The 57,671-nt window shown below is 49.1% G+C and carries 50 protein-coding genes and 1 pseudogene (1 of these 51 running past the window's edge); 36 read left to right on the forward strand and 15 right to left on the reverse strand.

The annotated features are described in order from the left end of the window. Positions 1 to 84 precede the first annotated feature (84 nt). The gene (locus EH198_RS20265) at positions 85 to 387 is read right to left on the reverse strand and encodes a hypothetical protein (protein WP_124697350.1); all 303 of its coding nucleotides are present in this window, start codon (positions 385 to 387) and stop codon (positions 85 to 87) included. Between the two features lie 146 nt (positions 388 to 533). Between EH198_RS20265 and EH198_RS20270 the strand changes: the two genes are divergently transcribed. Continuing rightward, the gene (locus tag EH198_RS20270) at positions 534 to 932 is read left to right on the forward strand and encodes a MarR family winged helix-turn-helix transcriptional regulator (RefSeq protein WP_185702994.1); all 399 of its coding nucleotides are present in this window, start codon (positions 534 to 536) and stop codon (positions 930 to 932) included. A gap of 22 nt (positions 933 to 954) precedes the next feature. Beyond that, the gene (locus EH198_RS20275) at positions 955 to 2,181 is read left to right on the forward strand and encodes an epoxide hydrolase family protein (protein ID WP_124697352.1); all 1,227 of its coding nucleotides are present in this window, start codon (positions 955 to 957) and stop codon (positions 2,179 to 2,181) included. Between the two features lie 73 nt (positions 2,182 to 2,254). On the opposite strand, the gene EH198_RS20280 is transcribed toward EH198_RS20275, so the two are convergent. Then, positions 2,255 to 3,148: an AraC family transcriptional regulator gene (locus tag EH198_RS20280; RefSeq protein WP_124697353.1), complete on the reverse strand. Its 894-nt coding sequence runs from the start codon at positions 3,146 to 3,148 to the stop codon at positions 2,255 to 2,257. Positions 3,149 to 3,305: 157 nt separating this feature from the next. On the opposite strand from EH198_RS20280, the gene EH198_RS20285 reads away from it, so the two are divergent. From EH198_RS20285 to EH198_RS20330, 10 genes and pseudogenes are all read left to right on the forward strand, one after another. Beyond that, positions 3,306 to 4,220 (forward strand): DMT family transporter, encoded by a 915-nt coding sequence (locus tag EH198_RS20285; protein ID WP_124697354.1) that lies wholly within the window; start codon positions 3,306 to 3,308, stop codon positions 4,218 to 4,220. A gap of 21 nt (positions 4,221 to 4,241) precedes the next feature. Further along, positions 4,242 to 4,397: pseudogene (locus EH198_RS25215) on the forward strand (tRNA-binding protein); the annotation flags it as partial. 75 nt (positions 4,398 to 4,472) lie between these two features. After that, the gene (locus tag EH198_RS20295) at positions 4,473 to 4,727 is read left to right on the forward strand and encodes a hypothetical protein (protein ID WP_148091522.1); all 255 of its coding nucleotides are present in this window, start codon (positions 4,473 to 4,475) and stop codon (positions 4,725 to 4,727) included. Between the two features lie 13 nt (positions 4,728 to 4,740). After that, the gene (locus EH198_RS20300; protein ID WP_246014479.1) at positions 4,741 to 6,498 is read left to right on the forward strand and encodes a cache domain-containing sensor histidine kinase; all 1,758 of its coding nucleotides are present in this window, start codon (positions 4,741 to 4,743) and stop codon (positions 6,496 to 6,498) included. Then, positions 6,476 to 7,732 (forward strand): response regulator transcription factor, encoded by a 1,257-nt coding sequence (locus EH198_RS20305; protein ID WP_124697357.1) that lies wholly within the window; start codon positions 6,476 to 6,478, stop codon positions 7,730 to 7,732. The genes EH198_RS20300 and EH198_RS20305 overlap by 23 nt, the downstream gene beginning before the upstream one ends. Further along, the gene (locus EH198_RS20310) at positions 7,671 to 8,942 is read left to right on the forward strand and encodes an ABC transporter substrate-binding protein (RefSeq protein ID WP_124697428.1); all 1,272 of its coding nucleotides are present in this window, start codon (positions 7,671 to 7,673) and stop codon (positions 8,940 to 8,942) included. The genes EH198_RS20305 and EH198_RS20310 overlap by 62 nt, the downstream gene beginning before the upstream one ends. Before the next feature lie 402 nt (positions 8,943 to 9,344). Further along, entirely contained in the window at positions 9,345 to 11,981 is a 2,637-nt protein-coding gene (locus tag EH198_RS20315) for a glycoside hydrolase family 31 protein (protein WP_124697358.1), read from the forward strand. 29 nt (positions 11,982 to 12,010) lie between these two features. Beyond that, complete coding sequence (locus tag EH198_RS20320) at positions 12,011 to 14,545, forward strand: glycoside hydrolase family 31 protein (RefSeq protein WP_124697359.1); 2,535 nt, start codon at positions 12,011 to 12,013, stop codon at positions 14,543 to 14,545. Between the two features lie 345 nt (positions 14,546 to 14,890). After that, positions 14,891 to 16,192, forward strand: a complete 1,302-nt coding sequence (locus EH198_RS20325; RefSeq protein ID WP_124697360.1) for a GntP family permease — start codon at positions 14,891 to 14,893, stop codon at positions 16,190 to 16,192. 21 nt (positions 16,193 to 16,213) lie between these two features. Further along, positions 16,214 to 17,350: a glycerate kinase family protein gene (locus EH198_RS20330; RefSeq protein ID WP_124697361.1), complete on the forward strand. Its 1,137-nt coding sequence runs from the start codon at positions 16,214 to 16,216 to the stop codon at positions 17,348 to 17,350. Positions 17,351 to 17,392: 42 nt separating this feature from the next. On the opposite strand, the gene EH198_RS20335 is transcribed toward EH198_RS20330, so the two are convergent. Next, positions 17,393 to 18,418, reverse strand: a complete 1,026-nt coding sequence (locus tag EH198_RS20335; RefSeq protein WP_124697362.1) for a CdaR family transcriptional regulator — start codon at positions 18,416 to 18,418, stop codon at positions 17,393 to 17,395. A 362-nt stretch (positions 18,419 to 18,780) separates the two neighbouring features. Between EH198_RS20335 and EH198_RS20340 the strand changes: the two genes are divergently transcribed. The 6 genes from EH198_RS20340 (at position 18,781) to EH198_RS20365 (ending at position 24,385) form a co-directional block, all read left to right on the forward strand. Further along, on the forward strand, positions 18,781 to 19,362 hold the full coding sequence (locus EH198_RS20340; RefSeq protein ID WP_124697363.1) for a glycerol-3-phosphate responsive antiterminator: 582 nt from the start codon (positions 18,781 to 18,783) through the stop codon (positions 19,360 to 19,362). A 243-nt stretch (positions 19,363 to 19,605) separates the two neighbouring features. Beyond that, on the forward strand, positions 19,606 to 20,388 hold the full coding sequence (locus EH198_RS20345; protein WP_185702995.1) for an HAD-IIA family hydrolase: 783 nt from the start codon (positions 19,606 to 19,608) through the stop codon (positions 20,386 to 20,388). A 14-nt stretch (positions 20,389 to 20,402) separates the two neighbouring features. Further along, positions 20,403 to 21,566 carry an extracellular solute-binding protein gene (locus EH198_RS20350; RefSeq protein ID WP_124697365.1) on the forward strand — a complete coding sequence of 388 codons (1,164 nt, stop codon included), beginning with the start codon at positions 20,403 to 20,405 and terminating at the stop codon, positions 21,564 to 21,566. A gap of 12 nt (positions 21,567 to 21,578) precedes the next feature. Then, positions 21,579 to 22,463 (forward strand): ABC transporter permease, encoded by an 885-nt coding sequence (locus EH198_RS20355; RefSeq protein WP_246014488.1) that lies wholly within the window; start codon positions 21,579 to 21,581, stop codon positions 22,461 to 22,463. Next, positions 22,464 to 23,300 carry an ABC transporter permease gene (locus tag EH198_RS20360; RefSeq protein WP_124697367.1) on the forward strand — a complete coding sequence of 279 codons (837 nt, stop codon included), beginning with the start codon at positions 22,464 to 22,466 and terminating at the stop codon, positions 23,298 to 23,300. Further along, positions 23,297 to 24,385, forward strand: a complete 1,089-nt coding sequence (locus tag EH198_RS20365; RefSeq protein WP_124697368.1) for an ABC transporter ATP-binding protein — start codon at positions 23,297 to 23,299, stop codon at positions 24,383 to 24,385. Before EH198_RS20360 ends, EH198_RS20365 begins: the two co-directional genes overlap by 4 nt. A gap of 133 nt (positions 24,386 to 24,518) precedes the next feature. Here EH198_RS20365 and EH198_RS20370 read toward each other — a convergent pair whose 3' ends face one another. After that, positions 24,519 to 25,973 carry a DHA2 family efflux MFS transporter permease subunit gene (locus tag EH198_RS20370; RefSeq protein WP_124697369.1) on the reverse strand — a complete coding sequence of 485 codons (1,455 nt, stop codon included), beginning with the start codon at positions 25,971 to 25,973 and terminating at the stop codon, positions 24,519 to 24,521. Positions 25,974 to 26,003: 30 nt separating this feature from the next. Then, positions 26,004 to 26,879 carry an SDR family NAD(P)-dependent oxidoreductase gene (locus EH198_RS20375; RefSeq protein ID WP_124697370.1) on the reverse strand — a complete coding sequence of 292 codons (876 nt, stop codon included), beginning with the start codon at positions 26,877 to 26,879 and terminating at the stop codon, positions 26,004 to 26,006. Positions 26,880 to 27,042: 163 nt separating this feature from the next. On the opposite strand from EH198_RS20375, the gene EH198_RS20380 reads away from it, so the two are divergent. Further along, the gene (locus EH198_RS20380) at positions 27,043 to 27,504 is read left to right on the forward strand and encodes a MarR family winged helix-turn-helix transcriptional regulator (RefSeq protein ID WP_124697371.1); all 462 of its coding nucleotides are present in this window, start codon (positions 27,043 to 27,045) and stop codon (positions 27,502 to 27,504) included. Between the two features lie 287 nt (positions 27,505 to 27,791). Here the strand turns inward: EH198_RS20380 and EH198_RS20385 are convergent, their stop codons facing one another. Both EH198_RS20385 and EH198_RS20390 read right to left on the reverse strand, forming a co-directional pair. Further along, positions 27,792 to 28,553, reverse strand: coding sequence for an SDR family oxidoreductase (locus EH198_RS20385; RefSeq protein WP_124697372.1), 762 nt, complete (start codon positions 28,551 to 28,553; stop codon positions 27,792 to 27,794). Beyond that, positions 28,553 to 28,933 (reverse strand): MerR family transcriptional regulator, encoded by a 381-nt coding sequence (locus EH198_RS20390; protein WP_124697373.1) that lies wholly within the window; start codon positions 28,931 to 28,933, stop codon positions 28,553 to 28,555. The genes EH198_RS20385 and EH198_RS20390 overlap by 1 nt, the downstream gene beginning before the upstream one ends. A 209-nt stretch (positions 28,934 to 29,142) precedes the next feature. Between EH198_RS20390 and EH198_RS20395 the strand changes: the two genes are divergently transcribed. The 5 genes from EH198_RS20395 (at position 29,143) to EH198_RS20415 (ending at position 36,736) form a co-directional block, all read left to right on the forward strand. Then, positions 29,143 to 30,147, forward strand: a complete 1,005-nt coding sequence (locus EH198_RS20395; protein WP_124697374.1) for a LacI family DNA-binding transcriptional regulator — start codon at positions 29,143 to 29,145, stop codon at positions 30,145 to 30,147. A 168-nt stretch (positions 30,148 to 30,315) separates the two neighbouring features. Beyond that, positions 30,316 to 31,719 carry an ABC transporter substrate-binding protein gene (locus EH198_RS20400; protein ID WP_379310853.1) on the forward strand — a complete coding sequence of 468 codons (1,404 nt, stop codon included), beginning with the start codon at positions 30,316 to 30,318 and terminating at the stop codon, positions 31,717 to 31,719. Positions 31,720 to 31,863: 144 nt separating this feature from the next. After that, the gene (locus EH198_RS20405) at positions 31,864 to 32,946 is read left to right on the forward strand and encodes a carbohydrate ABC transporter permease (protein WP_124697376.1); all 1,083 of its coding nucleotides are present in this window, start codon (positions 31,864 to 31,866) and stop codon (positions 32,944 to 32,946) included. Continuing rightward, positions 32,947 to 34,041: a carbohydrate ABC transporter permease gene (locus EH198_RS20410; protein WP_124697377.1), complete on the forward strand. Its 1,095-nt coding sequence runs from the start codon at positions 32,947 to 32,949 to the stop codon at positions 34,039 to 34,041. Between the two features lie 349 nt (positions 34,042 to 34,390). Beyond that, positions 34,391 to 36,736 (forward strand): glycoside hydrolase family 65 protein, encoded by a 2,346-nt coding sequence (locus EH198_RS20415; protein ID WP_124697378.1) that lies wholly within the window; start codon positions 34,391 to 34,393, stop codon positions 36,734 to 36,736. Positions 36,737 to 36,835: 99 nt separating this feature from the next. Here the strand turns inward: EH198_RS20415 and EH198_RS20420 are convergent, their stop codons facing one another. Then, on the reverse strand, positions 36,836 to 38,494 hold the full coding sequence (locus EH198_RS20420; RefSeq protein ID WP_185702996.1) for a putative bifunctional diguanylate cyclase/phosphodiesterase: 1,659 nt from the start codon (positions 38,492 to 38,494) through the stop codon (positions 36,836 to 36,838). A 397-nt stretch (positions 38,495 to 38,891) separates the two neighbouring features. Here EH198_RS20420 and EH198_RS20425 point away from each other — a divergent pair, with 397 nt between their 5' ends. Continuing rightward, entirely contained in the window at positions 38,892 to 39,248 is a 357-nt protein-coding gene (locus tag EH198_RS20425) for a nucleotide excision repair endonuclease (protein WP_124697380.1), read from the forward strand. A gap of 75 nt (positions 39,249 to 39,323) precedes the next feature. Here EH198_RS20425 and EH198_RS20430 read toward each other — a convergent pair whose 3' ends face one another. After that, the gene (locus EH198_RS20430) at positions 39,324 to 39,905 is read right to left on the reverse strand and encodes a ferritin family protein (protein ID WP_342772046.1); all 582 of its coding nucleotides are present in this window, start codon (positions 39,903 to 39,905) and stop codon (positions 39,324 to 39,326) included. Between the two features lie 12 nt (positions 39,906 to 39,917). Continuing rightward, a complete protein-coding gene (locus EH198_RS20435; protein ID WP_124697381.1) occupies positions 39,918 to 40,532 on the reverse strand; it encodes a hypothetical protein in 615 nt (204 codons plus the stop codon). A gap of 639 nt (positions 40,533 to 41,171) precedes the next feature. Here EH198_RS20435 and EH198_RS25220 point away from each other — a divergent pair. From EH198_RS25220 to EH198_RS20460, 4 genes are all read left to right on the forward strand, one after another. Further along, complete coding sequence (locus EH198_RS25220) at positions 41,172 to 41,582, forward strand: EamA family transporter (protein ID WP_246014481.1); 411 nt, start codon at positions 41,172 to 41,174, stop codon at positions 41,580 to 41,582. A gap of 123 nt (positions 41,583 to 41,705) precedes the next feature. Further along, on the forward strand, positions 41,706 to 42,542 hold the full coding sequence (locus EH198_RS20450) for an amino acid ABC transporter substrate-binding protein (RefSeq protein ID WP_124697382.1): 837 nt from the start codon (positions 41,706 to 41,708) through the stop codon (positions 42,540 to 42,542). A 54-nt stretch (positions 42,543 to 42,596) separates the two neighbouring features. Further along, the gene (locus EH198_RS20455; RefSeq protein WP_124697383.1) at positions 42,597 to 43,265 is read left to right on the forward strand and encodes an amino acid ABC transporter permease; all 669 of its coding nucleotides are present in this window, start codon (positions 42,597 to 42,599) and stop codon (positions 43,263 to 43,265) included. A 14-nt stretch (positions 43,266 to 43,279) separates the two neighbouring features. Then, positions 43,280 to 44,032, forward strand: a complete 753-nt coding sequence (locus EH198_RS20460; RefSeq protein WP_124697384.1) for an amino acid ABC transporter ATP-binding protein — start codon at positions 43,280 to 43,282, stop codon at positions 44,030 to 44,032. A 229-nt stretch (positions 44,033 to 44,261) separates the two neighbouring features. Here EH198_RS20460 and EH198_RS20465 read toward each other — a convergent pair whose 3' ends face one another. From EH198_RS20465 to EH198_RS20475, 3 genes are all read right to left on the reverse strand, one after another. Continuing rightward, entirely contained in the window at positions 44,262 to 44,828 is a 567-nt protein-coding gene (locus tag EH198_RS20465; protein WP_124697385.1) for an FAD-dependent oxidoreductase, read from the reverse strand. Between the two features lie 139 nt (positions 44,829 to 44,967). After that, entirely contained in the window at positions 44,968 to 46,701 is a 1,734-nt protein-coding gene (locus EH198_RS20470) for a sensor histidine kinase (protein ID WP_124697386.1), read from the reverse strand. After that, complete coding sequence (locus tag EH198_RS20475; protein ID WP_124697387.1) at positions 46,698 to 47,384, reverse strand: response regulator transcription factor; 687 nt, start codon at positions 47,382 to 47,384, stop codon at positions 46,698 to 46,700. The genes EH198_RS20470 and EH198_RS20475 overlap by 4 nt, the downstream gene beginning before the upstream one ends. A gap of 639 nt (positions 47,385 to 48,023) precedes the next feature. Between EH198_RS20475 and EH198_RS20480 the strand changes: the two genes are divergently transcribed. Genes EH198_RS20480 through EH198_RS20490 form a run of 3 tightly spaced genes read left to right on the forward strand, consistent with a single transcriptional unit; the run spans position 48,024 to position 52,785 of the window. Beyond that, complete coding sequence (locus EH198_RS20480; RefSeq protein ID WP_124697388.1) at positions 48,024 to 49,187, forward strand: glucose-1-phosphate adenylyltransferase; 1,164 nt, start codon at positions 48,024 to 48,026, stop codon at positions 49,185 to 49,187. Positions 49,188 to 49,210: 23 nt separating this feature from the next. Beyond that, positions 49,211 to 50,314 carry a glucose-1-phosphate adenylyltransferase subunit GlgD gene (glgD, locus tag EH198_RS20485; RefSeq protein WP_124697389.1) on the forward strand — a complete coding sequence of 368 codons (1,104 nt, stop codon included), beginning with the start codon at positions 49,211 to 49,213 and terminating at the stop codon, positions 50,312 to 50,314. Between the two features lie 38 nt (positions 50,315 to 50,352). Next, positions 50,353 to 52,785 (forward strand): glycogen/starch/alpha-glucan phosphorylase, encoded by a 2,433-nt coding sequence (locus EH198_RS20490; RefSeq protein WP_124697390.1) that lies wholly within the window; start codon positions 50,353 to 50,355, stop codon positions 52,783 to 52,785. Positions 52,786 to 52,915: 130 nt separating this feature from the next. Here EH198_RS20490 and EH198_RS20495 read toward each other — a convergent pair whose 3' ends face one another. Then, a complete protein-coding gene (locus tag EH198_RS20495; RefSeq protein ID WP_124697391.1) occupies positions 52,916 to 53,395 on the reverse strand; it encodes a GAF domain-containing protein in 480 nt (159 codons plus the stop codon). A gap of 256 nt (positions 53,396 to 53,651) precedes the next feature. Here EH198_RS20495 and EH198_RS20500 point away from each other — a divergent pair, with 256 nt between their 5' ends. The 3 genes from EH198_RS20500 to EH198_RS20510 all read left to right on the forward strand — a co-directional run bounded on the left by EH198_RS20500 (position 53,652) and on the right by EH198_RS20510 (position 56,205). Beyond that, positions 53,652 to 53,951: a hypothetical protein gene (locus EH198_RS20500; RefSeq protein WP_124697392.1), complete on the forward strand. Its 300-nt coding sequence runs from the start codon at positions 53,652 to 53,654 to the stop codon at positions 53,949 to 53,951. Between the two features lie 154 nt (positions 53,952 to 54,105). After that, positions 54,106 to 54,684, forward strand: coding sequence for a GNAT family N-acetyltransferase (locus EH198_RS20505; RefSeq protein ID WP_124697393.1), 579 nt, complete (start codon positions 54,106 to 54,108; stop codon positions 54,682 to 54,684). Positions 54,685 to 54,690: 6 nt separating this feature from the next. Next, entirely contained in the window at positions 54,691 to 56,205 is a 1,515-nt protein-coding gene (locus EH198_RS20510) for an MDR family MFS transporter (protein ID WP_124697394.1), read from the forward strand. A gap of 329 nt (positions 56,206 to 56,534) precedes the next feature. Here EH198_RS20510 and EH198_RS20515 read toward each other — a convergent pair whose 3' ends face one another. Further along, a complete protein-coding gene (locus EH198_RS20515) occupies positions 56,535 to 57,002 on the reverse strand; it encodes a MarR family winged helix-turn-helix transcriptional regulator (RefSeq protein WP_025691115.1) in 468 nt (155 codons plus the stop codon). A gap of 316 nt (positions 57,003 to 57,318) precedes the next feature. On the opposite strand from EH198_RS20515, the gene EH198_RS20520 reads away from it, so the two are divergent. Continuing rightward, a protein-coding gene (locus EH198_RS20520) for an MFS transporter (RefSeq protein ID WP_124697395.1) crosses the window boundary here: on the forward strand, positions 57,319 to 57,671 show its start. Its footprint extends 958 nt past the window's final position; 353 of the gene's 1,311 nt are visible here — the first part of the coding sequence; the start codon lies at positions 57,319 to 57,321; its stop codon lies beyond the right edge, outside the window.

Here is a 57,671-nt window from a genome sequence, read left to right on the forward strand (position 1 = left end):
TGAAAAGGTTATAGTACTAGAAAGTGAAATAATGGGGCACCGACCATAGCTGGATTACGGAAGGCCATCCTGCAAAGGATGACCTTAAAACTTGCCGTTACAGACAGCGCGTAGAAGCGTATCATAAATAGCGGCAAGCTTTTTGGAAGTGGAACGTAAAGGGCCTATTAAAGCGTTGAGCGGTATGGGTTTGGGGGAGGTCACTTGTCCCTGAAACGTCAGCTCAGAGACGCTTTCTTTTTGAATGTCAGATGACGATGGTGTACTTAGCGGGAGGGCTTTTGCGGAAGCGGCCAGCGAAAAATGTGCTTGTAATTTTGCGACGATCTCCAACTCGATGCCTTGAGGGAGACGCGGGTCTTTAACATGAACCTGCTTGACCATCATCTGGAGAACGCCCAGCTGGCGAGCAGATGATTTTGACTGAAATAAAGACTCGAAATTTATATTAGTAATTTATATAAATTTATGATATAGTTTTTTCCATGGGAAATAATAAAGATCAAAACAAGTTGAACGTTACCGACTTCGCTATGGTATTCGAAGATTTAACGAGAATTATCATTCGGATGCCCTCAATTGAAAAACTAAGCTTCACGACGCTTTCCGTCCTGCACACATTATCTCGTAAAAGCCCCATGCGACTAACTGAATTGACAGCGAATGAGCAAGTTACACAGTCGGGAATCACGCAGTTGGTCACCCGACTCGAACGAGACGGGCTTGTCGAGCGTCGGCCAGATCCGAATGATGGTAGAGTCGTTCAAGTGCATATTACCGAGAGAGGGGCGAATGTTATTGATTCCCGTCGTTCGGAGCGTATTGAACAGCTTTCGAAGTTTATTGAAGGGCTCACTCCCGAAGACAAACTGGCAATTGCATCTGCAATACCCGCATTAAGGCGTCTGGCCGAACTTGGAAACGATTCGTAATCTACAGGAAGGGGAATGTGCTATGACAACAGCTTCTTTCAAGCTTCAGCCCAGTCCGATCTTTGTACCGGATGAGGTACTTATTGATCTTCGCAATCGTCTACAGTCCACTAGATGGCCTCTTGATGCCGGAAATGCTGACTGGTTTTACGGTGTTAACCGGAACTATCTTGAAGAACTCGTCGACTACTGGGTAAACGAGTTTGATTGGCGCAAAACCGAGAAAGCGATCAATGTCTATGAACACTATAAAGTAAATATTGACGGAGTTCCGCTACACCTTATGCGTAAACCAGGCGTCGGACCCGATCCCATGCCATTAATCTTGTCCCATGGTTGGCCTTGGACATTCTGGCATTGGTCAAAGGTCATTGATCCACTAGCGGACCCTGGCTCATTCGGTGGTGATCCGGCTGAAGCATTCGACGTCATCGTGCCCTCACTTCCTGGATTCGGATTTTCTACCCCACTGCCAAACAACCCTGACATGAACTTTTGGAAAATTGCTGATCTCTGGCATACGCTAATGACCGATATCCTGGGCTATACCAAATACGCAGCAGCGGGATGCGACGTAGGCGCTCTCGTGACCGGTCAGCTCGGACACAAATATTGTGACGAGCTCTACGCGATTCATATCGGATCCGCTCTAAAACTTAGCTTTTTTAACGGGGATCGCGCTTGGGATTTTTCTGGAGGTCGTCCCATTCCTGAAAATATTTCTGAAAGCATTCGATTGCAAATTTTGGAGTTTGATCGGCGATTTGCGTCGCATCTTGCTGTACATGTTCTTGATCCCGGCACGTTGGTGTACGGGCTGAGCGACTCACCGGTTGGTATGCTAGCCTGGATATTGGAACGATGGGTGAGGTGGAGTGATAATAAGGGCAACATCGAGAATGTCTTTTCAAAGGACGACATACTTACCCACGCAACAATCTATTGGGTAAACAACGCTATCGAAACCTCCATACGCGTCTATGCCAATAATAATCGTTATCCATGGACACCCGCCCATAATCGCCTGCCCGTTATTGAGGCGCCGACGGGTATAACCTTCGTGGGCTACGAGAATCCGCCGGGGATCACGACGGAAAATCGCGTGCAAAATTTTCTCGAAAGCGACCGTGCCTCCTGGTATAACCATGTGAACATTGCAGCCCATGAACAGGGAGGACACTTCATACCTTGGGAGATTCCGGGCGAATGGGTTGATGATTTGCGTCGTACTTTCCGAGGTCGGCGATAATATAGCAGTTCTTAGGTCCGTGGCCATCCCTTAAAGGATGGCCCAAAAACTTGCCGTTACAGAGGTTATCTCCTTAATCATTGATTTCATTTCTAAATTTCCGGAAATCTTTAGGTGTTCTTTCATGATATTTTTTAAAAGACTGAATAAAGTGATTTACATGATTGAAACCCACTCTGTGGGCTATTTCGGTTATTGTATAATCTGTTGAGATTAATAACTCGCTGCTTTTCTTGATACGGTACTTAATTAAGTAGTCGTAAGGTGTCATATGAATTGTCCTCTTAAAACTCCGAGTGCATTCGGAAACACTTAGATGCGCTATATCAGCAATCTCTTGCAGCGTTATATTATTTGAGTAGTTCTGATGGATGAAGCTGAGCATTAATTGAAGTCTTTCTTGTTGCAGCTTTAAGTATTTAGGTGCTTCCTCAGAAGAGAGTGAAATGTTAGAAATTAAGGTAAACCATAATTGTACAGTTTTGATAGAAACCTCATATTCCCACCCCCAGTTTTTTTTCATATCAAATTTCTTTTTCATATCCCAAAGCGTTTCCAGTACTTGACTTTCCCATTCAACATCTCCCTTGATTACTAGTGACACTAAGGAAGAGTTTGTATAAGGCAGTACATAATTTTTTTCCATGGCACTATCTGCGTAGAAGGCCAGCAGCTTCTCAGGAAAATTAAAACTTACATATTGACCGTTATGTGTCAGGTTCGTAGTAACATGAAGGACGCCCTTATTAATTAAAATTGCCTGACCTGTTTCTAATTCATGATCAATCCCATTAACTTGTATAACTAGTTTTCCTTTAGTAACCAAAGTGATTTGTAGTTCTTCATGCCAATGTAAATCGTTAAATCCTCTACCTTCAGGAATACTTCCATGAATAGTATGGGTGTACATGATGTATGGAAATGAAACATCGGGATATAAAATGGTCTCGTGCAATTGTTTTTCCATTTTAGCGAAGTCCTTTCTTATGACGATATTTCTATATAAATTAAAGATATAGTTACACAAATAAAATAAAAGTGGTGATATTATTATATCAAATCTTCGGCTTATCATTACAATCCTGTGCACAGACGATTGGATAAGACATCTTGGAGGCGTACATGTGAAAATAAATCAATCGTCGTTACCGTTTCATCCGTATATTTTGCTTTTAATCAGCATACTGTCTGTTTCTATCTCATCCATCATGATAAAATCCTCAGATACTCCAACCTCTGTGGCTGGGATGTACAGATTGTATATATCAGTAATCATTATGCTTCCTTTTGTACCTTGGAAAACTCTCCGATCATTAGAGATGAACAAAAAAGATTGGAGTACCGTTTTTTTAGCCGGCCTATTTCTCGGGTTATACTTCTTATGTTGGATGGAATCTTTAGTATATACCTCAGTTGCGAGCTCCATGGTGATCTTATCATTACAACCTTTATTTGTAATGATTGGTTCATATTTTATATTTAGAGAACGAACCAACATTTTAACAATTCTTTGTTTGATTGCTGCTCTTTTAGGTTCACTAATCATAGCTTGGGGAGACATCGGGGTTTCGCGGGAGGCGTTAATAGGAGATGGATTATCCTTATTAGGAACCATCTTGGTTTCAGCATATATGCTGGCAGGACAAAAAGTAAGTCACAAAATAGACGCAAATTTATACAGTGTTATTGTTTTTTTTCTAGGTGGGAGCGTCATGCTAGTCTACAATTTGCTAAATAATATCACATTGATCGAATATGACTCTTCGGATTGGACATATTTCTTTTTACTTGCAGTAATCCCAACTATTTTTGGGCAGTATATTTTTAATCTGTTGTTAAAATCTATAGGCGCAACTACTGTTTCTGTAGGTATTATTGGAGAGCCTGGTTTGGCAATAATTCTTGCCTATCTATTCTTGGGAGAAACCATCTCGATCTTTCAATTCATAGGTGGATTGATAACCTTATTAGGAATGGCGGGTTATTTTTGGACACCTTCTTTAACCCAAACTGTTTCAAAAGATAGAAGTTATAGTTGAGTGGCTTGAAACTTTTAAAATTTAGGGCAACAAGTAATAGGGGGAGTCAATTTTCCTCCGCGTCGTATAGCCGGGTTTAATTCAGAGGTATTGGTTCTTGGAGGAATACCAGAAAAGGGGGATGTAGTTCTATTAAAACCTGATTTTAAACTGCCTGATGGCACACCGATTGGGTGATCGATAGTTAGAAGGCTTATTCCACTTGTTGAAATTGGAGTGAGCCTTTTTTTGCATGCAGAAAAATCTAAGGAGATGAACAGACAATGGCAAAAACATGAACAGTTAGCAGAGGAACAAGTGGCAGAGGAATCGGTGCATTCAATTGCTAAGGCTCAAGCAGAGTATGAGAAGTTGATGCGGTTTTTTTATTTTGAAAAATACTTTCAAGGCGAAATTCAGTATTTTTCCAATTATATCTACCTATTGCATTGTATCTCTTGCTTTATAATAGACCGAGACGGAAACCACAGAAAGGAACATCCATGTCATGAAAAGCAGCATCCGTAACCGCTTATTGGTCATGCTTCTCGTGTTTATTATCGTCCCCTATTTCATTTCGGTACTGGTGATCTATTTTCATACTAAAGAAAAGGTAGAGCAGCACGAATACCGGATCAGCGAGGTCCAGCTTCAAAAGGGAAGTGAAGAGCTCGGACAATATTTTCAGGATATGGTCAATTTACCGTATATTCTATACCTTAATCCCGGTTTATTCAGGATATTCGAGAGGGGCTTCGATAAAGAAATTTACTCGAATCAGCTTGAAGTCGACAAATGGTTTCAAGCCTTTTATCTGATGCGGAGAGAAATTCATCAAGTTCGGTTTTTTATGGTCAAAGACGGAGATTCTTTTACCGTATACGATGCCAAGGTGAGTGCCCGTAAGAAGCAGCCTGATTTATCGGAAAGTCCTCCCATTCGGCAGTTGATTAAATCCGGTTCTAATTTTTTGATTCAACCGCCGCATTTGATCCGGAATTATAATGGTTCTGCCGTTATGCCCATGTCGGACCGGACGCTGGTGATGACGATTCATCATAAAATCAAAAATATTCTCTCCAATGAATTTTTAGGTGTTGTCACCATGGATATCGATCTCAGCCGGCTTGCCACCATTTCCAACCGCTTTCTGAAGGAAGGTGAACTGGTTATCCTTACAGATGAGCATGGGGTCGTCGTCTATTCAACCAATCAAACGCTGATAGGGGAGACTTGGAAAAAAGGTTCCGGATTGTCTTTAAAGAGCGGAAGATCGGGCGATATTACGATGTCGAAGCCGCTTCCGGGCCAGTTCGGGGATTGGCATTTGATCAAGGTGACTTCGAGCGGCAACTTATACCGTGATGTGAGGCAAACGGCGTATATCAGCGCCTTTTTTGGTGTGGGTGTCGTGATTTTGGGGCTTATTATGATCCATTTTATTTCCAATAAGATCACTCGTCCTATTAAGTTGTTAAGCAGAAAAGTCCGAAAGATAGAAGGAGGGCATACGAATATTTGGTTCGATGATACCGGCCGTGACGAAATCGGTCATTTGGAGAGGCACATCAAGGATATGATGGAAAGAATCAACCTGTACATTGATAGAGAGTATCGGCTGGAACTCGAGAACAAAACGAACCAATACCGTGCAATTCAATCCCAAATCAACCCGCATTTTCTGCATAATGCTTTACAATCCATCGGTGCGGTTGCCCTTCGTTCCCAAACTCCGCAAATTTATCATTTGGTGACTTCCTTATCGAAAATGATGCGGTATACGATCCGAATGGACAATTGGGCCTCAATTCGCAGTGAAGTGGATTATGTAAAAGCTTATTTGGATCTGCAAAAAGAACGGTTTCGGGTGGAATTGCGCCACTCCATCTCAATCGAAGATTCCATAATGGATATGCCGGTCCCGGTCATGATCTTACAGCCGCTCGTTGAGAACTTCTTCAAGCATTGTTTTGAAGAAGGGCATTACGGTTCGCATCTCGGCATTCGGGGATGGCTTGAAGAAGGTGACGTGAAACTGGTTGTGGAAAATGATGGCCCCGGTTTGTCCCTCGAAGAGTTGAACGAATTGAGAAGGAAATTGAACGCAGTGGGCCACGACGCAGCATCGCCCAATAACCGGATCGGTCTGAAAAATATACATGATCGCTTAATCTTGAACTACGGTTCCCGCGGAGGCCTGGAGGTGGATTCGAATCCCGGCGGAGGATTTACCGTCCTTATTACTATTCCAACCCAATCCAAGGAGGACGATAATCATGAAAGCTCTTATTGTGGATGATGAATTCAATGTGCGCGATGTGATCCGGTATTTGGGACAATGGGATCAACTGGGCGTGACGGAAATATGGGAAGCCGACAACGGGGAAGAGGCCCAAACCATTATTGAAAGAGAGCGGCCCGAAATCATATTTGCCGATATCAAAATGCCCAAAGTCACCGGTATCCAGCTTTTGGAGTGGCTAAACCAGCAAGCTTATCCGGGAAAAGTGATTATTGTCTCGGGGTATGATGACTATTCCTATATGCGCAAAGCCATACAATGCTCCAGCTATGATTATTTATTGAAGCCTGTGGAAGCAGATGCATTAAATACAGCCTTGGAGGGGGCTATAATGGCCTGGAACAGCGAGGAGGCCGAACGGAGAGGCGACTCCGTCATTGCCCAAGAGGCCAAAAGGCTGCACAGTAACCGGTTAATTACGGCAGCCTGTGAAGGAGAGCCTTTGAATGGGGAGGACCTGGCGAGGTATCTTCCGAAAGCGGACGCCTACGATCTTACCTTGCTGTATTTTTACCATACTCATAACGCCGGGACTTACGTCAATCGGCTCGCTGAGGAGATGATGGCTCAGGAGTGGGGCAATGCGTTTGTTCTGCAAAACGACGATAACATAGGTCTTGTCATCAGCTCTCGCGGCAGCAAGCTCTCTATAGAGCAATGGATTTCAAACCGCTTTGATATTCCGGTACGGCTGGTTAGCGGCGACTCATTGACATCCTTAATAGAGCTGCAGAATGCTTATCAATCGGCAAAAAAAGCGATGGAGTCGCAGAATTTCAGAACCATTCATCGTTTAAGCGATTTGGATGACGCCGGGCGAATGAATGACATCGTTAACTATTTGGAGGAGCACTATACGGAGGAGCTTTCTTTGGATAAATTGGCTAATCGTTTCTTTTTGAGCCGGGAGCATATTTGCCGCCGGTTTAAACAAGAGCAGGGGGTAAATCTGTCCAATTATTTAATTCAATTAAGAATAGAACAAGCCAGACGATGGCTTAGTCAAACGGAAGAAAGAATTTACTCGATTGCAGTGAACCTCGGGTATCAAAATGAAAAGTATTTTTCAAAATTATTCAAGAAAGAAGTGGGCATGACACCGGCCAGGTACCGCAGCCTTTACGGAAACCAAAACAAAAGGAAGGGAGGCGATATGTGTGGGAAAAGCGATGAAAATAATGTTGACGGGGGTAATGTTCGCATCGCTTATGGCGTGTGGGGAAAAGAATGACGAAGGGGCAATCCATCCCCAAAAAGCGGCCGGTAAAAGAGTCGTTTTAAGCGTATTCAATCCCAAGGTGGAGATTGCCTCCCAGTTTGAGCGGCTGGTCAAAGAATACGAGAAGGAAAATCCGGAAGTGGATATTCACATTCGGACAGTCGGCGGGGGTGCTGATGACCGTGCGATGCTGATGACCCAATTTGCTGCCGGGAAAGGTCCGGATATTTATACGAACGGCGGATATGAGGAAGCCAGACTGTGGAAAGATTACCTGGAGGATTTGTCTGATCAGCCTTGGGTCGGAAATGCGTATAATTACGCGTTGGAACCGATCGAAATGGACGGTAAAATCTACGGTATGCCGATGAATGTGGAGGGCTATGGTTTTATTTATAATAAAGATTTGTTTGCGAAAGCGGGTATTAAGGAAACACCGAGAACACTCAGCGAATTAAAGGAAGTGTCGGAAAAGCTTAGGGCCATGAACATCACCCCTTTTTCAATCGGATACGCGGAAAAATGGATTCTTGGTGTATTCATGTTAAACCTCGCATTTGCGCATCAAGACAATCCTGATGCTTTTATTAAGGGATTGACGGACGGAACACAAAAGTTTAAAGGAAACGAACAATTTACAGGGATGCTGCAACTGCTTGATCTAACCGTACAATATGGCAACAAGAATCCGCTGACTATAGATTACAGTACGGCAGTCACCGGCTTTGCAACGGGTAAAACGGCGATGATCCAACAAGGAAACTGGATACAGCCGATGCTGGATAAAATCTCACCGAACATGAACATAGGGTTTTTCCCGATGCCGATTAGCGACGATGCGGTGAAAAATGATGCTTTGGCGATTGGCATTCCCAACAACTGGGTCATTAACAAAAAAACAACCGATGTGAAGAAAGCGGAGGCTAAAAAATTCTTAAACTGGATGGTTTCTTCAGAACAAGGTAAAAGATTTATGACCGAGCAGTTTAAGTTTGTTCCCGCTTTTTCCAATATAGAGATCAAAAATCCGGACCCCCTTGCCGCTGATATTATCAAATACGTAAAAGAAGGAAAAATATTATCCTGGAACTGGTTCAAATATCCTGCCGGAGTAAGCGATGAGTTTGGACCTGCCATGCAAGCTTATATCAATAAACAAATGAACAGGGAGGAGCTTCTGCAGGAATTCCAAAAATCTTGGAACAAATATTCGGAAAAATAGGTAGGAACTGGCTGAGAATTTACCAAATTCTTAAGCCTTTTTTATTTGTTAAATAACACCATATCAAGCATGGAGTTGGGTTTCCTTATCCAAGACCTATATTTATATTGATGCCGCCTCACTTGCGCTTATGAACATTTAAATCCTTGATTCTTGTTCATATTTTGGCCTTTCCCCCGGATAATTGGCGAGTCCATTCAGAGGGCTATATCAATTTAGATACGTCCCCCCGCTCCTGTACCCGGTGCTGACGATTTGAGTCCTTGTCGCTATTGCTCGAAATCAGCTCGTTAACCTAACATGGAACATGAAATCGAAATACATAAATTGGCTTGAGCAGAGAGGGGGAGAGCAGAAGAAAGGGCAAAGCATGACGAATTCATTGACAAGGAGAGAAACCTAATGAAACGAAAAAGAACGAAAAAAGCGGTAACCGCGCTATTGGCAACTGCTGTTCTACTTTCAGGTAATGCCGTTTCACAGCTCTATCTCGCTCAACCTGTATTTGCGGACGATATGGTATTCCCGGTAGAAGCATTTAGACCGACCGATGACAGGCCGCTTGATAAAAGCCATCTGCAGCAGTCTATGACGGTGCAAAGCTTCGAGCAGTTGGACAATGGCGTAAAGCTTAATTTAGGCGCGCAGGAGGCTTACATACGGATGCTTACATCCGATATGGCCAAAGTGTCGCTCTTGAACAAAGGCGACAAAGAATATACCTCTGTGGGGATCGCCAAAACGGACTGGTCCGCTCCTAAATTCAAAGTGAAGGAAGACGACAAGAGAATCGTCATTACAACCGACAGCTTGACCGTGGACATCAAGAAAAGCCCGTTTGGAATCAAATATATGGATAAAGACGGAAACGTCATTAACGAGGATGGGGAGCAAGGGATCGGTTACGAAAACGGGAAGCCTTACGTGTTCAAAAAGACCGATAACAACGAGAATTTCTACGGGCTGGGCGAAAAAACCGACGGTTTGAACAAACGCGGCAAGGAAGAAGGCATCTGGCATCAGGACCCGTTCCCGTATGAGTCCAAATACATTTACCAATCCGTTCCGTTCTTTATCGGGTTGAAAGACAAAAAGGCGTACGGCATTTTATTCGATAATACGTACCGCACTTATTACAATTTTGCCAAAGAAAGCGATGATTACTATTACTTCTACGCCGACGGCGGCAAGCTGACCTATTACTTCTTCAATGGACCGCAGATTAAAGATGTCGTAGACCGTTATACCGATTTGACCGGCAAAATTCCCCTGCCGCCTGAATGGTCTTTGGGCTTCCATCAATCAAGCTGGGCGTATTCCCAAAACGACATGGAAGAAGTAGCCGCAGGGTATCGCGAAAAGAAAATTCCGGCGGATGGATTGTTTTTTGACATCGAATATATGGACGACTATAAAGCCTTTACGTGGGGGAAAAAAGTTCCCGATCCTGCAGGGCTGGGCAAACGTATGGAAGAGCAGGGTTTCCATCAAGTGAATATTTTCGATCCGGCGATTAGGGCCTTGCCGGGCTACAGTGTTTATGATGAAGGGACCGCGAAGGATCTCTGGGTTAAAAATCCCGACGGCACCGCCTTCCTTGGCAAGCTTTGGCCATGGAATCCGTCGGCCCCGCCTTCTTCCGTTTATCCGAATTTCCTGAAAAAGGAAACTCGCGATTGGTGGTCGATGCAGTACAAGCCGTTCTTTGACACAGGCATAGACGGTATTTGGAACGACGTGAACGAACCGGTCAGTTTTATAGCCAAAGACCACTGGACGCTGCCGCTGGATGCTGTGCATGAGGATGATAACGGAGTCAAACATGCTCATGAAGAGGTCCATAACATTTACGCGCATTTGGAGGAAGAAGCGTCTTACAACGCATTCAAAAAACTCAAACCGAACGTCCGTCCGTTTGTATTGACGCGTGCCGGATATACGGGAACGCAGCGTTACGCCGCAACCTGGACCGGTGATAACCACAGCACCTGGGAACATCTCAGAATGTCGATTCCTATGAATGCGAATGTCGGATTGGCCGGTCATCCGTTTGTCGGCAATGACATCGGCGGATTCACCAAAAATAAACAATTGGGCGAAATCTGTACGCCGGAATTGTTTGCACGCTGGCTTGAGCTTGGCGCCTTCCTTCCGTTCTCTCGGGACCACTACAATAATGACGGTGACAGCCCGTCGGTTAAGCAAAACATCAATAGACAAGAACCGTGGCAGTTCGGCAAGGAAGTTGAGGATATCAGCCGTCAGTACATTTCCATGCGCTATGAATTGATGCCTTACCTGCAAAACGCGTTCAAACAAGCACACGAAACCGGGAATCTGATTCAGCAGCCGCTCGTATTCCAGTTCCAGGATGATCCGAACACCTATAACAATGAAGACCAATTCATGTTCGGCGATTCACTGATGATTGCACCGGTTGTGGAAAAGGGCGCAACGTCCCGCAGCGTGTATTTGCCAACCGGCGTAAAATGGATCGACTACTGGACCGGCGAAGAGTTTGAGGGCGGCCAAACGATTACCAAACAAGCCGATCTCGGCACGCTTCCGCTCTACGTGAAGCAAAACTCGATCATCCCGCGCCGCGAAGTCCAGCAGTATGCCGGCGAGAAAAAGCTGACGAATCTGATTCTCGACACTTATCTTAACGGCAATGCTTCCTACAGCTACTACCAGGATGATGCGACTACAGAGGATTACACGAGAGGCGAGTTCAACGTAACCGACTTCCATGTGGAAAACAAAGGGAACCATGTCGAATTCGAACAGGACAAGAAAGTTCAGAACTATGCATCCGACATTCAGTCCTACACGCTGAAGCTTCATGACGCTGTAGAACCGAAGAAAGTACAAGCTGCTAACAACAAGTATGCCAAAGCAGGCAGCGTGGAAGAATTGAATGGGCAAGAAAGAGCTTACTACTTCGATGCGAATGAACATGTGCTGTATGTCAAAATTCCGGTAAATGAGAAACAGAAAGTGAAGATTCAAACTCAAGACGATGTGGACGGCGGCAAATAATAATCCTCATTTTGAAGGAGAGAAACCAAATGAAGCCGAAAAAGAAATGGGTGCCATTAATTTTAGCAGGTGCAGTCCTTCTCTCAGGCAATGCCGTTTCACAGCTTTATTCTCCCCAAACAGCCTATGCGGAAGTCCAGCAGCCTGCTCCCGATACGCCGCTCAATAAAAACAAACTGCAGCAGCCGATGGCGGTGCAAAGCGTCGAGAAACTGGACAATGGCGTCAAGCTTGATTTGGGCGGAGAGGAAGCTTATATCCGTCTGCTCACTTCCGATATGGCCAAGGTATCGATCTTAAACAAAGGCGAGGAAGAGTTTGTTTCTCCGGGGATCGCGAAAAAGGATTGGCCTGCTCCTAAATTCAAAGTGAAGGAAGACGACAAGAGAATCGTCATTACTACCGACAGCTTAACGGTAGACATCAAGAAAAGCCCGTTTGGAATCAAATATCTGGATAAAAACGGGAACGTAATTAATGAAGACGACATTAAAGGGTCCGGTTATGAAGACGGAAAGCCATACGTGTTCAAGAAAACGGACAAAACCGAAAACTTTTACGGTTTCGGCGAGCAGACCGGCGGTTTGAACAAACGCGGCTACGATATCGGTATGTGGAATACGGATGCCTACTCCTATACGAAAAGCACGAAATATGTGTATGCCACCATTCCGTTTTTTATCGGTTTGAAGGGCGAGAAGGCGTACGGCCTTTTCTTCGATAATACGTACCGTTCCCATTTCAACATGGCTAAGGAAAGCGACGATTACTATTATTATTACGCCGATGGCGGAAAACTGACCTATTATTTTATTAACGGTCCGGAAATCAAAGACGTCGTGGACCGGTATACCGATTTGACCGGCAAGATCAATCTGCCGCCGGAATGGTCTCTCGGTTTTCAGCAGAGCAAATGGGGGTATTGGCAGGATGATATGGTCAGAGTGGCCAAAACATTCCGCGAAAAGCAAATTCCCGCCGATGCGATGTACGCGGATATCGATTATATGAATGACTATCGCGTATTTACCTGGGGGCCGAAGTATCCCGATCCAGACAAGCTGAAGGCGGATATGGACAACCTGAATTTCAAATATGTCACGATCAACGATCCGGGCGTTAAAGTAGATGAAGGTTTTGATACTTATCAGGAAGGAACCAAGAACAACTTCTGGGTTAAAAATGCCGACGGCAGCCCCTATGTCGGTTATGTTTGGCCGGGCGACTCTGTTTTCCCTAACTTCCTGAAAACGGATGTCCGCGATTGGTGGGCAAAAAAGCACAAAGCGCTGTTTGACAAAGGGGTAGCCGGCATTTGGAACGACATGAACGAACCGGCCGTCTTTGGCGGTCCGGGCTGGTCCATGCCGCTCGATACCGTCTATGAGGCGGATGACGGCAGCAAAAAACAGAACAAAGAGATTCATAATATCTTTGGCCATCTGGAAAACGAAGCGGCGTACGAAGGATTCAAAGTGAACAAGCCGAACATTCGTCCGTTCGTGCTGACTCGCGCCGCCTATGCGGGAACCCAGCGTTACGCGGCCATCTGGACCGGCGATAATACAAGCAACTGGGATCATCTCCGCATGACAATCCCGATGAATTCGAATCTCGGATTGTCCGGCGCAGCGTTTGTCGGCAACGATATCGGCGGCTTTGCGAAACCGACTTCGCAGGACATACCTTCGCCGGAACTGTTTGCCCGCTGGATCGAAGTCGGCGCTTTCGTTCCGTTCTCACGTGACCATTACAGTTGGGACAAGGAGCAGGAACCGTGGGCGTTCGGCAAGGAAGTGGAGGACATCAGCCGGAAATATATTTCCCTGCGCTATGAACTTCTGCCATACCTGTATAATCAGTTCAAACATGCTCAGGAAAGCGGGCAGCCTGTACAGCAGCCGCTCGTCTACCATTTCCAGCATGATCCGAATACCTATAACAACGATGATCAGTACATGTTCGGCGATTCGCTAATGATCGCGCCTATAGTGAATCAAGGAGCAACGTCCCGCAGCGTGTATTTGCCGGCTGGCGTGAAATGGGTCGACTACTGGACCGGTGAAGAATTTGAGGGTGGCCAAACCATCACAAAACAAGCCGATCTCGGCACGCTTCCGATCTATGTGAAGCAGGACTCGATCATTCCTCGCCGCGAAGTTCAGCAGTATACAGGCGAGAAAAAGCTGACAAATCTGATTCTTGACACCTACCTTTCAGGCCAGGCTTCCTACAGCTTCTATGAAGACGATGCAAATACAGAGGATTACACGAGAGGCGAATTTAACGTTACCGACTTCCGTGTAGAGCAAAAAGGAAATCACATCGAATTCGAGCAGGACAAAAAGACGCAAAATTACGCGTCTGACATCCAGTCCTACACGCTGAAGCTGCATGATGCCAAAGAGCCGAACAAAGTGCAGGCGGCTGATAACAAATACGGCAAAGCAAGCAGCCTTGACGAACTGAACCAACAAGAAAGCGGCTATTACTTCGATGCGGCAGCGAAAGTTCTGTATGTTAAAATTCCCGCAAACGAAAGCCACAAAGTAAAAATCGATTAATCGTATGGCGAGCATCAAATGAAAAACGGGTTGGAGACATTGTCGCTCCAGCCTGTTTTTTTATGTTACGCCCAACTTGGCAGCGAAAGGGCTGGAAAGTTTACTCGCCGATCATGGGTGAGTGTCAAACCGTATCCAGATGATTCTAAAACTGAGGGCTCCTGTATGCTTTAGTGCATATGCACAATAAGATTCATCGGAATATCAATTGTTTAAGCTTCATAATGCAAATATAATGAAACCGTATTCAGGTAGTAATTTAATTCATTCACACAACCTACTATGTGAATAATTGAACAAGGGAATTATGTTGATAATCATACATCACGAGGAGGATTTACAAGAATGGACGCAGTAATGGATATTAGCTGGATTGGCGCGTTAGCTGGTCTGGCATTGGCAATCGTATTAATTTTGTTAAAATTGGCACCAACCTATGCACTGATTTTGGGAGCTATTGTGGGTGGTTTTATTGGGGGGGCCAACTTCGCAGAAATAATTAAAATCCTGATTACCGGTACACAGAGTGTTCAGGGGACAGTGATCCGGATTATCGCTGCGGGTGTTTTTGCCGGGGTAATGATGGAATCGGGAGCGGCGGAAACGATCGCGAAGGTTATTGTCGATAAGCTTGGCGGAACCAAGGCTATGTTCTCCCTTGCATTAGCTACTATGATTATCACAGCGGTAGGCGTCTTTATTCCTGTTGCTGTATTGATTGTCGCACCCATCGCACTGTCTGTCGGTAATAAAATGGGCTACTCCAAGGTTGCCCTGCTGGTTGCTTTATCCGGCGGCGGAAAAGCAGGTAATATTATTTCACCGAATCCAAATACCATTGCCGCAGCGGGCGGATTCAAGCTCGATGTGAACCAGGTGATGATCGGTGGACTGGTTCCTGCTCTATTCGGATTAACGGTAGCTGTAATTATAGCCTCCTTAATCAAATATAAAGGCACCAAAGTTACCGACGCTGAAGCTGCGGAATTGAAAAAGGCCAGCTCTGCGAATTTCCCGCCTTTATCGAAAGCACTGGTAACTCCGATTATCGCTGTTGTGCTCCTGATGATCAGCCCTATCGGTTCGATGCTGGGCGTTGATTTCCTTGCTTCACTGAAGATCGACTCCTTGTTTATCCTTCCTTTTGCAGGTATCGTGGGTTCCTTGGCGCTTGGCAAGAAGGATAAAATTGTAGATTACTGTACGGCAGGCTTAAATCGAATGACACCGACGATTCTGATCATTATCGGTGCTGGAGCGATCGGGGGATTAATTACAGCTTCAACCCTTCCTGCAGAAGTTGTTGCTCTTGTTAACGCCTCGGGGATTTCCGGTGTATTCCTTGCACCCATTGCAGGTGTGCTAATGGCGGCAGCCACAGCCTCCACTTCAACAGGTGTTATTCTGGCAACGGGTTCCTTCTCCAATGCCATCATTAGTACAGGGGTTGCACCTCTGTCGGCTGCAGTGATGACCCATACCGGTGCCACGGTAATCGACCACCTGCCGCATGGAACTTACTTCCATGTATCGCGTAATGCCATGGGCATGAGCATGAAGGATAGAATGAGGGTTGCCCTGTTCGAAAGTATGATCGGTATTACAATGACGGTAGTAGCAATCATTATGTATGGATTTATCTTATAAAAGAAATGGAGAATCATAACTATGGGAAAAGTGTTTTTGTTGGCACCCGATTCATTTAAAGAAAGCATGACCGCCAAGGAAGTATGCGAAGCCATGGAGACCGGCATCAAAAGAGCCATTCCCGATGCGGAGTGCATTCATGTACCCATGGCTGATGGCGGCGAAGGAACGGTACAATCGTTAATAGATGCCACAGGTGGCGCAATGATTGAAAAAGAGGTCACCGGACCGCTGGGTACACCGGTTCTTGCCCGGTATGGGATTCTGGGGGATGGCAAGACAGGTGTGATTGAAATGGCGTCCGCCAGCGGAATTCATCATGTGACCAAGGAAACCAAGAACCCTTTGATTACGACAACCCTTGGAACAGGAGAGTTAATCAGGGATTGTATCGAAAGAGGCATTACCGACATCATTCTGGGCATTGGCGGAAGCGCTACGAACGACGGGGGTGCTGGAATGGCCAGAGCACTGGGGTATCAATTTCTGGATAAACACGGGAATGAATTGCCGCTGGGCGGCGGGTTCCTGGGTGAACTGGAGCGGATCGATGCTCGAAATGTTATGCCGCAATTACAAGATGTGAAGATCCTGGTCGCTTCAGACGTAACCAATCCGCTCTGCGGGGAACACGGCGCATCCGCTGTTTTTGGCCCGCAAAAAGGCGCTACTCCCGAGATGATCAAGGTACTGGATAGTAATTTGAGGCAATACAGCAGCGTTGTGAAAGAGCAGCTTGGCATCGATATGGTCGATGTTCCTGGTGCGGGCGCTGCGGGGGGACTGGGCGGCGGATTGCTTGCTTTCACCAACGCTACAATGAAAAAGGGAATTGAAATCATTATTGAATATACGCAGCTCAAGGAAAAGCTTAAAAATGCAGATTACTGTATCACCGGAGAAGGCGGCATTGATTTCCAGACGAAATTCGGCAAAGCGCCTTATGGCGTTGCCCAGGCCGCTAAAAGTGTGAATCGCGAAATGAAGGTAATCGCCCTGGCCGGTTATATAGGTAAAGATGTTGAAACGCTTTATGATGAAGGGTTTGATGCGATTTTTGGTATCGTGCCCGGAGCGGCGGACATTGAGACCTTACTGGCTCAAGGCAAGGAGAACGTTGCCCGCACGTCTGAAAGTATCACCAGATTATTAAGCTAACAATACAAGAGGATGCCCCTCAAGCGGGGACATCCTCTTTATTTATATACGGTGAATCAGCATGAAGATGAGTTCCACGAGCTCCAGAATATTATGGGGGTCCTTGCCTGTAATGCTATGAATCTTGGTTAATCGATAGTGCAGGGTATTCCTGTGAATCATGAGAAGTTGAGCCGATTTATTGGCGTTCAGGTTGCAGTTAAGATACACCTGGAGCGTTTTAGTCAATTCATCATTTTTTTCAAGCAAATGGGCCAGCCGTTCGGCTCTTGTATCATTTTTCAGCAGCTTCGACATATCGGCGAAGAACTCACATTTTGCATAGAAAATCGTTCTTTCATTGAAATATACACCCTTTAATACACGCAGCGCCGCCTTAGTCTGTATATATCCTTCCGAAATCGTATCGTTCCATTTGCTGACCGAAAGGTAAGCATCCGGGTACTGTCTTCTTATTCTTTCGAGCAGGGCTTCCAGCTTATCCGCTTCCTGAACGACAAGATATAGCGAATGAATGGAACTTTTAAAGGAGGGGATATTCTTAATAAAATCCTCAGCGATCTCACCGGGAAATTCGGCATAAATGATTTGTGAGGGTTTCGTTAGCTGTATACCATAGATCAATGCCTGATCGGCCAATTCTTTTGTATAGTTTGTATCCGAATGGGTGATTAAATTGAAGAATTCATGCTTTAAGTGACTCTTCAAATTTTCCTTCTCGAGCGCAATGCTTTGTTCGATTAGCAGAATAACCGTGGTCTTGACAAGATTTCCGAAGGGCCACGTTTCATTGACTTCGCCGCTGATTCCTACCACTCCGACAATAGTGCCGTTTAATTCAATGGGCAGGTTAATGCCCTTCTTCACAAATTCCTCGTCCTCTGTGATTTCCACGATCTTTTGTTGTTTGATGGCTTCCGCCGCACCATAATGCAAGGTTCCGACCCGGCCTTTATTGCCGCTTCCGATAATAATTCCTGTCCGGTCCATAATATTGATATTATACGGAATGTCCTGCATCATTTTATCAACGATGTTCTGGGCTTGCTGGCGCGTCAATTCATGCATAGTGGGCTCTCCTCCATAGGTACATGTCTAAAAGTGTAAGGTGAATCCTTCGAGATCATAGTCTCAACCAGCTTAATTCATGGCTTGTACATTAGTGGGTGAACAGTTTGTGTAACGGGTTGTAAACCCAAATATGGTACCATACAATGCAGTTTAAGCCTACATTTAGATCAACAAAAGACAGTTCCATATCGCCACCCCATACAAGGTGCTGCTGTCGGGAGCCGCTTCGGTGACCATTCAGCCACAATCGGCACATGCGGCCGATGAATTTTTATGTTGATTTTACAAATCGCTGATATTTTCATAATATTTATTGGTTATTCTATTAATAGAATTAATGAAACAGAAAGGTAGTCATCATGAATCTGCTCCACAAAATTGGTCAGAAGCCGATTATTGCAGCTTTACGCAATGTGCGGGATGTTGAACAAGCAATCACAAGTCAAGTGGACAATATCTTTTTCATGGGCGGAACAGTTAAGGAGATTATTAACGCCGTTCAGTTGGTCAAGACAGCCGGTAAAGGCGCTTTTGTCCATGTTGATTTGATTAAAGGCTTATCCAATACCGACAAAGAAACGGTAAGCTTTATAGCAGATTACATTGGAGCGGACGGAATTGTCACGCCGAAAAGTCATCTGATCGCTGAAGCGAAAAAGGCTAATTTATTCGGGATACTTCACTTGTTCATTATTGATTCTTTAGCGCTTCAAAATGGTCTTAAGGCAGTTGAGAATGTTTGCCCTGATGGAGTGGAGCTTATGCCTGGGGTTGTTCGTAAAACGATCGCTGCTTTTACGGACGCTTATGATCATATTCCCATCATCGCAAGCGGACTCATTCATACGAAAGAAGAGGCGGCTGAATGTCTAGAAGCTGGCGCAACCTCGCTTTCTGTCAGTGAGCAAAGCTTATGGTCATTAAATTTTCAAAATATATAATATCTCTTAATGTTTAGAGTCGTGTCGAGAGAAAGCTCTGAACAATAAACAGATCCTAGCATGGCTATGTCTGTTTATTGTTGAGCTTTCTCTTTTTCTGTTCACTTTATTTTACTGAAACAAAACTAGCTCCGACACTTTTAAGTATGATGGGAGGTGATATTCCCGGAATGGACGGGCAGGCCATCAATTTCAAAACTAATTGCAAAGGAGCAAGAAATGGGCAACACAGCAATGAACAGCATGAAAGCATTTCTTTTTGATTTGGACGGTTGCATCTATTATGGCGATACGCCGGCTGCCGGGGCTAAAGAACTGTTGGAACTCCTCAGACATGAAGGGAAACGTTGTTTCTTCGTAACCAATAATTCAACTCAGACGGCAAAAGAGATTGCTTCCAAAATGAGCCGCATCGGCATACAAGCCGAACCTGATGAAATTGTTACGGTAACGGACAACGCAGGTCATTACTTGAAGGGGAAATTCGGTGGCTGTGTCAAGGTTAAGGTAGCGGGCAGCGAAGCATTACAAAGCTCGGTTCTCGGCGTGGGACATGAACTTATTCCAATCGACAGTCCGGCGCCGGCCGATGTCATTCTTGTCGGAAGAGATGTAACGTTTGATTACGATAAGCTGCAAATGATCGTCAATGATGTTCATCGCGGAGCGAAAGTCGTCGGGGCGAATTGCGATTCGCATCATGTAGGAACCGGAGGGAAGATTATACCGGAAACGGGTTCTTTGACCGCTGCGATTGAAACGATGATCGGACTGAAGATCGAGCACATCGGGAAGCCCTCGCCTTATTTGTTTCAATCTGTGCTTAACCGATATGGACTTGACCCCGATCATTGCATCATGGTTGGAGATAATTTTATGACGGATATGGCTGGGGGAGTGCAAGCGGGGCTGCGGACCGTCTGGATTAATGAACATAATCCCTATTTGCGGGAAGACATGCTTGGAATTTTTCCTGACTATATCGTTAAAAATATGGAACAGCTGTTAAATATATATACAAAATAAAGGAGAAGATAAATATGAAATCCATGTTGAAGCTGTGCGCAGTTATGACATTAAGCGTATCTCTGATTGCCGGTTGTTCAAGCAGTCCTGCCGAAAGCACTACAGGCAATGCAAGTAAACCGTCTCCTGAGCCCCAAAACCAATCCATTACTTTTATCGATACCGCAGGCGGCGCAAACACGCAAAAGTTTTTTAGCGAAATGATTCCAAAAGCATCAAGCGAATTGGGCATCAAAATTAACTATGTCACAGGGTCCGGGGCTGAAATTCAGCAAAGATTATCCGCTCAGAAACAAGGTGAAGGCGATATCGACGTGCTGTTGTTAAAGCCGGATGGCGTCGGCAATATGATTGAAGCGGGTATCCCTTTTGAAACGCTTGAAAACAATCCGGAAATCCCCAATATTTCGCTGGTTGAGCCTAGTGAATTAAAGGATGCTTTAGGAATTGCAACGAACGGTAAAGCGGTTCCTTTCTGGCACGATCAATTTGGAATCTTGTACAACTCCGACAAAATCAAGAATCCTCCGAAATCATGGGATGAATTCTATGAAAGACGGGGCGAATGGGCCGGCCACATCGGTATGATCCGTTCGGACGCAAAGTCCGGCGGAGGAAGAATCATGCAGCGCGATATTCTTCTCGGTTACGGAGTAGACTTCTCCAAGCCTTTTGAAACAATACAAAAAACAGCCGAATGGACGAACGGCATCAATAAATTCAGCGAATTCTCGAAAGCATTCTTTAAGCCTTTAGCTTCTGAACCGCCGGTATTGTTCCAGCAATTTGCCTCTGAAGATGTTTGGATTACCGAATATGCAATTGACTATACACTCTGGTCTAGAGACCAAGGCTTGCTTCCTAAGTCCGTAAAATCCACCTTCTTCCCAAGCGGCCATTATGGCGGTGCAGCTTATTTAGCGATTCCTACTAACGCGCCCGACAGTCAGAAAGAGCTGGCTGCTAAGTTTGTGAACTGGATGCTTTCGGAAGAAACGCAGGTGAACATGATGGAAACGCTGTGGATCTATATGGGAATCAATAAATACGACAACGTTCCTCAAACAGTATGGAATAACGTGCCGTCATGGGACGTGGTTAAGAAATCCAGAATTCCATTGAATAATAATGAAGCTTACACGTTCTTAAAGGAAAAAGGCATGGATTTGGTTAAGTAATTTCAGTTGGAGGTGAAAGAAATGAGGAATCCCTCATCAGGATTCCTCATTTTCATATCAATGCAATTTAAAAAAGACAATTTGCTCACCTTATTGCTTCTATTTCCCGGGCTAGTCTTTTTCATCGGCCTCTTTATTTATCCGCTGTGCATAACTTTCACGAACAGCTTGACGATAAGCAATCATACCGGTTATTCCCTTCAGAACTATATTGATTTACTAAGTTCGGCAAAATATTGGAACGTTATCGGTATTACCTTTGTTTTGGCCATTTCTACAACGATACTTTCTGTTCTTATCGCCTTACCGCTGGCTTTAATCTTAAGGAAACGGGTAAAAGGCCATACATTCATCCGTTTATTGATTTTGCTACCGCTAACGGTATTAGCGTTAATCAGTGCTCTCGGCCTGCTGATCGTTTGGGACAAGAACGGTTGGGTCAATTTGTTTCTGACGCAAGTGCTGCCGTTTATCGATGAACCGCTGAAAATCAATTACACGCTTTACGGTTTGATCCTATTTTATGCATGGCTTTATTCCCCTCACACGATCTTGATGACATTATCATCGATAGAAGGAATCGACCGGAACGTAGAGCAAGCGGCTACGATTACCGGGGCTAAACCTTTTGAAGTGTTCAGATATATTACTTTGCCTTTAAGCATGAGCGGTATCCGTTCCGGTTCGGTGATGACCTTTCTGCTTGCTTTCGGTGCCTTTAATGTTCCGCTGATTGCCGGTGGAAATTACAGACCCCTGACCGTTGCGATTTATACGGAAGCAGGTGTGTTTAATAACTGGCCCAAAGCCAGCGCTTTAGCCATTATTATGGGAATTCTCGAGATTATTTTTATCTTGATTTACTTTAAATTGACTAAGAAAAGGAGCGCGGCATAAATGAATCCGATCACTCATAGCATTCGGGCCGTCCGAACTGGAAAGAAAGTCGTGATTTATGCGTTCCTTTTGGGATTTGCCTTGTTTATTTTATCGCCGTTTGCTGTCATCATCGTGTCCGCTTTCGGAGAGGGCTGGTTCGGCGCCAGATGGCTGCCTGAATCATGGGGCATACGATGGTTTCAGTGGGCTTTTCAGATGACGGATCTGGTTCAGGTTACGATGAATAGTTTTGTGATTGCCGCATTAACGATAGTCATCAGTTTGTTGATCGGAGTTCCTACTGCATGGGCTATAGGAAAAAGAAAGCTGCGGGCAAAGGAGCTGCTGATCGCGCTGATACTTCTCCCTAGAATGATCCCGGAATTAACTTACGCGCTCGGAACCGCCAAAATATTTTATACATTAGATCTGATTAACACTCATCTCGGTGTGGCGCTTGCGCATTCAACCATTACCATTCCTTATGTGGTATTGATTATGTCCGCTACGTTTGAGGCTTTGGAGCAAAGGGTTATCGACGCGGGCGGCGTTTGCGGGGCCAATTGGTTTCAGAGATTTCTATATTTGGTTATCCCTATGTCCATGCCCGGGATCTTGGCGGCGGTAATTTTCGTATTTGTAACTTCCTTTAACGAATTTACTTTAAGCATGATGACTTACGGCCCGCAGACGGTCACTTTACCGATACAGACGTATCTTTCCATTGGAGACGGCTATAAAGAGGTAGCCAGCGCGATTTCCGTTATTCTGCTCATCCCTTCCATCCTCATCCTTGGTGTAATCGTGAAACAAATCAAGCCGGAAAATTTAAGCGGAGGAGTGAAAGGTTTATGATAGACAAGAAAGTCATGATTTCATTGAAAAATATTACCAAAAAATTCGGACATGCTACGGTAGTGAATCAGCTGAATTTGGACATTTATGAGGGAGAAATGCTGACGCTTCTCGGGTCGAGCGGCTGCGGGAAATCAACCACGCTAAACATGATTACAGGCAGTTTGACGCCGGATAACGGAGAAATCCATATCAGAGGCAATGATTTGACGCATGTTCCATCACATAAAAGAGAAATCGGTTTGGTTTTTCAAAATTTCGCCCTTTTTCCGCATATGACCGTTTTTGAGATCGTAGAATTTCCGCTGAAAATCCGCAAAGAAAATAAAAAGGAACGTAAAGTCAAAGTGATGGAAATGCTGCGTCTTGTCCAGTTGGATCATCTGGCTGAACGATATCCGCGAGAATTATCCGGGGGACAGCAGCAGAGGGTTGGATTGGCAAGGGCATTGATCTATCAGCCTAAGGTCGTGTTATTTGACGAGCCGCTTTCGAATTTGGACGCCAAGCTTAGAGAAGAATTAAGATTTGAAATTATGAATTTAAAAGATAAATTAAAATTTACTTCGATTTATGTCACTCACGATCAGGAAGAGGCGCTTACATTGTCGGATCGAATTGCCGTGATGAAGAACGGAGTTATTCAGCAATTAGGGACGCCTCTTGAAATATATAATGAACCGCAAACACCTTTTGTAGCAGACTTTGTTGGTATATCTAATAAAATTGTCGGACAATGTGTGGGCAAAGATAACGGACACGCGTCCATTCAAATGGATGGCTTTCAATTAAGAGGCTTAGTAAAACATGATGAAATACAAAACGGGGATAAAGTAATCATTTTTATTAGGCCTGAGGATATTCAATTCGGCAATGAATGTTCCACCAAAGAAAATACACTTCAAGGGGAAGTCCGGAACATCGTATTTTCGGGAGAAAGAAAAGAGTGCATGGTTGGCGTTGCAGAAGGGGAAACCATCCGGTTGTATATGAATAAACAATCCGATATAGCCATTGGACAAGGGCTGTTTGTACATCTTCCAAGCGATAGCTGTAAAATTTTCAAGTTTTTTGCTAATGAATGATGCGGTACCTCGAAAGGGGCTTTTACTGTGAATCAGCAAAAGTCCCTTCTACCATTTCGGCAGAAGGGACGAAGGGGTGAGATCCCAAGAACAACCCGGTGCTTATGTCTACTTAATTGTATATCCTGCAGTGTTAACTTTCTTGCTGCGCGAAATCGGCCTGCTTGGTTCTCGTTATAAAGAAGGACAGGACCAGGCCTATTATTCCAAAGACGATAACAGCCCAATAAGCGTCATTCATTCCGGCGATGGAGGCTTGCTGTAGCAATTGCGCAGGATCAGTTAGCGTTCCTTCCGCTGCCAGCTTCACGGCATGGGTCTGTGCTCGGCTGGTTAGAATGGTAACCAACAGCGCTGTGCCGATGGCACCTGATACCTGCTTGACTGTATTGGAAATCGCGGTTCCATGAGAGTGCAGCGATGCTGGTAGCTGGTTAAGTCCCGCAGTTGTGATAGGCATCAAAAACAATGCCATCCCGATCCGTCTGCCCGTAGACATGAGAATGAGATACCCATAGCTTGTAGAAGATGTTAATGAAACAAATCCTATCGTGGTCACAATAGTGATGGCAATTCCGATGATGGATAGCCATTTTGCTCCAAACCGGTCGAAGAGTCTACCCGCCACCGGCATCATTATACCCATAAGCAATGCGCCGGGCAGCATTAGAATACCGGCATCAAACGCAGAATAATGTCTCATATTTTGTAAATAAATCGGAAGCAGCATCATATCCGCATACATGACCACGGTCACCACTATATTAATGATTGTAGTAAGCGAGAACATATTATACTTGAAGGCGTTCAAATCCAACAGAGGACTGCTGCTTCTTAACTGGCTAATAGAGAATAATACAAGTGAAAGCACGCCTATCGCCAAGGTTATTATCACTTCGGTGCTTGACCAGCCTACGGCACCTGCTCTGCTGAAGCCGTACAATAAGGAACCAAATCCGAGTGTGGATAAAATCATTCCTGTTACATCCAACACGGGATAAGCGCGCTCCGTCACATTTTTCAAGTAAAAGAAGGCAAGAAGGATAACCAAAGCAGCGAACGGAATAATAACGTAGAACATTGATCGCCATGCAAAATGATCCAGCATGTACCCGGCATACGTCGGGCCGATGGCTGGCGCGAAGATGATGGCTACTCCAATCAACCCCATAGCTCCTCCCCGCTTCTCCTCGGGAAAGAGGGCAAGCACAACATTCATCAATAAAGGCATAATAATTCCTGCACCGGCAGCCTGTATGAGACGTCCGATTAACAGCACTTCAAAGCCGGGAGCAATCCCTGATATTGTTGATCCGGCAAGAAACGCAATCATTGCCGAAAGAAACAGTTCTCGGGTTGTAAAGCGCTGCATGAGATAAGCTGTCAAGGGAATAAAGACTCCGTTGACCAGCATATAGCCGGTTGTCAGCCATTGGGCTGTCGTTGCTGCGATATCAAAAGCCGTGATCAGCTCTGGAATCGCCACACTCATAATGGTTTGATTTAAAACGGTAATAAATGCGCCCAAGATCATGATGAAGAGAAGGGGACCTTTTTTGACGGTGTTTAAAGTTAACTCTTTACTCATCGTTTGTCTATTCCTTTCTACATCTGTGTTTTAAGCAAGGAACCCTTTTTGCTGCAGCAAATCCTCTGTGGCCTTCCAGAGCTTGTGCTGCATCGCGGCATCTCCCCCGGGCTGTACGGGTTCGATTGAGTTTCCGGTTCCAACGTTAAAGTATCCGCCCGTCACCTTTTGATATTTCGGCTCCGTGATCAAACGGGTGATAATATCGGCTCCTCTTCGCGGATCTCCAAGACGAAGGGCTTTCAACAGTCGTTCTAAAACGGATGCAAACCTAAGTTCTCGTCCAAGTCCGGTAACATTAAATCCTGGATTTAGCGCATTTACGCTGATTCCTGTACCTGCCCACTGCCGGGCCAGTTCAGCAGTAAACATAATATTTAATAATTTGGTTTTCCCATAGATGGGGGATGAGCCGCGAGCGGTGAAGGGAGTTGTGTCGGTTAAATCCTCCGGAAGCTTCAGTACGCCGTGACGGCGTGAAGCTTCAGAGGCAACATTGACAACTCTGGCCTGACCAGCGTTCTGCAGGGACGGCTTTAACATATGTGTCAACAGCCACGGCGCTAAATAATTGACAGCAATCATTTCAGGAAACCCCTCGGGAGTCGTGCGGGGTTCGAAGGCATGAATCCCCGCATTATTCAATAACACATCAATTTTAGGGTAGACTGCGGCTATTTCACTGCCAACCCGTTTCACATCCTTCATTAGCGACAAATCTCCATAGAAAAAGTCAACTTTGACTGAAGAGGTATTTGCCTCAATCTGTTTTCTCGTAGCTTCAGCGCGCTCTTTACTTCTGGCAGTCAGGACAAGGTCAAAACCGCGTCTTGCCAATTCAATCGCAACAAGTTGTCCCAGACCGCTGGTGGCCCCTGTTATGACAGCAGTTGATTTTTTAGACATAGTCATTTCTCCTTCTTGTGATACAATTTTTTTGGAAGTAATCATCCCTAAAGAATAGTGAGATAGAGCAATTAGTTGACATATGTCCACTATATTGATTTGATTGATATATGTCAAATAATTTAAAGGAGTTATTTTTTGATTTAGAGAAAGGTGAGTGAGAATGAAGTATAATCAATTCAAAAATGAGCCGAGGGAACAACTTGAGATTGAGTTGGGCGAGCAGCTTAACGCCCTCATCAGCGCTTCACATGCCCTTAATGCCAAAGCCGCAGCGAGATTCGATTCCTCCTTACAGCCTGCTGCCTTCCATATTGTTCGTTGGCTGTACTCCTACGGTCCAACAAATGCCGCCGCTTTAGCGGAATCAACTGCGATGGATCGCAGTTCGGTCAGTCGTCTTATCAAACAGCTCGAGTCCCTGGGGTATGTTAGTAGAGAGGCGTCCCCTAATGATGGTCGGGGAATTGTATTGTCACTTACCGAGGAGGGACAACAAAAAATAATTGGTGCGCTCAAGGAGAAAGAGTCTGTTTTTTTTGAGCGAATCTCGGACTGGAATAACGCTGAGCTTCATGATTTCATCCAAATGCTTAGGTACTTTAATGGATTCAATCGTAGATGATAACGTAAGATAACACGGTGACGGCAGCGGCAAGGATTTACCTTCTTCCCCTCTATGTAGGTCAGCGCCACTCTCAATCTTCTCAGTGTGAACCTACGGCCAATAGGATTAATAGGCAAATGAAAAAGGCTTCCTCAGGGAAGCCTTTTTGCATGCCGTTACAGACAGCGCGGGGAATCGTATCATAAATGACGGCATGTTTTTGGTCGGTGATCGGGCAAGAATACTTACCACAACCCACGTTTCCAGCGGGAAGGGACAGGTCATAAATGGGGTTAGTAGTGAGATTATTCAATTGTGTTTTTCGTTGCCTCATACATTTTTTCTACGTATTCGTCGACTTCATCTCGCGACATGCGCAAGCGATTCACAGAAGTCCCATATCCAATTTCCTGTTTACCCTCTTCTAATCCTTTGAAAATACCATCTGCGAAGGCATCTAGTGGTTCTGCATGCGTATGCAACCCCGCTCCGCCTAAATCTGTATTCACTGCCGGAGGAGCAACTTCAATTACTTCTACAGACGTGTCAGAAAATTGGTGTCTTAGGCTCATTGTAAAAGAATGAAGTGCCGCCTTCGTTGCGGAATAAATCGGAGCAATCGCAAACGGTGTAAAAGCTAACCCAGATGTCACGTTAATGATCGTCGCCTCTTCTTTTGTTGCAAAAAATGGAGCGAACAGCATAGAGAGATGGAGAGGTGCTTCAATATTGGTTGTGATTTCTTTATTGAAATAACTCCAATCGTTCTTCGCGTCCGCTTTTAACACGTTAAAACGTTGTTGAATCCCTGCATTGTTAACTAACACATTCACTTCTGGATAGTTCGCTGTTACCCAATCAAACAATGCTACACGCTCGGATTCAATATTCAAATCACTTACACGAGTGATAAGGCTAGGGAATTTTTCTTTCGCATTTTGAAGTGCATTTTCACGTCGTCCAGAAACAATGACTTTATTTCCAGCTTTTATAAAGCGTTCTGCAAAAGCTAATCCGATTCCGGCACTTCCGCCTGTAATAAGTATTGTATTTCCTGAAAGTTTCATTACTGTCCCACTTCTCCTTTATTTTTTCGGTTTGTATAACGTTCATTTTTTACGTCAATCCCTTTTAAGGATTCTGTCATCAACGACATTTCAGCTAGCACGGCTTGCTTGTGATTCTTCATCATTTGAAGTCGGAGTTCAATGGTGCTATCTCCTTCTATTACCCAATCAATATATTGCTTAATACCGCTTAATGGCATGTGCGTGTTTTTTAAACAAATGACGGTTTCAAGGAGCGCAATTTGATTTTCTGAAAATAACCGCCTACCAGCTGCATCACGCTCGATTAGTGGCAGTAGTCCTTTTTTCTCATAATAGCGTATCGTTGTTTCTGGAATATCGAATTTAGCTGAAGCTTCGCTAATGGAACAATACTTCATCTGGAGACCTCCATGTATGTTTACCTGTCGACAGGAATAGGATACAACTTAAACCATGGTTTAAGTCAACAAAAAATAATTTATTCCAGCCGAATGTAAGCGCTTAAATATTGATTGCCATTTGCGATATCCCTTGTTATAATGCAATTGAAAAGGTTTCCAAGAATCACCGACAGGAAGACAAAAGCAAGAAGGAAGAAGAGCTAAATATGAAAGCAACGATCCGAGATGTGGCCCGATTGGCCGGAGTATCCATCAGTACCGTATCCCGGGTGATGAACGCGCCCGAAACCGTCGTAGCCAGCAAAAGGGACCGTGTCCTGGAGGCGATCCGGCAGTTGCAGTATCAGCCGAATGCGTTTGCGCGCGGGCTGATTTACAAGAAGTCGTTCACGCTGGGGCTGCTCATTCCCGACATTGAGAACCTGTATTTCGCGGGGGTCATCCGGGGCATGCAGGATGCCTGCATCAAGCTGGGGTACAGCCTCATGATCTGCAACACGGACCGAGACAAAGAGCGTCTGCTGTCTTACATCGATACGTTCCACGAAAAGCAGGTCGACGGCATCGTATTCGCCAGCGACAAGTTGTACCCAGAGTATTACGAGAAGCTGGTCGGCTGCCGGATTCCGATTGTCATGCTGTCCTCCCACTCCGACGAATACGAGATTCCGAGCATCGAGGTGGACGATGAGGCGGCCGCCTACGACGCGGTAAAGTTCCTGATTGAACTCAGACACCGGGAGATCGGAATGATCGGGTTCGGCCACAGCGATTCCATTTCGGGACCGCCGCGGTATGACGGCTTTGTCAAAGCGGTCACGGAATCGGGCCTCGGCCACAACGCGAACAGGGTGAAATATGCGAACCACCGTTTTGAGGACGGTTACCAGGCGGCGCATGAATTGTTTACCGACCATCCCGGACTGACCGCGGTGTTCTGTGTGGCCGACGAGTTCGCGATGGGGACGATTTCCTACCTGAAAGACCGCAATGTGCTGGTGCCGGGGCAGGTATCGGTCATCGGATTCGACAATTTGCGGATGGCGAGCATGTTCATTCCGAAGCTGACGACGATCGCCCAGCCGATCTATCAGCTGGGATACCGGGCAGCGGAGAAGCTGCATGAGCTGCTGTCGACCGGAAGTGTGGAGGTTCTTCGGGAGAAGATACCGCATAAACTGATCGTGCGGGAATCGTCCCGGGAAAAGTGAAGCCGAAGGGTTTCTTCACATTATGTCTTTGAAAAGCTTTTCAGAGACAGGTGGAAGGCTCTTGCGAAGCGGGCTGGCACGAATGATGTTTTGAAAACCCTTTCAAGGAGGTGATCCCGCTTATCGGACGGTTGGCCTCAAAAACTATTAAAGGGGATGTATGAGAAGATGAAAAAGAAGACGGGACGCAAGCTATCTACTCTCGCTGTACTCGGTCTGTCATTCACCATGCTGGTCACCGCCTGCGGCAGCGGCGGCAACAACGCTTCGCCGAGCCAGGCTCCGGCGGCCACGTCCGGGGATCAACCAGCCGCGACTGCGAGCGCGGCAACGGCCAACACGCCGCTGCAGAAGGCGCTGAACGGCGAATATAAAGGTACCAAGGTTACTATGTTCGGCCCGTTTGTGGACGCTGACCAGGTGAAGTTCGAGACGAGCATCAAGGATTTCGAAGAGAAGACGGGCATCGACATCCAATACGAAGGCTCCAAGGAATTCGAAGCCACCATTAACGTCCGCGTGGACGGCGGCAACGCGCCGGATATCGCCGATTTCCCGCAGCCGGGTCTCCTGGCAGCCATCGCGAAGACCGGCAAGGTGATCGATCTGAACACAGTGCTTGACCCTGAGAAGCTGAAATCCAACTACAACAAGAGCTGGCTGGACATGGCGACCATGGACGGCGCAAGCGGCAAGATCATGGCCGGCATCTGGAACCGCAGCAACGTGAAGAGCCTCGTCTGGTACCCGAAGAAGCAGTTCGAGGAAGCAGGATACCAGGTTCCCCAGACCTGGGATGAAATGATGGCGCTTACCGAGCAGATTGCCAAGGACGGCGACCCGGCCTGGGCGATCGGCATCGAGAGCGGCGCGGCCACCGGCTGGGCGGCGACGGACTGGATCGAGAACATCATGCTGCGGACGACGACGCCGGAGAACTACGATAAGTGGGTCAAGGGCGAGCTGCCGTTCACGTCGCCTGAAGTGAAGAATGCGGTAGAGATCATGTCGAAGATCTGGATGAACAAAGATTATGTCTACGGCGGCACGAAGTCGATTGTCACGACGGCCTTCGGAGACGCGCCGAAGCCGATGTTCGAGAACCCGCCGAAGGCCTGGTTCAACCTGATGGGCAACTTTATCACGAGCTTCTTCCCTGAAAACGTAAAGGTCGACCAGGACTATGACTGGTTCTACCTGCCGCCGATCGACGAACAGTACGGCAAGCCGGTACTGGTAGCCGGCGACATCTACGCCATGTTCAACGACCGTCCTGAAGTGCGGGCTGTCATCGAATTTTTCACCACGGGCGAATCGATCAAGAGCTGGGTGCAGTCGGGCGGCGTGGTTGCGCCGATGAACGACGCTTCCCTCGACTGGTACCAGTCGGAATCCGACCGCCGGATGGCAAAGCTCGTGCAGGACGCGTCGACGCTGCGCTTTGACGGCTCCGACCTGATGCCGGGCAAAGTGGGCGCGGGCAGCTTCTGGAAGGGCATGACCGACTATGTCAGCGGCACCGCCACGCTTGACCAGGCGCTGGAGCAGATTCAGAAAGGCTGGAAGAACTGAGTCTGCGGTACAGGGATGAATCGGGTTAAAGCTGACCGGGGCGAGCGAAGCGAGCCGTAAGCGAGAACACCAAAAGGGGGCAGCGGGTAGGAAAGGCTCTGCCCCCTTTTGTTATGGGAAGTACAACATTTAGGAGGAGCGCATATGGGGACACAAGCCAAACCGGGAATCCGTCTGAGAGCCGTGTTGATCTCCTTGGGCATACTGCTCGCCAATATAGTGGTCAACGGCCTGATTTTCCTGTTTTTTCGGGATTCGACGCTGAATCCGCTGCTGACAGCGGTGCTTGCAGTACTGTGGGGCGTCGTGGGCGTCTATCTGATTTATTACACGCTGACCTTTGCAGCTGAGAAATATCCCGACAAGATCCGCGGCAGGATCCTCCCGTTCATCTTCGTGGGGCCGGCGGTGCTCCTGCTGGGCTGGCTGCTGGTGCTGCCGGCGCTGCGGACGCTGTACCTCAGTTTCTTCGATGCGTCGTCCGACAAGTTCGTTGGGCTGGCCAACTATGCGGCCGTCTTCAGCGACCGGCTGCTGGGCACGGCGCTGCGCAACAATCTGCTGTGGGTGTTCGTCGGCACGCTGGCGTGCGTCGCCTTCGGCCTGCTGATCGCCATTCTGGCGGACCGCAGCAGCTACGAGAAAACCGCCAAGTCCATCATCTTCATGCCGATGGCCATTTCGTTCGTGGCGGCAGGCGTGATCTGGAAATTTGTCTACTATTATCAGCCAGGCGACGAGCAGATCGGTCTGCTCAACGCCATCGTGACGTACTTCGGCGGACAGCCGCAGGCCTGGACCAGCATGATCCAGCCGTGGAACAACTTTTTCCTGATTCTTATCCTGATTTGGATGCAGACCGGGTTCGCCATGGTCATCTTCTCGGCGGCGATCAAGGGAGTGCCCGACGATATTCTGGAAGCGGCGCGCGTGGACGGCTCAGGCGAAATCCGCATCTTTTTCCGTATTATCATTCCGTTCATCTCGACCACGATCCTTACGGTCACCACGACCATTATTGTCTTTACGCTGAAAATATTTGACGTCGTCATGGTCATGACCGGCGGTCAATACGATACAGAGGTTGTCGCGACGCAATTCTACCGACAGTTCTTCATGTACCGCAACTTCGGCTACGGCTCGACGCTGGCCATCGTGCTGCTGATCGCGGTCCTGCCTGTCATCTTCGTCAATCTGCGCCAGTTCCGCAAGCAGGGGGGATTCTAAATGGTGGGCTCCAAGAAAAGAAAAGGCAACAAGGCGGTCGTCAACATCGTGCTTGGGATCATCTGCTTCATCTGGCTGGTTCCGACGCTCGGCTTGTTCATCTCCTCGTTCCGCCCCGCCGCGGACATTCTGCAGACCGGCTGGTGGAAGGTGTTCCCGCACCAGGAATGGAAGGCTTCGGATGATGTGATCCGGCTGTCCAAGGATGTAGATCTGCGGGGACCAATCGAAGTGAACGGCAAGACCTACACGGACGCGCAGCTCAAAGCGGGCGTGGTCGAAGGCGGCAAACGGCTCATGTGGGAGAACCGCAGAGCCCGCATGATCAGCGTGCAGACGGAAGGCTGGGTGACGAAGTCCAACCTGACGACGGAGAATTACAAGAACGTGCTGTCCGGCAAGGAGTATAAGCTGAAAAAAGCCGACGGCAGCGAGACGGTGCAGAAGGGAAGCGGTCTCTCCCAGGCGTTCTTGAACACGCTGACCATCGCGGTGCCGGCGACGATTATTCCGGTCCTGATCGCGTCGTTCGCGGCTTACGCTTTTGCCTGGCTGCGTTTTCCGGGACGCAAGACGATGTTCGTGACCATCATCGCGATGCTGGTGATTCCGCTGCAGGTTGCGCTTATTCCCGTGCTTAAGGATTACACGGCCCTCGGGCTGAACGGAAGCTATCTCGGCATCTGGCTGGCGCATACGGCGTTTGGCCTGCCGCTGGTAACGTATTTCATGTACAACTTTATCAGCCAGCTTCCGAAAGATCTGTTCGAGTCGGCGTTCATTGACGGGGCGAGCCATTTCACGATCTTTAGCCGGCTGATCCTGCCCCTGTCGGTACCGGCGCTGGCTTCGATCGGCATCTTCCAGTTCCTGTGGGTCTGGAACGACTACCTGGTGTCGCTGATCTTCATAGGCAACCAGCCGAATGTGCAGGTCATGTCGATGAAAATCGCCGATCTGGTCGGCTCCCGCGGCAACGACTGGCATCTGCTGACCTCGGCGGCGTTTATCTCGATGCTGATGCCTCTCGCCATCTTTTTCCTGCTGCAAAAGTATTTCGTCAGAGGATTGATGGGCGGCTCGGTCAAAGGCTGACGCCTTTGCCGGACGTCCCTGCGGCGAGCAAGGGTCTGCCCCGGGCTTGCGTCCAAATATAAGAAAGTATAAGCTTCGCGCTTATCATTTGCCTTATATTTCTACGAGAAACGATACCTAAAAGCGATACTCGTATCGCTGCTTCGGAAGCTTAAGCTCCCTAATAGGACGGCGCAGCCGTTTCTTCTTGAAATATCAGAAAGTATAAGCTTCGCGCTTATCCTTAACCTGATATTTTTACGAGAAACGGATGCCTTCCTCTTCGAGAGGACGGCGCAGCCGTTTCTTCTTAATTCGATAGGTAATCCAGGCGGAGACAGACCGCCGTACAAAGGAGTGCGGAGTATCCATGAAAATGAAACCCTACGTCCATCCCGAGCCGCTATATCCGTACCGGGAATGGAGCCTGGAAGAAGAGAGCTTCGCCGACGGCGAGAACCAGCGGAGCGAAAGCTTGTTTGCCGTCGGCAACGGCTACATCGGCATGCGGGGCAATTTTGAGGAGGGCTATCACGGCACCGAAGGAACGGCGGTCATCGGCAATTACCTGAACGGCTTCTACGACGCCGAACCGATTCTTTATCCCGAAGGCGCATACGGATACGCGGTTCGGAACCAGACCATGCTTAACGTCACCGACGCCAAAATCATCGATCTGTCTGTCGAAGGCCACGCCTTTCACCTGAACGCCGGCACCGTGCTTCGCTACAAGCGAACGCTAGACATGCGCAAGGGGGTGCTGCGCCGCGAGGTGGACTGGGAATCTCCGGGCGGGCACCGTGTGCGCCTCGTCATCACCCGCCTGGCGTCGTTTGGGAACAAACACATGGCCGCCATCCATTACGAGGCGACGGCGCTCAATTTCGACGGCGCGATTACGTTCGCCTCGGCCATGGAAGGGACCATCGCCCGGCCGCTGGCGACCGACGACCCGCGGCTCGGGGCGGGAAGCGAGCTGCCGAGCCTGCTGCCGGAGGACATGGAGCACGGCGGCACGTTCTCATGGATGCGCCAGCGGACCCGGCATACCCGGTTCGTGCTGCTGACGGCGATGAGCCATGTTCTGGAGACCCCAGCCGGCTGCGGGACGAACCGTAAGGCGGCGGGCCAGCGGCTGACGGAGGAATTCTGCGTGCCGCTGCGCAGCGGCGAGACGGCGGCACTGACGAAGTACATCTGCTACCATACCTCCAAAGACTTTCCGGAGGAGGAGCTGATGCCGCGGACCGAAGCGCTGCTGCGCGGGGCGGTGCATGCCGGCTTCAGTCAGCTGCTGGCGGAGCAGGAAGCCTTCCTGGACGAGTTCTGGAAGCGGGCCGACGTCGAGATCGCCGGCGATCCCGCGCTTCAACAGGGCATCCGCTTCAACGCGTTCCAGCTGCTGCAATCCGTCGGCAGGGACGGTGCGACCAACATCGGGGCCAAGGGCCTGACCGGCGAAGGCTACGAAGGCCATTATTTCTGGGATACGGAAATGTACATGCTGCCGTTCTTTACATTTACCCGGCCGGACATTGCCCGGTCGCTGCTGGAGTTTCGTTACTATACGCTCGGCAAGGCCCGTGAGCGCGCGGCGATCATGTCGCAGAAGGGTGCACTCTACCCGTGGCGGACCATCGACGGAGAGGAGAACTCGTCCTATTTTCCGGCAGGCACGGCGCAGGCCCACATCAACGCGGACATCGCGTACGCCATCCGGCAGTATGTCCTGGCGACGGGAGATACCGATTTTCTCGTCAGCCAGGGCGCAGAAATCCTGTTCGAGACGTCCCGGTTCTGGGTCGACCTGGGCCATTTCAATCCGGCGCGCGGCGGAGCGTTCTGCATCGACGCGGTGACGGGGCCGGACGAGTACACGGCGATTGTAAATAACAACGCCTATACCAATCTGATGGTGCGCAGCCAGTTGGAGTACGCTGCCAGCACGGCCGACCTGCTCCGCGGCTCATATCCGCAGCACTACGAACGGCTGGTTCGGGCCATCGGGCTGACGGAGGAAGAAGTGCGTCTCTGGCGCAAAGCGGCGGCCCTCATGTTCGTGCCTTCGGATGAACAGCTTGGCATCATCGCCCAGGACGATACATTCCTGTCAAAGGAGAAATGGAATTTCGAGCAAACGCCGGAAGAGAAGTACCCGCTGCTGCTGCATTTTCATCCGCTCGTCATCTACCGCCACCAGGTGCTGAAGCAGGCCGATGTCGTGCTGGCCCTGTTCCTGCTCGGCGAGCAGTTCACGCTGGAGGAGAAAGTCCGCAATTACCAGTATTATGAGCCGCTCACGACCCATGATTCCTCGCTGTCGCCCTGCATCCACAGCATCATGTCGGCGGAGATCGGCGATCTGGAGGGCGCTTACGCCTATTTTGACCGGACAGTGCGAATGGATCTTGACGACATCAACCGGAACGCGAAGGACGGCCTGCACACGGCGGCGATGGCCGGCTCGTGGATGTCAATCATCAACGGCTTCGGCGGCATGCGGCTCCGGGATGGCGTACTGTCCTTTCAGCCGCGCCTGCCCGACCGGTGGGAGAGCTGCCGGTTCCGAATCGCGTTCCGCGGCTGCCTTTTGGAGGTGCGTATCGGCCGGGAGAGCACCCACTACACATTGCTGGAAGGCGACGCGCTGGAGCTGCTGCACATGGGGCTCCGGGTCTCACTGTCTCCGGGACAACCGGCTTCCGTTCCCTTATAAGCCAACAGCAAACGGCGCTCCGTCCCCTGAAGTTGGGGAAGCGGAGCGCCGTTTGTGCGTTGACCTTTGTCTCAGCCTGGCCGGTGCCGAAACGGATTTCTAATGGAGGCTCTTGGACTCTTTGTCCAATACGGGGATTAAATCAATGGAAGCCTCTTTCCAGCAGGCTAACCATTGCTCCATATCCTTTGCCGCCAGCGGCCTGCTAAAGAAGTAACCCTGGATTTTGTCGCAGCCCTGCTCCAGTAAATACGCCAGCTGTTCCTGTCTTTCCACTCCTTCGGCAATGACCGACATGTTCATTCGTTTGCCGATCCTAATAATTTGCTCCACTAATGTCGCTTGATTCGTGCCGGTTGGAATCGAATCCATGAAGGACTTATCTATTTTTAAAGTGGAGATCGGCAGATGGGTCAGGTAGCTTAAAGAAGAATAGCCTGTACCGAAATCATCGAGGGCAATTTTAATATTTCTTGCTCTGAGAGCATTCAATTTGGCGATAACATGATCGTAGGACTGGACTAATACGGTTTCCGTGATTTCCAATTCCAAACAATCGGGTTGAAGCCCGAAGGATTCAAGAGTATGCAGGACCAACTCATTAAAATCGGTTTGCAGCAGCTGCAGCATCGAAATATTGACTGACATCGTTAAGTGTCCGAAGCCCTGTTCATGAAGAAGCTTCAGAAAAGCGCAGGCGCTGCGCAGCACCCAGGTTCCCAAAGGAATAATCAAGTGCGAATCCTCGGCCACTTTGATAAATTTCAAAGGAGAGACATAACCGAGCTCCGGACTTTTCCAGCGCAAAAGAGCTTCCAGACCGGTCACTTTGTTCAGTATCAAGTCGACCTGGGGCTGATAGACCAGCTCAAACTCTTCCTGTTCCATTGCGGTATACAATTGTTTTTCTATATTCATCCTTTCAGCAAATGTATCGTTCAGGGGATGGTCAAATACGGCGTAACCGCCTTTCCCCGCTTCTTTCGCCTTGTACATGGCAATGTCGGCGCGTTTAACCAGCTCCATAATATCGCTGCCGTGATCGGGATAAAGGCTGATTCCGATACTGATGCTTATGTGGAGCAGACTGTTATCCATATCAACAGCCTCTTTAAAACCGGTAAGAATTCGGGCGGCAACTCGATCAATATCCGCTTTTTCTTTCAGGGGCTGCAAAAGAATGATGAATTCATCGCCTCCGAACCGGTAGATCACACCCTCTTTTTCTATGATGGAGAGGAGCCTTTCACTGGCTTTGACAATTAGGCGGTCGCCGAATTCATGCCCCATTGTATCGTTAATATATTTAAAATTATCGATATCCACGAACAGCAAGGCAGCTTTGCTGCTTGAATCCGCAAGGAGGTTATCGGCTGCATTCTCATATAACGCCAACTTGTTGGGCAGATCTGTCAGTATATCGTGATACGCCAGGTGATGCATCTTCTCTTCACTTTCTGTAAGTTTCCGCTGATTCTCAATTAATTGATCGTATTGTTTCCTTAATTCATCCTCCGTAGCTATGATTTCTTCGTATGCGGCTTCCAGCTTCTCATGGCCGTCTACCATATCCCTGTAGGTGATCTCCAGCTTTTCTTCCATTTTTTTAATCCGCTTGAGTGTTCTGAGAATAAGGCCAAAGATCAGAAGAGCCGTGGTGAAAACAAAGAACCATCCCTTGATCATATTGATTCGGGCGATCCATTGGAGGTTGCTTGTTATAGCGGAAACCGCTTTATCCGTTAGCAGAATCCACAAGCATCCCACAATAAAATAAATTCCGGCAATTCGGGTTGACCCCCACAGAGGACTAAAGGCTTGTTTATCTATAAGTATCAGGTCAATTTCCTCATTTGAATTTCTGCTCAGTTCAACGAATTTATGAGTTTTCTCGTCATTATTTTTTTGCAGCATAGCGCCCCTCCATTATTAACCTAAGCTTATCACCTTCCCTGGATGTTAAAATTTTCAACAAAATTCTCCAAAATCCTCTATTTTTCATTAACTTTTAAAGAATGTTCCCATCTTTTCACAAAAAGCGGTGCAAGCAGAATGAATAACGGAGCGCAGTGGATTCTATGAAGGATACCCAAATGGTGCTGCCTCAGAAAATATGGTAAGATTAGGCCTAATTACACAGAGGAAGTGAAGAATATTGATTAGTATAACCGTGCCTGAACCGGAGGTTACCATTACCAAGCAGATTGCCCCCGAACTGAGCAACATTTACGGATTTACGGATTTCCACCTGATTACGAGGGAAAAGGGCGGCATTTTTATGTTTTACAACGACCGGGACGAGCTTCTGTTTGTCGGTAAAGCAAGAAAGCTGAGACCCCGAATTAAAAAGCATTTCGAGGATAACGTTTCCCCCATAAAAGACCACCGGAACGAAGTCGCCAAAATTGAGGTGTGCGTGGTAGAGGACCCCGTCGAACGGGAAATTTACGAGACTTACATTATCAATACGTTCAAGGCAAAGTATAACGTGGAAAAAGTATACTACCGGTAAGTTAACGCAAAACAATGCGCCGCGGAGGTCCTTTTCAAAAACAATGAGAGCGGGCCTCGGCGGCGCAACTAAACACTAAATCTTGTCATGATTCAAAGTGAATAAATAATTGTACTTGCTCGCATGTTTTAACTCGTCAAGTATAATTCCAGCCACAGTATCCCGATAGATGCCAGCCGGCAGGCCAAACCATATTTTTCTGTACTTCTCCGTTGCCGACAATTCACCTTGAAGCGCCCGCTGTATTCCTGAAATATAAGAGTCTACACGCTGATATTGCTCGTTACTGATCCCCCTGATTTCCTGACCCGTTAACTCTTTGTATATCCCTCGGAACATTTGATTATGCCCCCGTTCATCGTCGCGGATGGAAGCAATGATTGAGGCTTGCTCAGAGTTAGGGGCAAGTTTGATAAGCTCGTCATAGAATAACTCGTCATTTCGTTCGCCTTGGACGGCTTCTTTTATCAAATCCAATGCTTGCGGGGTAGATGTGGACCAAACGGGTTTAAATGCGGATCTGCTCCAATACGGGTTTACCCAATACATATAATCAGAACCTCCCAATGCTTTAATAATCGCCAGGTTTAGCATATGTGCAAACGCCCAATTTGGTTTCAAAAAAAGAAAACCGCCCAAAGGGCGGTCGATAAACATGGTATGCAGCGGCTAAACAGCTTTCGGCTGCGTCCACTTTTCCAGGAATGGAATCCCGACCCAGACCATCGCTGTGATAGCTGTGATGAGGATTGCCGATCCGCCTGCGTGAAGGAGAAGAAACGGAACCCATAAGAGACTTAGAAAGAAATGCGCTTTACGCATCCATTTATTTCGAACTCTTTTGATCAGCCACCCGTACCCGGCCAAAGTTAAAAGAATCAAAAACGCTGCCAATCCGGTAAATATTTTGTCGTCTTGAAGTCTCGTAATCAGATAATAAGCGCCATGCACCAAAATGAGGGCTAGTGCGGTCCAGCCCATGAACTGGTGAATGCGGTGCAGCAGTTTGCCCAGTTTTTGTACCGGAAGGGAGGAGGATTTGAGCTTCTTCTTGAAACGCACCCAGGAAAAGCTGACCGCTCCGCAAACGACAGCCATAGTTCCGAGCCATTTAAAAAGCTCCAGATCTTCCTTTCTTCCTCCTTGAGGGGGCAAGCCCCCGGCACCGCTTGAAGGCTGGGGATGTGTTCCGTTGGCTTGAGCGTAGAAGGAATAGGCAATCAGCAGCAAACTGAATATCACAGCGAGAATGGCGGGAATCCATACTGTTTTTCTTTTTGACATGTGAGCTTCGTCACACTCCTCTCTTTTTCCTTTATAGTATCAGCCTGTTATTAACGAATTATTAAGGCGGGCTCCCCGGACAGCCACAAAAAAACGCCCCGGACGACGCTAAAGGGCTGACCCGGCTTAAGTTGTCGATAAGGGTAGGATTCCACTAAAGGCTTCGGGAGAAGGCGACCGACCAATCCGGCCCAAGAAAAAGCAATCCGGTTTTGCCATTCGTTATCGCCTCCTGGAATTTAAAGTGCCCATTGGTGCACTAACAGGAAGCCTGAGCGGTATGGGATGATTTTATGTAAGAAAAATGAAGAACATACGATTCAGGCCTTTATCAAGGTTACTTCCAACATATCCATCACTTACACTTCCAGAATAATGGTAATTTCGCTTATTATTATCATTGGCTATGTTACTATAATTTTTGTACTTTTCTTCATAACCTTTTCTTTTCCTCCGGATTTGGGTAGTCTGGAGGCTTTTTTTGGTTGTTTCAAACCACGATTCTTATTTTCAATATGATTGGCTTATCGGAGATCTTAGCGATCAGTTGCAATCATGTTTTGGTCATAACAATTTTGTTATGATACCTATTGTGTATATTGATTTTACTTATGTTAGCGCCTGTTGCATCATCTGATTATGGCAAGCGACAAGTCAATCAAGCACCAATTAAATTTGAATAAAGGGGGAAATATTGTGAAATATAAGGCTTGGATTTTACTAATATTAGCCAATCTATTTTGGTCTGGTAATATGATTTTCGGAAAATTCAGCTCAATTGAATTTCCTGCAGTATGGACAGCTTTTCTAAGATGGGTTGTTGCATTGATTCTCCTTATTCCCATTGCTCAAATCATTGAGAAACCTTCATGGTTACAAATATGGAAAAAAACCGGGTATCGGATCAACGGGGAATATAATTATCTGATTAAAGTACAAGCCGCATCGATAGAAGAGCTTGCCGAATTCCAAGATTCTCTAGTTAAACTCGGGCCTTCAAAGTCTCATATCAGTATGAAAAATATATTGGAAAACAGGGTTCTGCTCTAGGTAATTCCGACAAAACCGATCAAAATTATATTGACGAATATTATATGAACATGTAATACTCAATTGTGCTGAAAAAAAGATGTTCAATAGATTAGAAAAAAAGAGAAGAGAGGGTACATAGAAATGAAAAAATTCAGCCTGATACTTCTGCTGGCACTGACCGTCATTTTGGTCGCAGCCTGCGGAACAAATGCTAACAACGGCAGTTCGCCTGCGGCTTCACCGTCGCAGAACGCGGAAACCGGAAGCGGGGAACAATCCAGCCTGGACGCAATCAAAGCAAGCGGTGTATTGCGGATCGGTACGGAAGGAACATACGCCCCCTTCACTTATCATGATGCGAGCGGCAAGCTGACCGGATTCGACGTGGAGATTGCAGAGGAAGTTGCCAAACGCCTAGGGGTGAAGGCCGAGTTCGTCGAAACTCAATGGGACGGTATTTTCGCCGGAATGGATGCCAAACGGTTTGATGCTATTTTTAATGAAGTATCCATTACGGACGAACGCAAAGTGAAATACGACTTCTCCGATCCTTACATCGTCTCCAAGGCTGTACTGATCGTCAAGAGCGACAATAACACGATTCAGTCATTCGCAGACCTTAAAGGCAAAAAGGCCGCTCAGTCCCTGACGAGCAATCTGGCGGATATCGCAAGGGAGAATGGAGCTGAAATCGTCTCCACCGAGGGTTTTAATCAGGCGATCGATTTACTGACTTCCGGACGCGTGGATGCCACGGTCAACGACGGATTATCTTATTTGGACCTCAAAAAGCAGAAGCCGGACGCTCCGATCAAAAAGGTTGACGAACAGGCGAACGGTTCACAAAGCGCCGCCGCTTTCCTTAAAGGCAATGACGAACTGGTCAAAGCGGTCAATGACGCACTGGCTTCAATGAAGAGCGATGGAACCTACTTGAAAATCTCCGAAAAATATTTCGGCCAGGATGTATCCCAATAACACATGAATCAAAGGCTCTATTATGGCCCAAAGTTCAAGAAGGATGTCTGATTTATGGATGACCGTAAAATCCAAATCGTGATCGATTCTTTGCTGCCCCTGCTTAAAGCGGGGGTGGCTTTTACCATTCCGCTGACGCTGGTTTCGTTCGCTCTCGGTTTGCTGCTGGCGGTTGCCACGGCGCTGGTCCGGCTGTCGTCATGGAAAGTTCCGGTTCTGATCGCCCGCTTCTATGTATGGATCATTCGCGGTACTCCGCTGCTGGTTCAATTGTTCATTATTTTTTATGGACTGCCGAGCGTAGGAATAACGCTGGAGCCGTTTACGGCGGCGGTGATCGGGTTTACGCTCAGTGTAGGGGCGTACGGCTCGGAAATCGTGCGTGCGGCCATCTTATCTATCCATAAAGGGCAGTGGGAGGCAGCTTATTCGGTCGGCATGACGCGCATCCAGGCGCTGCGGCGAATTATTCTGCCCCAGGCCGCGCGTGTGTCCGTACCCCCGCTGACGAACTCGTTCATCAGCCTGGTGAAGGATACGTCACTGGCGGCAACGATTACCTATGTGGAAATGTTCCGCACAGCGCAGCAAATCGCGGCCGTTACCTATGAACCGCTGCTCGTATATAGTGAAGCAGCAGTCTTTTATCTGGTATTTTGTACGGTCCTGACGGTGCTGCAAGATTACCTGGAAAAACGTTTGTCCCGCTACTCCGCGGGCTAAAGGAGAAATAATTTATGATACGACTGTCTGGCCTACATAAATCGTTCGGCCCGCTTCAAGTGCTTAAAGGCGTGGATGTGACGCTGGAGGAAGGCAAGGTTCTTGTTATTATTGGTCCGTCCGGCTCAGGCAAGACAACGCTGCTGCGCTGCTTTAATCTGCTGGAGGTTCCGGACAAGGGGGGCATTTCGCTGGGCGGAATATCGCTAAGCTTTGACGGAAAGAGGCTCCCGCAGAAGGATGTCCTGGCTCTTCGGAAAAAAACGGGAATGGTTTTTCAGTCCTACAATCTGTTTCCGAATATGACGGCGCTCGGGAATGTTATGGAAGGACAGGTCACCGTCCAAAAGCTGTCCAAGGAGGAAGCGCGCAAGCGGGCCTTGAAGCTGCTGGTTAAAGTGGGGCTTGCGGATAAGGCGGACTCATATCCCCATCAGCTCTCCGGGGGCCAGCAGCAGCGGGTCGCCATTGCCCGGGCGATGGCCACGGAGCCGGAACTCCTGTTATTCGACGAGCCGACCTCGGCGCTCGATCCCGAACTTGTTGGGGAAGTGCTGAAAGTCATCAGGGAGCTGGCATCCGAAGGCATGACCATGGTAATCGTAACCCATGAAATGAAATTTGCCGCCGATGTCGCGGACACGCTGATTATGATGGACGGGGGAGTTATTACGGAACAAGGCACACCGGACCAAGTGCTTAACCATTCTTCCAATCCCCGGACCTTGCAGTTTCTGAACCGGTTTGTAGACGATGATCGTACATAAAACCGCTGAATGAAGCCGCATTTATGAGGCTGACGCTGTGGGTGCTTATTGTCTCCGGTCTGTGGACGATCATCAGCGTAATAAGGTGATTTTACAGAGTGTGGAGCAGAGAGGAATTCCTGAAACGGCAACAAAACAACGTCCCTTCGGCGAAAAAGGCCGGGGACGTTGTTTTGTGATCCATGTATTTTTTGTTTCTGAAATGACCTTGGTCCTGATCTGTTGTCGCTTAAGCTTTCAGCACATCATGGTCCACATAGCGCGCGCCGTTCAGCTCGCTAATGACGTTCACCGCTACCTTCGCGCCGTCGCCCGCCGTAATGACGGCATGCACGCTGACTCCGGCTACGGTGCCGGCGGCCCAGATGCCTTCGACGTTGGTCTTGCCGGCCGCGTCCACGGCGACGACCGTCTTGATTCTCGGCTCCGTGCCTTCTTTCGTCTGCACTCCCGCTTTGGCGGCCAGATCCGTCAGCACGCCGGTAGCCAGAATGACATGCTTCGCTTCATAGGTCGCACCGCTTTCGGTTTCAATGGCAAAGCCTTCACCGCTTTTACCGATGGAAACCGCCTGTTCCGCGATTAGTTCGGCTCCGAACTTTACCGCTTGCTTGTGTCCGGTTTCCACCAGGTCAGGTCCGCCAATTTCGGAAATACCGTAATAATTCTCGTACCAGCCTCTGCGGGTCATCCCTTTGTCGTTGTCGATAAGCAGCGTCTTCTTGCCCGCCTTGGCGGCGAACAGCGCGGCGCTTGCGCCGGCGGGACCGGCGCCGATTACTGCGATTTCGTACATTGTAGGACCTCCTAAAAGTTTTGCGTAGCAAAACTCGCTACGAAAGCAAGGGCTAAGTTTTGTGGAGCTTGGCTTCCTGAGACTCTGCGCAGCAAAACTCGCATCGAAAGCGTATTGTCGCTATATATTATAGCGCTATCTATGGCTTCTTTGCCAATGCCTGCAGGCAGGGCAGGGTTACCCGGAAGGCTGTACCCTTGCCCGGGGCGCTCGTTACGCCGATTTCCCCGCCATGCGCTTCGGTTATCGACTTCGTAATCGACAGCCCAAGCCCCGAACCGCCGTACTTGCGGGCGCGGGAGGGATCGCTGCGGTAAAATCGGTCGAACACATGGGGGAGATGCTCCGCTGGGATGCCGGCTCCGTTATCCAGCACTGTCAGCTCCGCACGGGAGCCGGAAGGCTGCAGGGAGAGGGCCACTTTTCCCGTCTTGGGATCGGTATGCTGCACCGCGTTCTGGAACAGATTCAGAACGACCTGCTTGATTTTGTCCGGGTCGTAAAGCCCTTTTATGCCGGGGGAGAGGGCAAAGTCAACTTCACGGTCTCCGGCAAGCATCTCCAATTGGGGCCGAATTTCTTCGATGACTTCGTCCAAATAGAGCTCTTTGGCCCGGAGCTGCGGAGCGCCGTCCATCCGGGCGAGGAGAAGCAGATCCTCAACCAGCTTGTTGATTCGCTTCGATTCGCCGTGCATGCTGTTCAACGCGTTGTACAACTGTTCCCTGTTCTCCGCCGCTCCCCGCAGCAGCACCTCGAGAAAACCGTGTATCGAGGTCAGCGGCGTCCGCAGCTCGTGGGAGGCGTCGGCGGCGAATCTGCGCATCTGCTCCTTGGCTTCCCGCTCGTTCCGAAATGAAGTCTCCAGACGCTCCAGCATGCCGTTAAAGGAGGAAGACAGCTGGTCGATTTCGGTCTGTCCCTGCGCAGACGGAAACCGGACATCGAGATTTCCCGCATCGATAATCTGGGCGGTCTTGCCCATATTGGACAGCGGGACAAGAGTCTTGCGTAGCGCGGGCATGTAGAGAAGAAGGCCGCCCACCAAAGCGGCCACGGACAGAGCCGCGTAAGTCAGCAGCTGGCGCATAATAACGTCGCGCAGCGGTGCCATATCCGTGGTCATTTGCAGAACGCCGAGCGGATTGTCCGGATGGCCTATGGTCATGAATACAGCCAAATGCTCGGTGCCGTCTTCAGAAGTCAGAATCTTGTATTTGCCCGCGACTCTGCCGACGGGATGCTGAAGCAGCAGCTTGTATTCCTCGTCGGTCATACGTGGAGCGGGTGAGTCAGCCAGCGTCTCCGTCTGCAGATCGGAAAAGGTGCCTTCCGAACTAAATAGGGCGAGCGTAGTCCGGGCGTCCAGCAGCAGGGGGCGCCGTCCCGGGGTGCCCCTGCCGCTGCCTTGGGCGTCAGCGGCACCTCCCTGTCTGCCGCCCGCCCCCCCGTCACTGCCCTGTTCGGCATAGCCGCCGCTCTCGGTGCCGCCGCTTTGTCCTCCGGCGCTGCCACCCAGCCTCCCGTCACTGCCCTGCCCAGCGATTCCGCCGAGCTCTGCATCGCTGCCCTGGCCGGCATAGCCGGTATAGCCGCCACTCTCTGCCCTTACAGGGGGGCTTTCCGCCGCTCCGCTGCTCTCCCGGCGGTTCCCGGCCAACTCTAAGATCAGTTCGCGGGGAACCGAGCGGATTTGCAACTGCATGGCTTCCGCCCTGCTGGTGTAGAGGAAATTGCGCATAATCACGTATTGAAGCACTCCGATGAGCAGGAGCAGTCCCGAGAGAATCAGCAGCGAGATGGCGAGGAGCTGCTTGCGGAGCGAGCGGGGAGGATGCAGCCGATTCCTAATGGCCGATAAGCCGCGAATCATATGAGATCCACCCGGTAGCCCGCGCCGCGCAGCGTACGGATAATGCGGTGCTCCTTATCGCCCAGCTTCTCGCGCAGGGAACGGATATAGACCTCAACAATGTTCTCTTCTCCTCCGAAGTCGTATCCCCAGACCTTGTCAAGGATCATCGGCTTGCTCAGCACAAGCCCGTGGTTGATGACCATATATTGCAGCAGCTCGTACTCCGTTGGCGAGAGTTCGAGCACGGCATCCTTGAAGCGGATTTCCTTTCTCCGGCTGTCGATCCGGAAGGGACCGCAGCGCACCTCGCCAAGCAGTCCCGGAAACCGGTTCCGGAGCCGCGCCTGAATACGGGCAAGCAGCTCCTCGAAGCTGAAGGGCTTGACCATATAATCGTCGGCCCCGATGGAAAGACCCTTCACCCGGTCGTCGACCTCGTCCTTGGCCGTCAGCATTATAACGGCGATGTCCGGTTCTTCGTCCCGGAGATACCGGCATACATCGAAGCCGTCCATTCCCGGCATCATAATATCTAGGATGGCTACATGAGGTTTGAATTCGGCGGCGATCTCCAGAGCGGACATTCCGTCCGGCGCCGTTCTGATGTCAAACCCTTCATTTATAAGACCCAGTTCGAGGAACTGGAGGATGTGAGGCTCATCGTCCACCAGCAGCAGACGGATGCCTTGGTGAGCTTTCATGCATATCCCTCCATACCATATTTAACATGCGGTTATTATAAGTTTTGGGGTCCCCGCAAAGTAATTGGAATAAGCTGCGAAGGCAAGGCTTCACTTTGTGGGGCGTGTTATATTATGCCACATCAACTTGAACGTTTGCTGAAAATTACCTTTCACATTTCATCCCTAATATTCTTTCACCGGTGTTCAAATTGGGTAATCTTAAGTATATGGAGAAAATATCGCTCTTCTTCTCCGTCATGATAAACGGGTAATTACGATGTTGGGGAAGCGATTGCAAAAAAAGTGGATGGCGATTGTTCATGCTAGGAAATAGGCCGAAAATGCGAACTATTTTTTTATTCAGGAAAGGGTTTTGACGATGGGTATCGAAAACTTTACTATAAGGATATAGAGTCGGAAACCCATTCATCCCCGTTTAGGTCCGGCCGATCCAATCCATTCCAGCCTTCCCCTTTTACAAGACTTTTTCAAGCATCCTATTCATTTCAAAAAATTCAGAAACACCCGGTTTAAAACGGTCTGTTATTCAGTACAATGCATTAGGAACGCTTTTCGCGCTGTCTTTGCTTCGCACCAATCATTTTAACCCATTTATTGAAGAAGCTTTACTACCCCAAGTCAAGGAGGCTCTTCCAAATGAAGAAAAAAGAAATGGTGGCCATGCTTCTGGCTGGTGGTCAAGGCAAAAGATTGAAGGGCTTGACCAAATCAATTGCCAAACCCGCTGTCTATTTTGGGGGCACTTACCGGATCATTGATTTTCCCCTCAGCAATTGCACGAATTCCGGAATAGACACCGTTGGCGTATTGACCCAATATGAACCCCTTGTGCTGAGTTCCTATATCGGCATCGGCAGCGACTGGGATCTCAACCGCAAGAACGGAGGAGTATTCGTACTGCCTCCGCATGAACGCGAAGACGGCAGCAGCTGGTATCGGGGAACGGCTGACGCGATTTACCGGAATCTTAAATTTGTCGATCAATTCGACCCTGAGCATGTGCTCATCCTTTCGGGTGACCATATATACAAAATGAATTATAACGCTATGCTTGAATACCATAAGGAAAGAAAGGCCGACTGCACCATTTCGGTCATTGACGTCCCGCTTGAAGAAGCGAGCCGTTTCGGCATACTTAACACGGAAGAAGACCTGAAAATTTACGAATTCGAAGAAAAACCCGCAAAGCCCAAGAGCACTTTGGCTTCCATGGGGGTTTATATTTTCAAATGGGATGTTCTTCGTCGCGCTCTGCTGGAGGATGGAGAGGATGCGCTTTCTTCCCACGATTTCGGCAAGGATATCATCCCGGCGCTGCTGTCGAAGGGCAAACCGATGTACGCCTATCCGTACGAAGGTTACTGGAGAGACGTCGGCACGGTGAACAGTCTCTGGGAAGCCAATATGGATCTGCTGAGCGACAACCCGCCGCTTAACCTTAACGATCCGTCCTGGAGAATTTATACCCGCAATCCCAACCAGCCTGCGCAATATGTGGCTCCGGGAGCGAAAGTGTCGGGCTCCATTATCAACGAGGGCTGCATTGTTCGCGGCGAAGTGAAGCATTCCGTGCTCTTTTACGGCGTCGAGATCGGCGAGGGCAGCGTAATCACGGATTCCGTCATTATGCCCAAGGTCAAAATCGGCAAAAATGTTCACATACACAAAGCCATTATCAGCGAAAATACGGTGATTGAGGATTATCTGGAAATCGGAACGGACCGGGAGAACGAGGATGAAATCCTGTTGATCGACAACCGCAGCAAAAAACGGAAATCGGTTCCGGCCAAAACCATATAATCATAAAAAGGACGGTGAACTCGATGAAACAGCTCATGGGAGTAATCAATCTTGATCATGAATTGGACCATTTAAACGAACTAACCTATTTCCGCTGCGGCGCAGCCGTGCCTTTTGCCAGCCGCTATCGTCTGATTGATTTTGTCCTCTCCAATATGATGCGTGCCGAACTGGAGAGCGTGGGGCTGTTCGTGCGCCGCAAATACCGCTCTCTGATGGACCATCTGGGCGACGGGAAATCATGGGATATGAACCGCAAGCACGGCGGTTTGTTTATTTTGCCTCCCGACTGGAACGACCCGACAGACACGTCTTTGGGGGATTTACAGCATTTTCATAACAACCTGGACTTCTTTAAACGGGCATCCGCCAAGTACCTTGTCCATTCCGGAAGCCAGCATATCAACACGATTGATGTTCAGGAGCTGTACAGCTATCACCTGCAAAAAGGCGCAGACGTCACGCTTGTATACAAAAAAATCGACCAGCTTGAGCCGGAGCATGATCCGTGCCTGCGTCTTGAGGTGGATGGAGAAGGCAATGTGACGAATATTCATCATGAGAAGAACCATCCGAATATTTATATGGATATGTTCATCATGGAAAAAGAATTTTTCCTCGAACAGGTGGAATACTGCATCGCCCACGGAGAAAGCTTCTTCTTCCGGGATGCCATACAGAAGAGACGCGATAAGCTCAAGATTGCCGCTTTTGAATATACAGGCTATCACGCTGTCATTAACTCTGTATCCAGTTATTACAAGAACAGCATGGAACTGTTGAACCAGAAAGAATACACGGATTTGTTCCGCGACAATCTGATCCAGACCAAAATTAAATACGAAGCTCCGACCCACTATCTGGAAAGCGCCAATGTAAGCAATTCGCTTGTGGCGAACGGCTGCATCATCGCGGGCACGGTGGAGAACAGCGTTATTTTCCGCGGCGTCCAAATCCGCAAGGGTGCGAAAGTTGTGAACTCCGTTATCATGCAGAAATGCATTATCGAAGAGGACGCTGTCATAGAGAACGTTATCTTGGATAAAGACGTGCAGCTTAGCCGGGAACGGATTCTCGTCGGCGACAGCAAGCGTCCGTTTGTCATAGCCAAGAGCAGCAAAATGTAAGGGCAGCAAAACATCCAGTGTCAGGAGGAACCTGCTTGTTGTTTACCGATAAAGAAGCATTCAAAGTAGCATTTGTCGATGATTTGGTCGGGAAGCTGGGCAAGCCGCTGGAAGAAGCAGTGAATGCCGATGTTTACCATATTCTGGGCAGTATGGTCCGTGCACAGGCTGGGAAGAATTGGGCGAATACGAACCTGAAATACAAGGCCGGCAAGGAAAAGCAGGTTTACTATTTCTCGATGGAATTCCTGATCGGCAGGCTGCTGGGCAATAACCTGCTGAATATGGGGGTTCTGGAGATGGTCCGGGACGGACTTTCGGAACTGGGCTTTTCTCTACAGGATGTCGAGGAGGAGGAAGCGGACGCAGGCCTGGGCAACGGCGGCTTAGGGCGGCTCGCGGCTTGCTTCCTAGATTCGCTGGCTTCCCTGCAGTATGCGGGGCATGGCTGCGGCATCCGTTACAAATACGGTCTGTTCGAGCAGAAGATCGTTGACGGGTATCAAGTGGAACTGCCCGATTACTGGCTGCAAAAAGATAACGTATGGGAAGTCCGGCGGGAAGACAAGAGCGTGGAAGTCAGATTCTGGGGACGCGTCGACATCGATAAGGTGGGCGAAAAACTCGTGTTCCGGCACAAGGATTACGAGGCGGTGCGCGCGGTCCCGTATGATGTGCCGATCATCGGCGCCGACCGGCGGCATGTCAATACACTGCGCAACTGGAGCGCCGAGTCGATTCTCCGGCCGGACAAAGCCTTCGGCCTGGAGTCGGGCACGGACTACCACAAATTCCTCGAGTATAAACGCTCGGTGGAATCCATCTCTGAATTTCTGTACCCGGACGATTCCGAATACGAGGGTAAGCTCCTGCGTCTGAAGCAGCAGTATTTCCTGTGCAGCGCCGGCCTGCAAAGTATTCTCCGAACCTTCGGGAAGCTGGGACTTCCCCTGTCCGAGCTTCCGGACAAGGTGGCGCTCCATATCAACGATACGCATCCTACACTCGTGATTCCGGAACTGATGCGGATTCTGATGGATGACAGGGGCCTTGAATGGGATGAGGCCTGGGATATAACGACTCGCATGGTTTCCTATACCAACCATACGATTCTTAGCGAAGCGCTGGAGAAATGGCCGGTGAACATGGTCCGCGAATTGGTGCCCCGGGTCTATCTCATCATCGAGGAGATTAACACAAGGTTCTGCGGCGAACTGTTGAGACGCTATCCCGGCGACCATAACCGGATTTCGCAAATGGCGATTATTTACGACGACCAGGTCCGGATGGCGCATCTGGCCATTGTCGGCAGCCACAGCGTCAACGGCGTGGCCGCGCTGCATACGGATATTTTGCGAAAACGGGAAATGAGACTGTTCGACGAGCTGTATCCGCGCCGGTTCAACAACAAGACTAACGGCATTACCCACCGGCGGTGGCTGATGCATGCCAACCAGGATTTGTCCGGTTTAATCACCGATGCGATCGGCTCGCGCTGGATGACGCATCCGCAGGAAATGATCGGTTTGATCAAATACTGCGAGGATTCCTCATTTCAGCAAAAGGTAGCCGATATCAAACGGAAGAACAAGCTGCGTCTGGCGGAATACATCAAGAGCCGGCATAACGTATTGGTCGACCCGGATTCGATCTTCGATGTGCAGGTCAAGCGGCTGCATGCCTATAAGCGCCAGCTGCTTAATATCCTGCATATCATGCATCTTTACAATCAGATCAAGGCCAGTCCGACGATCGATATGGTGCCGCGCACGTTTATTTTCGGCGCCAAAGCAGCTCCAAGCTATCATTTGGCCAAACGGATCATCAAGCTGATCAATACCGTTGCCGATATCGTCAATAAGGATTCCGACGTGAAAGGCAAAATCCGTATCTTCTTTCTGGAGAACTACTCGGTGTCGCTGGCCGAGAAGATCATCCCGGCTGCCGATGTCAGCGAGCAGATCTCGACGGCGAGCAAGGAAGCGTCGGGCACCGGCAATATGAAGTTCATGATGAACGGCGCGCTGACGATCGGAACAATGGACGGAGCCAATGTCGAGATGAACGAAATGATCGGCAACGACAATATGTTCCTGTTCGGACTGCGCGCTGAGCAGGTCTTGGATTATTACCAATACGGCGGTTATAACGCGCGCGGCATGTACAGCAGCGACAGCCGGGTGAAGGAAGTGCTGGACCAGCTTATTACGCCGGGACCGATCTGCTGCTACCACCAGGATTTCGAGCATATTTTCCATTCGCTGCTCGATAATAACGATGAATTCTTCGTGCTGAAGGATTTTCCGAGCTATGTCGAGACGCACGTGGAAATCGACCGCGCCTACCGGAACCGCGGCGAATGGCTGAAGAAATCGATCATCAACATCGGCCACTCCGGCAAATTCTCAAGCGATAATACGATTAGCCGATATGCATCCGAAATCTGGAATATCCGGCAGGTGCCGCTGTAAACCGCTGGGAGGCGGACGAAGGCGGAAATAAGGATAACGACAAACGGCTGCGCCCCGGGGATTCGGGAGCGCAGCCGTTATTTTTTGCATATGCAGGAGGAGCGCCATATTGAAGGCTGATGGGCAGATGTCAGAGGACCTCGGAGACCATGGCCGCAAAGCGCTCCAGAAACCGGCGTTCCTCGTCGTCGAACCGGTGCTTGAGCGGGCTGTCGATATCAAGCACGCCCAGCAGCCGGCCGTCCTTGATCAGCGGAACGACAACCTCGCTGTTGGATGCGGCGTCGCAGGCGATATGCCCCGGAAAGGCGTGTACATCATCCACGACAAGCGTCCTGCGCTCGTTCGCCGCCGTTCCGCACACCCCGCGGCCGAGCGGGATGCGGATGCAGGCCGGCAGTCCCTGAAACGGGCCGAGCACAAGCTCATTCCCGTCATACAGGTAGAAGCCGGCCCAGTTCGTATCCGTAAGGGAGAACTTGAGCAGCGCCGCAGCATTGGCCAAATTCGCGATTGCGTTCGGTTCGTCTTTCATCAAGGCCCCGAGCTGAGCCAGCATGGCTTCAAACCGCTCGCTGCGTGTTCCGTCATAAGGCATGGCCTGAAACATGGAGCATCACCTTTCTGTATATGAAGTCAGTCTTAAATAAGTAAACTGTTGTAACTATCAACATAGTACAGCCGTTAAGCAGCCGTCAAGCTTTGGCGCAGTATTGTCAGAATTTAAATCTTTTGTTTATCAAATTTATGGATTGCCCAACATTAGTCTCCCTTTTCCGTTCTTTCCCAATGAGTGTTTCCCAGCCCTGGCCAGAGGGTAATGAATTCATAAATAAAGGAAGGCTTATTGCCGGAAGGAGTGAAACATGCGCGCCGATGTACAGAACATGTTCATAGGAATCCACATGCTTTATTACGCCCGCGAGCGGGACCTGACGGTAGCGGATATGCAGAATGAGCTTGAGAAATACGGGTATCGTATAGGCGAGCGGGAGGTCAAGCAGGAACTGGAGCGTTTGACGCAGGAAAACTTCCTGACCGCCCATGGCGAGGAGTACAGCATTACGGGTACGGGAATCGAGGAGTTCAAGGGAATTCTGGCCAAGCTGGAATTGGTGTGCAGCGAGGTTCTGAAGCCGGTCAAGGCTGCAGGAACTACCGGCTGAATCAAGGAAGCGGGGGTTACCCGGACAATGGCGGAGCGGACATTCATTATAATAATGGCGTCAGTAACGGAAGGCGTGCTGCCCTCCTGTGCGGACGCTATTTTTGTTGTCTCGAAAATAGGGTATAATTGACAGGTTCAAAGGGGGCGAGAGGATGAAGGAGCACAGCGGAACGGCGCCTGTGCTAACCGGCCGCAGGCTGACACTGCGGGCTTTAAGACAGGAAGATGCCAGTGCGCTTCTTCACTGCTGGTCCCACCCGGAAGCGGCCTGCTGGCTTGGAATCCAGCCGCTGACCTCAAGGGCGGAAGCGGAAGAGTTGATCCGGCTGCTGCTGGAGATGGAGCGCGGGGAGGAGAGCCTGCGCTGGAGCATCGTGCTTTCCGGCGGAGAAGTGATCGGCAGCTGCGGCTATAACAGCTGGCAGCTCGCGGGGGCCTTCCGCGGCGAGGTGGGCTGCGAGCTGGCCCCAGCATTTTGGGGCCAAGGCTATATGCGCGAAGCGCTGACGCTGGCGCTGGGCTACGGCTTCGAAGAGATGAGGCTCAACCGGGTGGAGGCGCAGTGCCATCCGGCCAACCTCCGGTCGGGCCGGCTGCTCACTTCACTTGGCTTTCGCCGGGAAGGAACGCTGCGCGAGTACCGCCATACACCGTCCGGGTTTCAGGATGTTGACTTATATGCGCTGCTGCGCAAAGAATGGCTTGGTTTAATATCAGAGAGAGAAGGATAATGATTCATGAAGTTACCGGGAATGACAGAACGCGGGCTTATTTTGACAGGGGTGCTGCTGGCGACCTTCCTGGCCGCGATTGAAGGCACCGTAACCGGCCCCGCTGGACCGGCCATTGTCGGCGATTTCGAAGGCATGCAGTGGCTCAGCTGGATATTTACCGCTTATCTGCTGGCAATGGCGGTGACCACGCCGATTTTCGGCAAAATCAGCGATCTGTTCGGCCGGAAGCCCGTATTTATAGGGGGTGCGGTTGTGTTTCTGACAGGCTCGCTGCTGTGCGGCCTGTCGCAGAGCATGGAGCAGCTCGTGGCCTTTCGCGCGCTGCAGGGGATGGGAGCCGGAGCGCTGATTCCGATGACGTTTACGATTATCGGCGATATATACAGTATCAAGGAGCGGGCCAGAACCCAGGGCATGCTCAGCTCGGTATGGGGAATTTCCTCTCTTGTCGGCCCGCTGCTGGGCGGTTATGTGGTGGATTACCTAAGCTGGCGCTGGGTTTTTGTCTTTAACCTGCCGTTCGGCCTGCTGGCGATTGCCTTTATCGCCCGCTATTTGAAAGAAGAACGGATACGCCGCAAGACCGAGATCGACATAGCCGGTGTGCTGCTGTTCGCGGCGGGCATGGGCGCGCTGCTGTTCGGCCTGTCCACGGGCGGACAGAACTTCCCGTGGAACTCGCCGCTGCTAATCGCCGTGCTCGCGGCTTCCGTGGTGCTGCTGGCCGCTTTTTGGGCCGTGGAGCGGCGCGTTCCTGAGCCTATACTGCCCTTGAGATTGTTCCGGGTCCGCAATATCGCGTTCTCGACAGGCGCGAATCTGCTGATCAGTACACTGGTTATCGGGCTGTCCACGTATGTGCCGCTCTGGGTGCAGGGGGTGGATGGAGGCAGCGCGGCGTTGTCTGGCCTGCTGCTCGCTCCTTTGTCAGTCGGCTGGATGTTCGGCTCCGTGGCGGGGGGGCGTATGATTCTGCGCGAAGGCTCGCGCAGAACGGCCATGCTTGGCCTTGCGTTGATCTTAGCTGGGGCCTTCGGCCTGGCAATGTTGTCCCAGGGCTCATCCCGCTTTTTGATGCTTGTCCTGATGCTGCTCTGCGGCGTCGGCTTCGGCTATTGCTCGACCGTCTTCACGATTATCGCCCAGTCCTCGGTCGGGTATGGCATGCGCGGAGCTTCGACGGCGCTGAATACGTTCACACGCTCGCTCGGACAGACGGTCGGGGTGGCCGTGTTCGGCTCATGGATAAACCTGCGAATCGACCACATGCTGAAGGGCTCTCCTTCGGTCGGAGTTTCCGGAGAAGACATCAACAAGCTGCTGAATGCCCAAGCCGGAGATTCGTTGTCCGGCAGGGAGGGCGATGTCCTGCGGACAGCGCTGGAAGGCGGCCTGCATTCGCTCTTTATCGTTATGGCCGTTATCGCCGGGCTGTCCCTGCTGATTTCGGCGGGTCTCCGAAGCGGAGTTCCGGCGCCTGAAAGCCGGGGGGCTGTCTCTAAAGAAGGTTTAGGCTAGCATACCTCCCTAATCGCTCGGTGTACACCTGGAGCAGACTATTTGCGAAAAATGTCTTCCAACCTTAGCTTTTTCGCCGCACTGCGGCGGGCAAATGCCTGTTCCTGGAGCTGTGCGGGCGAGCTTAAAGCATGATTTCACAAGAAGAAACGGCTTCGCCGTCCTCACAGGAGGAGGGCATCCGTTTCTCGTAGAAATATAACGCCAACGATAGGCGCAAAGCATATAAAGTCTTATATTTAGAAAAAAGCGGCTGCGCCGCCCTTGCAAAGGGTGGTGCAGCCGCTTTTTGCGTACACGTACAGCCGGTGGGAGCGTACAGCCGATGCCTATTTCCGCGGAAGCGGAGACAGCTTCTCGGCCTGTAGGCCCATCTTTTTCAGCAGAACGATCATCTGCTCTTTCTCCTCGTCGTTCAGTCCGCTGAAGGCGAGATGGATGCGTTCCGAATATTTCGGGTACATATCGTTCATCAGGCGCTCTCCCTCGGCCGTCAGTTCCGCAAAAATAACGCGGCGGTCGGTAGGGCAGGGCTTGCGCTGCAAATAGCCGCGTTCTTCAAGCTTGTCGATGACGTAAGTGACGTTTCCGCTTTGGAGCAGCAGCTTGGCGCCGATCTGCTGGATAGGCTGCGGTCCTTTATAGTAGAGCACTTCCATGACGGCAAAGGCCGTCGGATTGAACCCTTCGATTTTACTTCCGATTACGGCATGCTCATTGATACTCTTGAAAGACTTGGCGAACACCCGGTACAAGTGCAGCGTCAGCTGGGTATCGCGTTCATAGGATTGTATCATGCATCTCTCACCCTTTTTTTTCAATTCTTCGTGCGGGCCGCCCGCAGGGTTGAACAATCTCATCCTGAAAGCACGGTCACCTGTGCAGCGAACCTGTATATATCCATACAATACGTTAAAAAATTGAAGAAAAACATGTGATTTGTCACAATGAGCAACTTTTAATTATTAAAAATCAAAATGCTTTCGTTCTCTGTGCCGAGACTAAAATCGGCCTTTGCGGGTAGAGGCGATTACACCCCGGGACCGATGGTGAACGGCTCCTGTTGTCTTATTATGGAAGTATAAACGATAGGGACGATAGGAGTGGAAGGAAATGCAGGATCGAAACAATCCCAATGAACAAAAAAGCAAGCTGAAGCTGGGCCGCCCGCTGACGCTGCTGCTCTCGGCGCAGCTCGTATCGAATGTGGGCGATTGGCTCCATGTGCTCGCGCTGCTGACGATGGTCGGCCTGAAGTGGAACGCCACGCCCTGGGAGATTACGGCTATCTCGCTGTGCATGGCCGCTCCAATGCTGCTGGGCGGGCCGTTCGCCGGAGTGGCCGCCGACCGGCTGAACCGCAAGGCGCTGATGATCGGCTCGGATGTGGTCCGCGCGGTTATCGTTGCCTCGCTCGTATTCGCCGGGTCGCTGAGCCAAGTCTACGTGCTGCTGCTACTGAAGGG

It is taken from the genome of Paenibacillus rhizophilus (assembly GCF_003854965.1).
GTDB classification, from domain to species: domain Bacteria; phylum Bacillota; class Bacilli; order Paenibacillales; family Paenibacillaceae; genus Paenibacillus_AQ; species Paenibacillus_AQ rhizophilus.

Coding starts and splice junctions, on each gene's coding strand:
- EH198_RS20265 (WP_124697350.1), bottom strand. CDS start 387: ATGATGGTCAAGCAGGTTCATGTTAAAGACCCGCGTCTCCCTCAAGGC.
- EH198_RS20270 (WP_185702994.1), top strand. CDS start 534: ATGGTATTCGAAGATTTAACGAGAATTATCATTCGGATGCCCTCAATT.
- EH198_RS20275 (WP_124697352.1), top strand. CDS start 955: ATGACAACAGCTTCTTTCAAGCTTCAGCCCAGTCCGATCTTTGTACCG.
- EH198_RS20280 (WP_124697353.1), bottom strand. CDS start 3,148: ATGGAAAAACAATTGCACGAGACCATTTTATATCCCGATGTTTCATTT.
- EH198_RS20295 (WP_148091522.1), top strand. CDS start 4,473: ATGAACAGACAATGGCAAAAACATGAACAGTTAGCAGAGGAACAAGTG.
- EH198_RS20300 (WP_246014479.1), top strand. CDS start 4,741: ATGCTTCTCGTGTTTATTATCGTCCCCTATTTCATTTCGGTACTGGTG.
- EH198_RS20305 (WP_124697357.1), top strand. CDS start 6,476: ATGAAAGCTCTTATTGTGGATGATGAATTCAATGTGCGCGATGTGATC.
- EH198_RS20310 (WP_124697428.1), top strand. CDS start 7,671: ATGAAAATAATGTTGACGGGGGTAATGTTCGCATCGCTTATGGCGTGT.
- EH198_RS20315 (WP_124697358.1), top strand. CDS start 9,345: ATGAAACGAAAAAGAACGAAAAAAGCGGTAACCGCGCTATTGGCAACT.
- EH198_RS20320 (WP_124697359.1), top strand. CDS start 12,011: ATGAAGCCGAAAAAGAAATGGGTGCCATTAATTTTAGCAGGTGCAGTC.
- EH198_RS20325 (WP_124697360.1), top strand. CDS start 14,891: ATGGACGCAGTAATGGATATTAGCTGGATTGGCGCGTTAGCTGGTCTG.
- EH198_RS20330 (WP_124697361.1), top strand. CDS start 16,214: ATGGGAAAAGTGTTTTTGTTGGCACCCGATTCATTTAAAGAAAGCATG.
- EH198_RS20335 (WP_124697362.1), bottom strand. CDS start 18,418: ATGCATGAATTGACGCGCCAGCAAGCCCAGAACATCGTTGATAAAATG.
- EH198_RS20340 (WP_124697363.1), top strand. CDS start 18,781: ATGAATCTGCTCCACAAAATTGGTCAGAAGCCGATTATTGCAGCTTTA.
- EH198_RS20345 (WP_185702995.1), top strand. CDS start 19,606: ATGAAAGCATTTCTTTTTGATTTGGACGGTTGCATCTATTATGGCGAT.
- EH198_RS20350 (WP_124697365.1), top strand. CDS start 20,403: ATGAAATCCATGTTGAAGCTGTGCGCAGTTATGACATTAAGCGTATCT.
- EH198_RS20360 (WP_124697367.1), top strand. CDS start 22,464: ATGAATCCGATCACTCATAGCATTCGGGCCGTCCGAACTGGAAAGAAA.
- EH198_RS20365 (WP_124697368.1), top strand. CDS start 23,297: ATGATAGACAAGAAAGTCATGATTTCATTGAAAAATATTACCAAAAAA.
- EH198_RS20370 (WP_124697369.1), bottom strand. CDS start 25,973: ATGAGTAAAGAGTTAACTTTAAACACCGTCAAAAAAGGTCCCCTTCTC.
- EH198_RS20375 (WP_124697370.1), bottom strand. CDS start 26,879: ATGTCTAAAAAATCAACTGCTGTCATAACAGGGGCCACCAGCGGTCTG.
- EH198_RS20380 (WP_124697371.1), top strand. CDS start 27,043: ATGAAGTATAATCAATTCAAAAATGAGCCGAGGGAACAACTTGAGATT.
- EH198_RS20385 (WP_124697372.1), bottom strand. CDS start 28,553: ATGAAACTTTCAGGAAATACAATACTTATTACAGGCGGAAGTGCCGGA.
- EH198_RS20390 (WP_124697373.1), bottom strand. CDS start 28,933: ATGAAGTATTGTTCCATTAGCGAAGCTTCAGCTAAATTCGATATTCCA.
- EH198_RS20395 (WP_124697374.1), top strand. CDS start 29,143: ATGAAAGCAACGATCCGAGATGTGGCCCGATTGGCCGGAGTATCCATC.
- EH198_RS20400 (WP_379310853.1), top strand. CDS start 30,316: ATGAAAAAGAAGACGGGACGCAAGCTATCTACTCTCGCTGTACTCGGT.
- EH198_RS20405 (WP_124697376.1), top strand. CDS start 31,864: ATGGGGACACAAGCCAAACCGGGAATCCGTCTGAGAGCCGTGTTGATC.
- EH198_RS20410 (WP_124697377.1), top strand. CDS start 32,947: ATGGTGGGCTCCAAGAAAAGAAAAGGCAACAAGGCGGTCGTCAACATC.
- EH198_RS20415 (WP_124697378.1), top strand. CDS start 34,391: ATGAAAATGAAACCCTACGTCCATCCCGAGCCGCTATATCCGTACCGG.
- EH198_RS20430 (WP_342772046.1), bottom strand. CDS start 39,905: ATGTTTATCGACCGCCCTTTGGGCGGTTTTCTTTTTTTGAAACCAAAT.
- EH198_RS20435 (WP_124697381.1), bottom strand. CDS start 40,532: ATGTCAAAAAGAAAAACAGTATGGATTCCCGCCATTCTCGCTGTGATA.
- EH198_RS25220 (WP_246014481.1), top strand. CDS start 41,172: ATGGCAAGCGACAAGTCAATCAAGCACCAATTAAATTTGAATAAAGGG.
- EH198_RS20450 (WP_124697382.1), top strand. CDS start 41,706: ATGAAAAAATTCAGCCTGATACTTCTGCTGGCACTGACCGTCATTTTG.
- EH198_RS20455 (WP_124697383.1), top strand. CDS start 42,597: ATGGATGACCGTAAAATCCAAATCGTGATCGATTCTTTGCTGCCCCTG.
- EH198_RS20460 (WP_124697384.1), top strand. CDS start 43,280: ATGATACGACTGTCTGGCCTACATAAATCGTTCGGCCCGCTTCAAGTG.
- EH198_RS20465 (WP_124697385.1), bottom strand. CDS start 44,828: ATGTACGAAATCGCAGTAATCGGCGCCGGTCCCGCCGGCGCAAGCGCC.
- EH198_RS20470 (WP_124697386.1), bottom strand. CDS start 46,701: ATGATTCGCGGCTTATCGGCCATTAGGAATCGGCTGCATCCTCCCCGC.
- EH198_RS20475 (WP_124697387.1), bottom strand. CDS start 47,384: ATGAAAGCTCACCAAGGCATCCGTCTGCTGCTGGTGGACGATGAGCCT.
- EH198_RS20480 (WP_124697388.1), top strand. CDS start 48,024: ATGAAGAAAAAAGAAATGGTGGCCATGCTTCTGGCTGGTGGTCAAGGC.
- glgD (WP_124697389.1), top strand. CDS start 49,211: ATGAAACAGCTCATGGGAGTAATCAATCTTGATCATGAATTGGACCAT.
- EH198_RS20495 (WP_124697391.1), bottom strand. CDS start 53,395: ATGTTTCAGGCCATGCCTTATGACGGAACACGCAGCGAGCGGTTTGAA.
- EH198_RS20500 (WP_124697392.1), top strand. CDS start 53,652: ATGCGCGCCGATGTACAGAACATGTTCATAGGAATCCACATGCTTTAT.
- EH198_RS20505 (WP_124697393.1), top strand. CDS start 54,106: ATGAAGGAGCACAGCGGAACGGCGCCTGTGCTAACCGGCCGCAGGCTG.
- EH198_RS20510 (WP_124697394.1), top strand. CDS start 54,691: ATGAAGTTACCGGGAATGACAGAACGCGGGCTTATTTTGACAGGGGTG.
- EH198_RS20515 (WP_025691115.1), bottom strand. CDS start 57,002: ATGATACAATCCTATGAACGCGATACCCAGCTGACGCTGCACTTGTAC.